At 67.8% G+C, this 57,671-nt stretch carries 46 protein-coding genes (1 of these 46 running past the window's edge); 14 read left to right on the top strand and 32 right to left on the bottom strand.

The window, feature by feature from the left end:
• A protein-coding gene (locus BM198_RS22430) for an isocitrate lyase (RefSeq protein ID WP_044406275.1) crosses the window boundary here: on the top strand, positions 1 to 455 show its final stretch. The gene continues 1,141 nt to the left of window position 1, outside the view; 455 of the gene's 1,596 nt are visible here — the last part of the coding sequence; its start codon lies off the left edge, out of view; the stop codon is at positions 453 to 455.
• A gap of 128 nt (positions 456 to 583) precedes the next feature.
• Here the strand turns inward: BM198_RS22430 and BM198_RS22425 are convergent, their stop codons facing one another.
• The 3 genes from BM198_RS22425 to BM198_RS22415 all read right to left on the bottom strand — a co-directional run bounded on the left by BM198_RS22425 (position 584) and on the right by BM198_RS22415 (position 7,613).
• The gene (locus BM198_RS22425; RefSeq protein WP_052807592.1) at positions 584 to 877 is read right to left on the bottom strand and encodes a hypothetical protein; all 294 of its coding nucleotides are present in this window, start codon (positions 875 to 877) and stop codon (positions 584 to 586) included.
• A gap of 101 nt (positions 878 to 978) precedes the next feature.
• Positions 979 to 5,868 (bottom strand): PAS domain S-box protein, encoded by a 4,890-nt coding sequence (locus BM198_RS22420; protein WP_139233687.1) that lies wholly within the window; start codon positions 5,866 to 5,868, stop codon positions 979 to 981.
• Positions 5,869 to 5,882: 14 nt separating this feature from the next.
• Positions 5,883 to 7,613 (bottom strand): putative bifunctional diguanylate cyclase/phosphodiesterase, encoded by a 1,731-nt coding sequence (locus tag BM198_RS22415; protein WP_074972560.1) that lies wholly within the window; start codon positions 7,611 to 7,613, stop codon positions 5,883 to 5,885.
• 235 nt (positions 7,614 to 7,848) lie between these two features.
• On the opposite strand from BM198_RS22415, the gene BM198_RS22410 reads away from it, so the two are divergent.
• Positions 7,849 to 9,099: an HD-GYP domain-containing protein gene (locus tag BM198_RS22410; RefSeq protein WP_074972558.1), complete on the top strand. Its 1,251-nt coding sequence runs from the start codon at positions 7,849 to 7,851 to the stop codon at positions 9,097 to 9,099.
• A 6-nt stretch (positions 9,100 to 9,105) separates the two neighbouring features.
• On the opposite strand, the gene BM198_RS22405 is transcribed toward BM198_RS22410, so the two are convergent.
• From BM198_RS22405 to BM198_RS22360, 10 genes are all read right to left on the bottom strand, one after another.
• Positions 9,106 to 9,819: an ABC transporter ATP-binding protein gene (locus tag BM198_RS22405; RefSeq protein ID WP_074972556.1), complete on the bottom strand. Its 714-nt coding sequence runs from the start codon at positions 9,817 to 9,819 to the stop codon at positions 9,106 to 9,108.
• Positions 9,816 to 10,658 carry an ABC transporter permease gene (locus BM198_RS22400; protein WP_074972554.1) on the bottom strand — a complete coding sequence of 281 codons (843 nt, stop codon included), beginning with the start codon at positions 10,656 to 10,658 and terminating at the stop codon, positions 9,816 to 9,818. The genes BM198_RS22405 and BM198_RS22400 overlap by 4 nt, the downstream gene beginning before the upstream one ends.
• A gap of 22 nt (positions 10,659 to 10,680) precedes the next feature.
• Positions 10,681 to 11,688 carry an aliphatic sulfonate ABC transporter substrate-binding protein gene (locus BM198_RS22395; protein WP_074972552.1) on the bottom strand — a complete coding sequence of 336 codons (1,008 nt, stop codon included), beginning with the start codon at positions 11,686 to 11,688 and terminating at the stop codon, positions 10,681 to 10,683.
• A 202-nt stretch (positions 11,689 to 11,890) separates the two neighbouring features.
• Positions 11,891 to 12,544, bottom strand: a complete 654-nt coding sequence (locus BM198_RS22390; RefSeq protein ID WP_044413932.1) for a methionine ABC transporter permease — start codon at positions 12,542 to 12,544, stop codon at positions 11,891 to 11,893.
• Positions 12,528 to 13,604 carry a methionine ABC transporter ATP-binding protein gene (locus tag BM198_RS22385; RefSeq protein ID WP_074972549.1) on the bottom strand — a complete coding sequence of 359 codons (1,077 nt, stop codon included), beginning with the start codon at positions 13,602 to 13,604 and terminating at the stop codon, positions 12,528 to 12,530. The genes BM198_RS22390 and BM198_RS22385 overlap by 17 nt, the downstream gene beginning before the upstream one ends.
• A gap of 356 nt (positions 13,605 to 13,960) precedes the next feature.
• Positions 13,961 to 14,755, bottom strand: a complete 795-nt coding sequence (locus tag BM198_RS22380; RefSeq protein ID WP_074972547.1) for a MetQ/NlpA family ABC transporter substrate-binding protein — start codon at positions 14,753 to 14,755, stop codon at positions 13,961 to 13,963.
• A 24-nt stretch (positions 14,756 to 14,779) separates the two neighbouring features.
• On the bottom strand, positions 14,780 to 16,222 hold the full coding sequence (locus BM198_RS22375; protein ID WP_074972545.1) for an LLM class flavin-dependent oxidoreductase: 1,443 nt from the start codon (positions 16,220 to 16,222) through the stop codon (positions 14,780 to 14,782).
• Positions 16,222 to 17,430, bottom strand: a complete 1,209-nt coding sequence (locus BM198_RS22370; protein WP_074972543.1) for an SfnB family sulfur acquisition oxidoreductase — start codon at positions 17,428 to 17,430, stop codon at positions 16,222 to 16,224. Before BM198_RS22370 ends, BM198_RS22375 begins: the two co-directional genes overlap by 1 nt.
• A gap of 9 nt (positions 17,431 to 17,439) precedes the next feature.
• A complete protein-coding gene (locus BM198_RS22365) occupies positions 17,440 to 18,675 on the bottom strand; it encodes an SfnB family sulfur acquisition oxidoreductase (protein ID WP_074972541.1) in 1,236 nt (411 codons plus the stop codon).
• 181 nt (positions 18,676 to 18,856) lie between these two features.
• Positions 18,857 to 19,780 carry a LysR family transcriptional regulator gene (locus BM198_RS22360; protein ID WP_074972540.1) on the bottom strand — a complete coding sequence of 308 codons (924 nt, stop codon included), beginning with the start codon at positions 19,778 to 19,780 and terminating at the stop codon, positions 18,857 to 18,859.
• A gap of 104 nt (positions 19,781 to 19,884) precedes the next feature.
• On the opposite strand from BM198_RS22360, the gene BM198_RS22355 reads away from it, so the two are divergent.
• Both BM198_RS22355 and BM198_RS22350 read left to right on the top strand, forming a co-directional pair.
• Positions 19,885 to 20,562, top strand: coding sequence for a type 1 glutamine amidotransferase domain-containing protein (locus BM198_RS22355; protein ID WP_074972538.1), 678 nt, complete (start codon positions 19,885 to 19,887; stop codon positions 20,560 to 20,562).
• A gap of 44 nt (positions 20,563 to 20,606) precedes the next feature.
• Positions 20,607 to 20,909, top strand: coding sequence for a putative quinol monooxygenase (locus BM198_RS22350; RefSeq protein WP_074972536.1), 303 nt, complete (start codon positions 20,607 to 20,609; stop codon positions 20,907 to 20,909).
• Positions 20,910 to 20,927: 18 nt separating this feature from the next.
• On the opposite strand, the gene BM198_RS22345 is transcribed toward BM198_RS22350, so the two are convergent.
• Positions 20,928 to 21,506, bottom strand: a complete 579-nt coding sequence (locus BM198_RS22345; protein ID WP_083422458.1) for a COG3904 family protein — start codon at positions 21,504 to 21,506, stop codon at positions 20,928 to 20,930.
• A 219-nt stretch (positions 21,507 to 21,725) separates the two neighbouring features.
• On the opposite strand from BM198_RS22345, the gene BM198_RS22340 reads away from it, so the two are divergent.
• From BM198_RS22340 to BM198_RS22330, 3 genes are all read left to right on the top strand, one after another.
• Complete coding sequence (locus BM198_RS22340; RefSeq protein ID WP_074972534.1) at positions 21,726 to 22,796, top strand: DUF2157 domain-containing protein; 1,071 nt, start codon at positions 21,726 to 21,728, stop codon at positions 22,794 to 22,796.
• The gene (locus BM198_RS22335) at positions 22,796 to 23,593 is read left to right on the top strand and encodes a DUF4824 family protein (protein WP_083422457.1); all 798 of its coding nucleotides are present in this window, start codon (positions 22,796 to 22,798) and stop codon (positions 23,591 to 23,593) included. Before BM198_RS22340 ends, BM198_RS22335 begins: the two co-directional genes overlap by 1 nt.
• A gap of 64 nt (positions 23,594 to 23,657) precedes the next feature.
• The gene (locus BM198_RS22330; protein WP_074972532.1) at positions 23,658 to 25,142 is read left to right on the top strand and encodes a sensor domain-containing diguanylate cyclase; all 1,485 of its coding nucleotides are present in this window, start codon (positions 23,658 to 23,660) and stop codon (positions 25,140 to 25,142) included.
• Positions 25,143 to 25,163: 21 nt separating this feature from the next.
• Here BM198_RS22330 and BM198_RS22325 read toward each other — a convergent pair whose 3' ends face one another.
• The 4 genes from BM198_RS22325 to BM198_RS22310 form a co-directional block, all read right to left on the bottom strand.
• The gene (locus tag BM198_RS22325) at positions 25,164 to 25,355 is read right to left on the bottom strand and encodes a putative motility protein (protein ID WP_052807676.1); all 192 of its coding nucleotides are present in this window, start codon (positions 25,353 to 25,355) and stop codon (positions 25,164 to 25,166) included.
• Positions 25,356 to 25,524: 169 nt separating this feature from the next.
• The gene (locus BM198_RS22320; protein WP_074972530.1) at positions 25,525 to 29,172 is read right to left on the bottom strand and encodes a translocation/assembly module TamB domain-containing protein; all 3,648 of its coding nucleotides are present in this window, start codon (positions 29,170 to 29,172) and stop codon (positions 25,525 to 25,527) included.
• The gene (locus BM198_RS22315) at positions 29,169 to 30,899 is read right to left on the bottom strand and encodes an autotransporter assembly complex protein TamA (protein ID WP_074972527.1); all 1,731 of its coding nucleotides are present in this window, start codon (positions 30,897 to 30,899) and stop codon (positions 29,169 to 29,171) included. The genes BM198_RS22320 and BM198_RS22315 overlap by 4 nt, the downstream gene beginning before the upstream one ends.
• A gap of 104 nt (positions 30,900 to 31,003) precedes the next feature.
• The gene (locus tag BM198_RS22310; RefSeq protein ID WP_074972525.1) at positions 31,004 to 31,666 is read right to left on the bottom strand and encodes a GNAT family N-acetyltransferase; all 663 of its coding nucleotides are present in this window, start codon (positions 31,664 to 31,666) and stop codon (positions 31,004 to 31,006) included.
• A gap of 155 nt (positions 31,667 to 31,821) precedes the next feature.
• On the opposite strand from BM198_RS22310, the gene xthA reads away from it, so the two are divergent.
• On the top strand, positions 31,822 to 32,634 hold the full coding sequence (gene xthA / locus BM198_RS22305) for an exodeoxyribonuclease III (protein ID WP_074972521.1): 813 nt from the start codon (positions 31,822 to 31,824) through the stop codon (positions 32,632 to 32,634).
• 40 nt (positions 32,635 to 32,674) lie between these two features.
• Here xthA and BM198_RS22300 read toward each other — a convergent pair whose 3' ends face one another.
• Positions 32,675 to 33,118 carry a hotdog fold thioesterase gene (locus tag BM198_RS22300; protein WP_074972519.1) on the bottom strand — a complete coding sequence of 148 codons (444 nt, stop codon included), beginning with the start codon at positions 33,116 to 33,118 and terminating at the stop codon, positions 32,675 to 32,677.
• Positions 33,119 to 33,162: 44 nt separating this feature from the next.
• Positions 33,163 to 34,830, bottom strand: a complete 1,668-nt coding sequence (locus tag BM198_RS22295; protein WP_074972517.1) for an AMP-binding protein — start codon at positions 34,828 to 34,830, stop codon at positions 33,163 to 33,165.
• Positions 34,831 to 35,094: 264 nt separating this feature from the next.
• On the opposite strand from BM198_RS22295, the gene BM198_RS22290 reads away from it, so the two are divergent.
• Positions 35,095 to 36,081, top strand: coding sequence for a TerC family protein (locus BM198_RS22290; protein WP_074972514.1), 987 nt, complete (start codon positions 35,095 to 35,097; stop codon positions 36,079 to 36,081).
• A 36-nt stretch (positions 36,082 to 36,117) separates the two neighbouring features.
• Here the strand turns inward: BM198_RS22290 and BM198_RS22285 are convergent, their stop codons facing one another.
• From BM198_RS22285 to BM198_RS22270, 4 genes are read right to left on the bottom strand one after another with little or no spacing between them, the layout of a single operon-like run.
• On the bottom strand, positions 36,118 to 36,555 hold the full coding sequence (locus BM198_RS22285) for a hypothetical protein (RefSeq protein ID WP_074972511.1): 438 nt from the start codon (positions 36,553 to 36,555) through the stop codon (positions 36,118 to 36,120).
• Between the two features lie 27 nt (positions 36,556 to 36,582).
• Complete coding sequence (sixA, locus tag BM198_RS22280) at positions 36,583 to 37,047, bottom strand: phosphohistidine phosphatase SixA (protein ID WP_074972509.1); 465 nt, start codon at positions 37,045 to 37,047, stop codon at positions 36,583 to 36,585.
• Positions 37,044 to 37,391, bottom strand: coding sequence for a DUF4389 domain-containing protein (locus BM198_RS22275; RefSeq protein WP_044413989.1), 348 nt, complete (start codon positions 37,389 to 37,391; stop codon positions 37,044 to 37,046). The genes sixA and BM198_RS22275 overlap by 4 nt, the downstream gene beginning before the upstream one ends.
• A 29-nt stretch (positions 37,392 to 37,420) precedes the next feature.
• Entirely contained in the window at positions 37,421 to 38,443 is a 1,023-nt protein-coding gene (locus BM198_RS22270) for an NAD(P)H-dependent glycerol-3-phosphate dehydrogenase (protein WP_069560232.1), read from the bottom strand.
• A gap of 364 nt (positions 38,444 to 38,807) precedes the next feature.
• Between BM198_RS22270 and BM198_RS22265 the strand changes: the two genes are divergently transcribed.
• The 5 genes from BM198_RS22265 (at position 38,808) to BM198_RS22245 (ending at position 46,230) form a co-directional block, all read left to right on the top strand.
• The gene (locus tag BM198_RS22265; protein ID WP_074972507.1) at positions 38,808 to 40,730 is read left to right on the top strand and encodes an ATP-binding protein; all 1,923 of its coding nucleotides are present in this window, start codon (positions 38,808 to 38,810) and stop codon (positions 40,728 to 40,730) included.
• A gap of 208 nt (positions 40,731 to 40,938) precedes the next feature.
• Positions 40,939 to 41,454: a 3-hydroxyacyl-[acyl-carrier-protein] dehydratase FabA gene (fabA, locus tag BM198_RS22260; RefSeq protein ID WP_044413996.1), complete on the top strand. Its 516-nt coding sequence runs from the start codon at positions 40,939 to 40,941 to the stop codon at positions 41,452 to 41,454.
• A gap of 11 nt (positions 41,455 to 41,465) precedes the next feature.
• The gene (gene fabB, locus BM198_RS22255; protein ID WP_074972506.1) at positions 41,466 to 42,683 is read left to right on the top strand and encodes a beta-ketoacyl-ACP synthase I; all 1,218 of its coding nucleotides are present in this window, start codon (positions 41,466 to 41,468) and stop codon (positions 42,681 to 42,683) included.
• A gap of 170 nt (positions 42,684 to 42,853) precedes the next feature.
• Complete coding sequence (locus tag BM198_RS22250; RefSeq protein ID WP_074972504.1) at positions 42,854 to 44,479, top strand: methyl-accepting chemotaxis protein; 1,626 nt, start codon at positions 42,854 to 42,856, stop codon at positions 44,477 to 44,479.
• A 128-nt stretch (positions 44,480 to 44,607) separates the two neighbouring features.
• Positions 44,608 to 46,230, top strand: coding sequence for a methyl-accepting chemotaxis protein (locus BM198_RS22245; protein WP_074972503.1), 1,623 nt, complete (start codon positions 44,608 to 44,610; stop codon positions 46,228 to 46,230).
• Positions 46,231 to 46,241: 11 nt separating this feature from the next.
• On the opposite strand, the gene BM198_RS22240 is transcribed toward BM198_RS22245, so the two are convergent.
• The 8 genes from BM198_RS22240 to BM198_RS22205 form a co-directional block, all read right to left on the bottom strand.
• The gene (locus BM198_RS22240; RefSeq protein WP_074972501.1) at positions 46,242 to 46,928 is read right to left on the bottom strand and encodes a hypothetical protein; all 687 of its coding nucleotides are present in this window, start codon (positions 46,926 to 46,928) and stop codon (positions 46,242 to 46,244) included.
• A 77-nt stretch (positions 46,929 to 47,005) separates the two neighbouring features.
• Complete coding sequence (locus BM198_RS22235) at positions 47,006 to 49,825, bottom strand: PAS domain S-box protein (protein WP_074972499.1); 2,820 nt, start codon at positions 49,823 to 49,825, stop codon at positions 47,006 to 47,008.
• 134 nt (positions 49,826 to 49,959) lie between these two features.
• Positions 49,960 to 50,676, bottom strand: a complete 717-nt coding sequence (locus tag BM198_RS22230; protein WP_341865223.1) for a response regulator — start codon at positions 50,674 to 50,676, stop codon at positions 49,960 to 49,962.
• Between the two features lie 101 nt (positions 50,677 to 50,777).
• Complete coding sequence (locus BM198_RS22225) at positions 50,778 to 52,148, bottom strand: DUF1329 domain-containing protein (RefSeq protein ID WP_074972496.1); 1,371 nt, start codon at positions 52,146 to 52,148, stop codon at positions 50,778 to 50,780.
• Positions 52,149 to 52,195: 47 nt separating this feature from the next.
• Positions 52,196 to 54,139 carry a DUF1302 domain-containing protein gene (locus tag BM198_RS22220; protein ID WP_074972494.1) on the bottom strand — a complete coding sequence of 648 codons (1,944 nt, stop codon included), beginning with the start codon at positions 54,137 to 54,139 and terminating at the stop codon, positions 52,196 to 52,198.
• Positions 54,140 to 54,515: 376 nt separating this feature from the next.
• Positions 54,516 to 54,980, bottom strand: a complete 465-nt coding sequence (locus BM198_RS22215; RefSeq protein ID WP_044414022.1) for a DUF3859 domain-containing protein — start codon at positions 54,978 to 54,980, stop codon at positions 54,516 to 54,518.
• A 133-nt stretch (positions 54,981 to 55,113) separates the two neighbouring features.
• Positions 55,114 to 56,532, bottom strand: a complete 1,419-nt coding sequence (locus tag BM198_RS22210) for a short-chain fatty acid transporter (RefSeq protein WP_044414025.1) — start codon at positions 56,530 to 56,532, stop codon at positions 55,114 to 55,116.
• A gap of 353 nt (positions 56,533 to 56,885) precedes the next feature.
• On the bottom strand, positions 56,886 to 57,671 hold a 786-nt coding region (locus BM198_RS22205), incomplete at its 5' end, for an acetyl-CoA C-acyltransferase (RefSeq protein ID WP_074972491.1).

Here is a 57,671-nt window from a genome sequence, read left to right as displayed (position 1 = left end):
ACAGCCCGTCCTTCAACTGGACCCTGAACTTCCGCCAGCAGGTGTTCGACGCGTTCGTCGCCGAAGGCAAGGACGTTTCCGCCTACGACCGCGCCAAGCTGATGAGCGTCGAGTACGACGAGACCGAACTGGCCCAGGTTGCAGACGAGAAGATCCGTACCTTCCAGCGTGACGGTTCCGCCCACGCCGGCATCTTCCACCACCTGATCACCCTGCCGACCTACCACACTGCGGCCCTGTCCACCGACAACCTGGCCAAAGGCTACTTCGCCGACGAGGGCATGCTGGCCTACGTGAAGGGTGTTCAGCGTCAGGAACTGCGCCAAGGCATCGCCTGCGTCAAGCACCAGAACATGGCTGGCTCCGACATCGGCGACAACCACAAGGAGTACTTCGCTGGCGAAGCGGCTCTGAAGGCAAGCGGTAAAGACAACACCATGAACCAGTTCCACTAATAGGAACTGTTCACCGGCGGGCCCTCGGGCCCAGCCGGATGCCTCAAGGCCCCGGTAGCGATACCGGGGCCTTTTTTATTTGCACCTGCTGACCAGGGCGGAATACTCCCGCCTCGCCCGCCCCCGCCTTACTGGCCGTTGACCAGCCGCAGGCGCTTCTCGGTGAACACGCAGATCACCCCCGCGTTGTTGTGCATCACCGGATGGTTGAAGTCGCAATAGGCCGCCGCCACGCTCAACGGCAACTGCTCGTTGCCCCAGCGGGCCGGCTTGAACCAGGCCAGCTCGCCTTCCTTGCACAGCCGTGCATCGGCGTCGGAGGTAAAGGTGCACAACGCCGTCTGGTCCACCTGCTTGTCCAGGCAGGCGGTCAACGGCAGAACCATCAGAAGGGCCAGGAAGGGCTTGAAGGGAAGACGCATGCTGCTCACACCTCGGCAGTGGTTGAAGTGCCGATTTGAGCGAGCCGGCGCCCGCCAGTTCCGCAGCGCCGGGAAGAATTCGGTATCAGGCCCGATACCCTTCAGTCCGGCGAAGACGCCGCATCACTGGGCAACAGGTCACGGGCCAAGGCCTGGGCGCCCTGGAAGTCCAGACGCTCCACCCGCGCGGCAAAGGCCGCTGCCGCCTCCCGCAGGCTGTCCGGAGCACGCCCTTTAAGCTCCCGCGCGCGGTCCAGCGCCTGGATCGATCCGCTGGCCAGCAGCTCCAGCGTCTGCTGCAGCGCCTCACGCCAGGCGCCCTCCTCCAGCGCCGGCAAGGGCTCCTGCCCCTGGCCAGTCGACGCATCCACCTGGAATTGCTCAAGCAGTTGCCGGTTGCTCTCCACCAGCAGCGCACGCATCTGCAGCAGCCAGCTCGGGTCTTCGAGGAAGGGAGCAGCCGTATCCGGGGTCAATCCACGGCCCCGGTTCTCCAGCTCCATGGCCAGGTGTGAAAGCGCCCTGGCCCCCATCGTCCCGGTACTGCCCTTGATGCCATGCAAGGCCGCCAGCACACCGCGCAGGTCGCCATCGTCACGGGCCTGCTGCAACTGCTCCAGCTGACGCTCGGTCTCCTCGCGGAAGCTGACCAGCACCGTCTGCAGCAATGGCAGGTTGTCGGCAAAACGCGACAGGATCGACGCCGGCGGCTCCAGCAACACCTGCGCACCCGGTTCGGCACGGGGGGGCGGAGGCTCCGGCAGGGCCGGGGTAGCCCCACCGGTCCAGAACAGCAGCACCCGGGTCAGTTGCTGGATGTCCACGGGCTTGCCGACGTGATCGTTCATCCCCGCCTCCAGGCAGGTGCGCCGGTCCTGCTCCGAGGCATTGGCGGTCATGGCGATGATCGGCAGGGTGCGGCACCGTTCATCCAGGCGGATGCGCCGGGACGCCTCCAGGCCATCGATGTCCGGCATCTGGATGTCCATCAGCACCGCATCGAAACGCTCCGGCTCCGCCAGCACCGTCTGCACGCCCTCCAGGCCGCCCTCGGCCAGGATCACTTCCGCGCCCTCGCCCATCAGCAGCTCTGAGGCCACCTGGCGGTTCAGCGCGTTGTCCTCCACCACCAGCAGGCACAACCCGGCGAGGTGCCGGACCCGCGCTACACCGGCGGTAGGCTGGCCCACCGCCCCCTCCTCGCCCCAGATCGCCCGTTGCACGGCAGTGGCCAACTGCTGGGGCGTCACCGGCTTGGTGAGGAACGCCGCAAACGGTGCTCGCCCCTTCTGTTGCTGGTCCGCCAGCACCTCGCTGCCGTGGGCGGTGATCATCACCACCCGGGGTGCTGCAGCCCCCAGTGCCGCCAGGGCACGGCTGCTGGCCAGCCCGTCCAGCCCCGGCATGCGCCAGTCCATCAACACCAGATCGAAGGGGTCGCCCCGCCGCGCCGCCTGCTGCACCGCCGAGACGGCCGCCTCGCCCGACATCACGTATTCACTGCGCCAGCCCAGGGACAGCAGCGTGCGCAGCAGCACCTCCCCCGCCACCGGGTTGTCGTCCACCACCAGCAGGTGCAGCGGCGCATCCACGCACGGGCACTCGCTGCGCAGGGCGGCGACCGGTTCGCTGATGCCCAGCCGCACATCGAACCAGAAGCGGCTGCCTTCTCCCGGCCGGCTTTCCACCTTCAGCTCGGCCCCCATCAGCTCCACCAGGCGCTTGCAGATCACCAGGCCCAGCCCGGTGCCGCCGAAGCGCCGCGTGGTGGACGCCTCTGCCTGGGTGAAGCCATCGAAGATCCGCTCCAGCTGCTCCGGGCTGATGCCGATGCCGGTGTCGCTGATCGATACCTGCAGCAACACCGAGGTGTCGTCGCAGGCCAGTTGACGGAAGGCCACCACCACCTGGCCACGGCTGGTGAACTTCAGGGCATTGCCACCCAGGTTGATCAGCACCTGCTGCAGGCGGAAGCTGTCCCCCACCAGGTGCAGCGGCAGGTTGGCGTCGAGGTCGAACATCACCTCTACATCCTTGTCGCCCTGGTTGCCCGCCAGCACCACTGCCAGGTCGCGCATCAGCGACTCCAGCTCGAACGGGTGCGGATCGAGCTGCAGCTTGCCGGCTTCGATCTTCGAGTAATCGAGAATGTCGTTGAGCAGCCCCAGCAACGAGCGCGCCGCTGTCTGCGCCTTGAGCACGTAGTCCAGCTGGCGGTTGTCCAGCCCGGTGCCCTGCACCAGGTGCAGCATGCCCAGCACCGCATTCATCGGCGTGCGGATTTCATGGCTCATGTTGGCGAGGAAGAAGCTCTTCGCCGCGCTGGCCGCATCCGCCTTGTCACGCGCATCACGCAGGCGCGACTCCAGTTCGCGCTGGGCGGTGATGTCGAGGTTGATCCCGGTCACCCGGGTGGGCCGGCCCAGGGAGTCCCGTTCGATCTGAGCCGCCGCCTGGATGTAACGTACCTGCCCGTCCGGCCGCACGATGCGGAAGATCGGGTCATAGACGGCGGTCCCGGCGATGGCCCCTTGCAACTGCGCCACCACCCGGTCCATGTCGTCCGGGTGCACACGCTGGCGCCAATGGTCGAACGTGAGGCCTTGTTCCCGCAGGCTGCGCGGCTGTCCATACAGCTCGAACATGCGGTCGTTCCAGTGCAGCCGGTTGTCTTCCAGGAACCACGACCAGATGCCCAAGCCCGCCACCTCCGAGGCCAGCAGCAGCTGGTCGCGGGTGGCCACCAGCTCCTTGCGCTGGCGATGCTGCTCGCTGAGGTCGGTCACCACGCAGACCATGCGCTGCTCGCCACCCACCAGCATCGGTGCCAGGGTGACCTGCATGGGGAAGGCGCTGTCGTCACTGCGCCGCCCCCACAGCTCCATCCCGCTGGGCCCCAGCCCCTCCACCGGCTGCTCGTAGCCCGTGAGCAGTTCGTGGAAGCGCTCCAGGGACACGGGCTCGATCAGGTCCTCGATGGAGCGCCCGACCATATGCTCGGGCGATACCCCGAACACCACGCCACCCGCCGGGTTGAAGGTCTGGATGCGCCCCTCGCCATCGAAGGTGATCACCGGGTTCACCGCCGTATCCAGCACAGCACGGGTGTTCGCCAGGCTCTCCGCCAGGCGCCGCTCGGTGGCCTTGCGCTCGGTGATGTCGAGGGAAATGCCCAGGTAGCCGGTGATGCGCCCCTGCTCATCGCGCATCGCGGTCACCACCAGGGTCACCGGGAAGCGGCTGCCATCCTTGCGCACATAGGTCCACTCACGTGCCTCGGAACCTTCCAGCTCAGGCACCTGGACGAACACCCGGAACCCCTGCACCGGCTTGTCGTAATAGGCGGAAAGCTCCCGGCCACGGGCCACCACCTCTTCGGTCACATGCAGCAGCGCCGGCGTCTGGCGCCCCACCAGTTCCTCGGCCGAGTACCCTAGCAAGCGCTCGGCACCGCGGTTGAACACCCGGATCAGCCCGTCCGGGTCAGTGGCGATGATCGACACCTCGGTGGCCGCGGTCAGCACGCCGTCCAGCAGCACATTGGTGCGCAACAGCTGGGCCGTGCGCTCGGCCACCTGGGTCTCCAGGCTGGCATTGAGCTCGAGGATGCGCGCCTCTGCCTGCTTCTGCGCCGTGATGTCACGCACCGTGCGCGAAATGCCCACCACCCGGCCCAGGCCATCCAGGATCGGCGCGATCGACAGGGCCACATGCACCAGGCTGCCGTCCTGGCGCCGGTAGCGGGTCTCGTAGAGGCTGATGCGTTCCCCGGCCAGCGCCTGGCGCAGCAATGTCTCTTCCTGCTCGTGGCCGCGCTCCGGGACCACCAGCCCGGCCAGGTCCTGGCCGATGGCCTGCTCGGCGCTGTAACCGAGGATCGCCTCGGCCCCCTGGTTCCAACTGGTGATCACGCCACCCAGGGTCTGGCCGACGATGCCATCGGCCGAGTTCTCGACGATGGCCGCCAGCCGCGCCTGCTCCGCCAGCACCTGGTGCTTGCGTCGGCGGCTCATCAGGCTCGCCCCCAGCAACGCCGCCAGCAGCAGGCTCAGCCCTGTCCCTGCCACCCACACCATCGCCGGAGGCGGCAGCGCCAGACGCTCGGCAAACGCCGGCAGCGCAGCCAGTTCGATCTCCCAGCGACGGCCGTAGAGATCCCGCAGGACCTTCTCTTGGTGGATTTCCGGCGCCTCGGCCGAATCCGGCGCGCTCTCGTAAAACAGCGGCTCGTCCGAATCCTCGGTGATGTCCCGCAGGCGCAGGCGCATCGTCTCGTCCACCACCTCCAGCCCCTGCAGCACCTGCTCGGTGATCAGCGGCGAATAGCTCCAGCCCAGGGCCTGACGCTCCCGCTCAGCCTCGGTCGCCGGCACCACTCCGCTGCGGTAGATCGGCATCAGGATCAGGAACGACTGGCGCGGCTTGCCCAGGGACTGCACCAGGGTGATCGGTGCCGTCAGCCGCACCTCACCACTGCGCATCGCCGACAGGGCCGCTTCACGGCGGTTGCGCTCGGAGGCGATGTCCAAGCCAATGGCGGGCTCGTTGCCTGCCAGGGGCTCGATGTACTGGATGATGAAGTGCTCGCCCGGGTGGTCCGTCAGCTCATGGATGTCGAAATCCGCCGGCCCGTCAGCCCGCGCCTTGACCAGGAAACCGGCCAGCTCGGCCTGTGGCACACGGCGGATCAACCCGAAGCCCCGCGCACCCGGAAACTCTTTGGCGATATCGCGGGAGCGGGCATAGCGCTGGAAGATCTCCCGCGTCATGCCCCACTCCCCAGCGGTCAGCAGGCTGCCCCGAGCCCCACGCAAACCGTACTGGTAAAGCTCCAGGCGCTTCACAACGCCATCTGCGGCACGCTCGGTGACGTCATGCAGGGCCTCGTGCAGACGATCCTGGTTGGCGCGCTCCAGCAACCCCGCCAGCAGGCCAGTCACCAGCAGGCCGGCCAGCGCCGTGAGGAGCATGGCAACCAGTGGAACGGACACCTGCCCGCGGTTTCTCACTCGGCCTCCCCCTCGCCATCCAGAGTGGTCCAGCAGCGCGGGTGCTCACAGTGCTCGGCGAGGAAGCCACAGGCGTCCTCGTAGGGCAGCGGCCGGCAGAACAGGTAGCCCTGCATCAGCCGCCACCCCAGCTCCTGAAGACGCCGGGCCTGGCGCGGACACTCCACGCCCTCGGCCACCAGTTCCAGGTCCAGCGCCTGGGCCAGGCGGATGACCGCCTCGATGATGGCCGCATCGCTGCGGTCGGTGAGCATCTCGCGGACGAAGCTCTGGTCGATCTTCAGCACATCGATGGGCAGGCGCTTGAGGTAGGCCAGGCTGGAGTAACCCGTGCCGAAGTCATCGATGGCGATGCGCACGCCGATCTCCTTCAGCGCCAGCAGGGTGGCACGGGTGCGGTCGATGTCGTGGGCCAGCACCCCCTCGGTGATTTCCAGTTCCAGGTGGTTCGGCGGCAGGCCCGACTCCTCGAGGATGGCCGTGACCATGCCGAGGAAGCTCTCCTCACGGAACTGCACCGCCGAGATGTTCACGCTCATGCACACCGGCCAGCCCATGGCGATCATCCGCTGGGCATCGTTGCAGGCCTGCAGCATCACGAACTTGCCAATGGGGATGATCAGCCCCGTCTCCTCCGCCAGGGGGATGAAGTCCGCCGGCGACACCAGTTGCCCATCGGAGGTGCGCCAGCGGACCAATGCCTCCACGCCGCTGGGGCGGCCGTCGGTGACGTCCACCTTGGCCTGGTAGAACACCTCGAACACCCGCTGCTCCAGCGCCCGGCGCATATGCCGTTCGAGCATGTGGCGGGCCCGGGTGCTGTTCTCGATCTGCTCGGAGAAGAAGCGGAAGCGATTGCGGCCCTCCTGCTTGGCCTGATACATCGCCGCGTCCGCATAGCGGTAAAGCGACTCGAAATTGTCGCAATCATCGGGGAAAAAGCTGATGCCGATGCTCCCCGACAAGTCATAGCGGTTGCCGTTGATCAGCAGCGGCTGGGCGATGATCCCCAGCAGCCGGTCGGCAAAATCCCCCACCGCATCGAAGCCCTGCACGTCCGGCAGCAGCACCACGAACTCGTCACCGCCCTGGCGGCTCACCGTGTCCACCGAACGCACCGCTGCAGACAGCCGATGGGCCACCTCGCGCAGCACCTGGTCCCCGATGGAATGGCCGATGGTGTCGTTGAGGAACTTGAAGTTGTCCAGGTCCAGCATGAGCATCGCCACCCGCCCCTCGCTGCGCCGGGCCTTCTGGATGGCCTGGGCCGCACGGTCCTGCAGCAGGGCGCGGTTGGGCAGACCGGTCAGGGCATCGAAGCAGACCACCCGCTTGGCCTGCTCGCGCAGATCCAGGTGGGCACGCACATGGGCGCGCACCAGCGGCAGGTTGAGTGGCTTGCGGATGAAGCCCAGGGCACCGCTCTCCAGCGCCTTCAACTCGTTCTCCGGCCCGCTGTGGGCGGTGACGAACAGCACCGAGGCCCCGCGCAACTTCGGGTCCGACTTGATCGCCCGGCAGATCTCGAAGCCGTCCATCAGCGGCATCTGGATGTCCAGCAGCACCACGTCCGGGCGGCAGGCCCGCGCCACATCCAGCGTTCCCGTTCCCCCGTTGGCGACATGAATGGACGCCAGGTCGCGGATCGCCTCGCTGAGGATGAGGACGTCGCTGGCCTGGTCATCGACGATCAGGATCACCGGCTCGGAGCTGAAAGAATCCTGCATTCCCTGCTACTCGCTTTCCCTGATTGACAGAGAGACTAGACGAATATGGCACGGTGCCATTGGGCCGCCGGACGGTCGTCGGGCGAAGACGGAACGCCGCATGCCGCGCGGCGCCTTCACTCAAGATAGAACAGCCGTGCAAGCTTGCAGGCGGCGTTTCAAAGCCGGCCATCGCCCGCCTATAGTGAGTGTCAGCCGGCCCTGCCGAGCGCCTTTCCCCCGTCAGAGTAGTGCCATGACACTCAAACGCATCGCCACCACCGACCTGCAATTGGGCATGTACGTTCAGGAGTTCTGCGGTTCATGGATGGACCACCCGTTCTTCCGCGCCAAGTTCGTGGTCAAGACCGACAAGGACCTGCAGCGCATCCGCAACAGCGATGTTCATGAAGTCTGGATCGACACCGACAAGGGCCTGGATATCCACCAGGACCAGCCCAGCGTCAGCGTCGAGGAGGCCGAAGCCGAGATCGACGCCCGCCTGGCCGCCGCCGAGCAGGCGCCGCCCATCGAGCGTGCCGACCTGGAAAGCGAAGTCAGCCGTGCCGCTATGCTCTGTGCCAAGGCCAAGGACGCCGTGGTGAGCATGTTCAGCGACGCCCGCATGGGCAAGGCCATCAGCGTCGACGACGCCCAGGGCCTGGTGCAGGAAATCTCCGACTCGGTGCTGCGCCACCCCAATGCGCTGATCAGCCTGGCGCGGCTGAAGACCGCCGACGAATACACCTACATGCACTCCGTGGCCGTGTGCGCCCTGATGATCGCCCTCGCCCGCCAGCTTGGCCTGGGCGAGGCCCAGGTGCGCGAGGCCGGGCTGGCCGGCCTGCTGCACGACATCGGCAAGATGGCCATCCCCATGGATGTGCTGAACAAGCCCGGCAAGCTCACCGACGACGAGTTCCAGTGCGTACGCAAGCACCCCGAGGAAGGCGCGCGCATCCTGCTGGAGAGCCACCAGGTCAGCGCCCTGGTGCTGGACGTCTGCCTGCACCACCACGAGAAGGTCGACGGCACCGGCTACCCGCACCGCCTGGCCGGCGACCAGATCAGCCTGCTGGCCAAGATGGGCGCGGTCTGCGACGTCTACGACGCCATCACCTCCGACCGCCCCTACAAGCGTGGCTGGGACCCGGCCGAATCCATCCGCCGCATGGCCGAATGGAGCAAGGACCACTTCGACGAGCTGGTTTTCCAGGCCTTCGTCAAATCCATCGGCATCTACCCCACCGGGTCCCTGGTGCGTCTGGAGAGCGGGCGCCTGGGCGTGGTGATGGAGCAGCACGAGAAGTCCCTCACCACGCCCAAGGTCAAGGTGTTCTATTCCGCCCGACTGAAGACCGCGATCCCCCAGGAAGTGGTGGACCTGGCCAAGCTCGCCGGCCGCGATCGCATCGTCGGCCGAGAATCCCCGGCGGACTGGAACTTCCGCAACCTCGACGAGCTCTGGTCCGGCATCCCCGATCCCCGGCGCAAGACCACCGGCTGAGGGTCACTAGAACGCGTGGGCCCGGTGCAACGCCGTCAACGCCTCGGCACGCAACTGCGCCAGCAGCGGGTCGCGTCGGTCGCGGGGGCGTGCGAGCGGCACCTCCAACGTCTCCAGCACCCGCCCCGGGCGACTGCCCATCACCAGCACGCGGTCGCCCAGGTAGAGGGCCTCGTCCACATCGTGGGTGACCAGCAGCAGCGCAATGCCGTGGTGCGCAGCCAGGGCCAGCAGCAAATCCTGCAGCTTCATCCGGGTGAAGGCATCCACCGCGCTGAAGGGCTCATCCAGCAGCAACACCCGGGGCCGCGAATACAGCCCCCGGGCAATGGCCACGCGCTGGGCCATCCCGCCCGACAGTTGCTTGGGCAGGGCCTGCTCGAACCCCTCCAGCCCCACCTCGCGGATCAGTTGCGCCACCCGGGGCCGGTCGTAGGCCCGGTCATCGGCGAAACCGATGTTCTCCGCCACCGTCAGCCAGGGCATCAGGCGCGGCTCCTGGAACACGAAGGCCACCTCGCCTTCACCGCGCAGCGCCTGGCCGCTGTAGTCACGCTCCAGGCCGGCGACGATGCGCAGCAGGGTGCTCTTGCCGCAGCCACTGGGGCCCAGCAGGCTCACCACCTCGCCCTCGGCCAGTTGCAGGTGCACGTCCTGCAGCACCGTGTGCCCGGCGAACGCCTTGCGCTGTACGCGGAAATCCAGCAGGGGCAGGCTCATGGTTGCGCCTCCCCGCCTTCGCCGGCGAAGGCATCGCGCCACACCAGCAGGCGCCGCTCCAGCGTCGCCAGCAGCCCATCGCTGAGCTTGCCCAGCAGCGCCAGGACGATGATCGCCGCCAGCACCAGGTCCGGCCGCGAGGTTTCCCGGCCGTCGGTCAGCAGGTAGCCCAGGCCCCGGGTGGCCGCGATCAGCTCAGCCGCCACGAGGAACATCCAGGCCAGGCTGAGTCCACCCCGCAACCCCGTGAACAGCCCCGGCAGGGCCGCCGGCAACAGGATGCGGCGGGCCAGCCGAAGCCGCCCGAAGGCGTACATGCGCCCCACCTCCACCAGCTTGCGGTCGATGTTGCGGATCGCCGCCACCCCGTTCAGGTAAACCGGGAAGAACGCACCGATGGCGATCAGCACCACCTTCGAACGCTCGTCGATGCCCAGCCACAGCAGCAGGAGCGGAACCCAGGCCAGGCTGGGAATCGCCCGCAACGCGGCCAGGGTCGGCTCCAGGTAGGCCTCCGCCTCGCGGCTCAGACCCACCCAGGCAGCAGCGACCAGCGCCAGGGACGCCCCCACGGCGAACCCGGCGGCCACGCGCCCCAGGCTGACCCCGATATGCCCCCACAGCGGCCCGGCCGCCAGCTCCTGCAGGGTCAGCAGGATGTCGCTGGGGGCCGGCATCTGGTACGCCGGCACCCAGCCCGCACGCACGGCCACCTCCAGCAGCAGGATCGCCGCCAGGGGAATCGCCAGCCCCTTGGCCCGCACCACCAGCGCGGCCAGTGGCACGGCGGGTCGCCAGGGGCGCGGCGGCACCGCCAGGGTCTTGCTCTTGCTGCTCATCGGGCTCTCCTGGGGTACTGCATCACTGGCGGGCGATGGCCTGGGTGCCAAAGCTCGGGTCGATCAACTGGTCCACCACCTGGGCCACGTCCACGCCACGGCGTACCAGGCCCTCGCTGGCGAGGATCGGCGCCGCCGCCTTCAGCGCAGCGATGTGCTCCGCGCCCGGCTGGGCGTTGGAGAAGTCGGTGCGCGACAGTTGCAGCCGCGCCACCTCCAGCGGCAGGCCGGACTCCTTGGCCAGCAGCTCCGCCAGCGGCTCGGGGTTCTCCCGCGCCCACTGCCGGGCCTTCTCATAGGCCTGCAGCACCTGCTTGATGGTCTGCGGGTGTTCGGCGGCGAAGCCCTCGGTCACGCTCACTACCCCGTAGCTGTTGAAATCCAGGTTGCGGTAGAGGATGCGCGCCCCCGACTGCAGCTGGCTGGCCGCCAGGTGCGGATCGAGCCCGGCCCAGGCGTCCACGTCACCGCGCTCCAGGGCCACGCGGCCATCCGGGTGCTGCAGGTGCACCAGCTCCACGTCGTCCTTGCCCAGGCCGGCCTGTTCCAGGCTGCGCAGGGTGAACAGGTAGGGATCGGTGCCCTTGGTCGCGGCGATCTTGCGGCCCTTGAGGTCGGCCAGGGTCTTGATCGGCGAGTCCTTGCGTACCGCCAGGGCCGTCCACTCGGGGCGGCTGGCGATGTACACGGTCTTGATCGGGCTGCCGTTGGCCCGGCTCAGGACGGCCGCCAACCCGGCGGTGGAGGCGAAGTCGATGCTGCCGCCGTTGAGGTACTCCAGCGAGCGGTTGCTGCCCTGGCTCAGCACCCAGCTCACCCGCGTATCCGGGCCCAGGGCCTGCTCCAGCCAGCCGAAATGGCGCAGCACCAGGCTGGTGGGCGAGTAGTAGGCGTAGTCGAGGCGGACCTGCTCAGGCGGCGTCTCGGCCTGGGCGGCCAACGGCGAGGCGAGTACCGCGCAGGCGGCCAGCAGCCCGACGACGCGACCGAGAAAACCGGGCCGGCGGGCCCGCAGGGGGAAATGGCTCATGGAAGGCTCCTGACAGAAGACGCGCGACGCTCCTTATTCGATCCAGCTATCCATAGCCGTCATCACGCTTTGATCAGGGAATATGCAGCCGCCATGCCAACCCTCAGCGCCCCGGCCGGCGCGGCCTGGCGCCCTGCCCTGCCTCGCCCTGCTGTACACCCGGCAACAGCCTGTTGCCGGACTGTTGCTCCAGCAACAGCCCTCAGGCCCGCTTGTTCAGCAACCGCGCCAGGCGGTCGCCGCCGAACTGGATGAGGGTCACCAGCAGCACCAGCACGATGATCACCGTGAGCATGATCTGAGTGTCGAAGCGCTGGTAGCCGTAGCGGTACGCCAGGTCGCCCAGGCCGCCCGCGCCGATGGCGCCGGCCATGGCGGAGGAGTTGATCATGGTCACCAGGGTGATGGTGAAGCCACCGACGATGCCCGGCCGCGCCTCCGGCAGCAGCACATTCCAGATGATGTGACGACGCTGGCAACCCATGGCCTGGGCCGCCTCCACCAGACCGAAATCCACCTCCCGCAGGCTCACCTCGGCGATGCGCGCGAAGAACGGCGTGGCAGCGATGGTCAGCGGCACCACCGCGGCCCAGACGCCGTAGCTGGTGCCGACGATCAACCGGGTGAAGGGAATCAGCGCCACCATCAGGATCAGGAAGGGCACCGAACGCAGCACGTTCACCACGCTGCCCAGGGTGCGGTTCAGCACACGTGCCTCGAAGATCCCGCCCGGCCCGGTGGTCACCAGCACCAACGCCAGCGGAATGCCCACCAGCAGCACGATCAGCGACGAGGCGCCGATCATCAGCAGGGTGTCCAGCAGCCCGGTCCAGAGCCGATCAAGCATGGGCGACATAGCCACGCACCTCCGCCTTGTCCGCCAGTTGGTGGGCACGCTCCAGCACCTGCGTACTGCCCAGCCCGGCCAGGCCGACCCGCACCAGCAGGTGCCCCTGCGGGCGTCCCTGGATGCGGTCGATGCCGCCATGCAACAGGCTCACCCGCGCGCCCAGGCCCTGGGCAATGGCCAGCAGGTCCGGCTCGCGGCCACTGGCACCCGTGAAGTGCAGGTCCAGCAGCAGGTCACCGCCGGGCACCGGTTCGTTGGCCAGGCGGCCTTGCAGGTCGTCTGGCAACTCGTGGCGCAGGGTGCCCAGCAGGGTGCGGGTGACTGCGTGCTGCGGGTCGCCGAACACCTGCCAGACCTCGCCCTGCTCCACCACCCGCCCCCGCTCCAGCACCACCACGCGGTCGCAGATCTCGCGGATCACGCCCATCTCGTGGGTGATCAGCACGATGGTCAGGCCCAGGCGCCGATTGATGTCACGCAGCAGCGCCAGGATCGACTGGGTGCTTTCCGGGTCCAGCGCCGAGGTGGCCTCGTCGCAGAGCAGGATCTCCGGCTGGTGCACCAGCGCGCGGGCGATGCCAACCCGCTGCTTCTGCCCGCCGGACAGCTGCGCCGGGTAGGCGTCGCGCTTCTCCGCCAGGCCCACCAGGGCCAGCAGCTCGGCGACCTTGCGCTCGATATCGGCCTTGGCCACGCCCGCCACCTTCAGCGGCAAGGCGACGTTCTGCCAGACGGTCTTGGCCGACATCAGGTTGAAGTGCTGGAAGATCATGCCGACGCGGCGACGCAGCAGCACCAGCTGCTTCTCGTCGAAGGTGCCGATGTCTTCCTCGTCTATCACCACCTGGCCCACCGAGGGCTTCTCCAGGCGGTTGAGGGTGCGGATCAGCGACGACTTGCCGGCGCCGCTGCGGCCGATGATGCCGAACACCTCGCCCCGGCGGATTTCCAGGTCGATGCCCTGCAGCGCCTGCACCGGCCCCTGGTTGCCAGGGTAGGCCTTGCCCAGCCCCTGCAGCCGGATGTGCGGCAGGTCCAGGCGGATGTTGCGATTGAAACTGACCATGTGGGCCTCTCGAAAATCTGTTTAAAGCCCGAAAAGCGGAGCCGTGGAAGGCAGTAGCCCAGGCTTCAGCCCGGGGATATCCGGCACAGCTCCCGGGCTACGCGCGTCCACCAGCCCCCTCGACCAAACCGCACGGCGAACCTCCGTAGGGGCGAACTCATTCGCCAGGCAGCCCACAGGGCTGCTCCTCGACTCCATTGAGGTAGCGCTGCTGCCTCTGGGCGACTGAAGTCGTCCCTAGAGTGGGAGCGGATTCATCCGCGATGCAGGCCGAAGGACTGCCCTGCCGGGGCCGCCCGGGAGCGCTGCGCGCTCCTTTCGGGAATGAATTCGCTCCCACGCCTATCCCAGGGACGTCACTGCCAGCCGGGCTGGTAGAGCGAGCCATGAGCCTTGTCGAGTGCGGCACGCACCTGCGGCGAGTGCTGGTACACCTCGACGAACTTGGCCAGGCGGCCGTCGTCCTGGTAATCGCCACGGGTGACGAACTGGATGACGTACTCCTTGTTCTCGATGCCGTCGAAGAGCAGCGCGCTGTTGGGGTCGATCGTGCCGGCCAGGCGGATGTAGTGCGGGTAGCCCTGGGCCAGGTCGACGTCGTCCAGGGCGCGCACCAGTTGCACGGCCTCCAGCTCGATGATGTCGATGTGCTTGGGGTTCTCGACGATGTCATCCAGGGTCGCCTTGTAGCCCACGCCTTCCTTGAGCTTCAGCAGGCCGGCCTTCTGCAGCAGCTGCAGGCCACGACCGCCGTTGATGGGGTCGTTGGCGATGGCCACCTTGGCGCCCTCAGGCAGATCGGCGATGGCCTTGTACTTCTTCGAGTAGAGGCCGACGTTGTTGATGATCCCGGGGGCGAAGGCCTTCAGGGTGAACCCACCCTCTTTGTTGGCGTTCTCCAGGAAGGGCGTGTGCTGGAAGTAGTTGGCGTCGATGTCGCCATTGGCCAGGGTGATGTTCGGCGTGTTCCAGTCGGTGAACTCCACCAGCTCGACCTTGAGGCCCTGCTTGGCGGCCTCCTCCACCGCCACTTCCAGGGGTGGGGCAAAGGCGGCGGTGGTGCCGAGCTTGAGGGGCTTGTCGGCGGCCTGGGCGATGCCGCTGGCCAGCAGCAGTCCAAGGACCAGGGTTTTGAGGGTGTGCTTGGGCATGGTTTCTATCCGTGGGTAATGGGTTCAGGTCGTGGGAGCGAATTCATTCGCGATGGAAGGCGCAGCCTTCCCCTGGGAGTCCGGGGTCGCCCCTTCGGGCCGATTCGCGAATGAATTCGCTCCCACACGGGCTCCACGATGGTCCGCCGGTAGCTGATCCCCCGCGCCGAACACCTTGTGGCGCAGGGTGCCTTCGGCATAGGCGGTCTTGTAGGCACCTCGGGCCTGCAGCTCCGGCACCACCAGGTCGATGAAGTCGGCGTAGCTCTCCGGGGTGACGATGCGGGTGAGGTTGAAGCCGTCCAGCCCGGTCTCGTCGATCCACGCCAGCAGCTCGTCGGCCACCTGGGTCGGCGAACCCACCAGCAGGACGTAGCGGCCACCCAGGGCGTGCTGCTCCAGCAGGTCGCGGCGGGTCAGGCTGTTGTCACGCAGCTTGCTGGCAGCGGACTCGATGGCGTTGGTCTTCATGTAGGGAATCGGCTCGTCCAGCGCGAAGCGGGCGAAGTCGATGCCGGTGGAGCTGGCGAAGTGGGCGACACCCGCCTCGGCACTGGCATGGGCCAGGTACTCGGCGTGCTTGGCGCGGGCCTCGGCCTCGGTGGGCGCGACGATCACGCTGATGCCCATGAACACCTTCACCGCCTGCGGATCACGGCCGGCGGCCACGGCGGCGGCGCGCACCTTGTCCACCTGGGCGCGGGTCGCGGCCTTGTTGCTGCCGCTGATGAACACGCACTCGGCATGCTCGCCGGCAAAGCGCAGGCCGCGCGCCGAGGAGCCGGCCTGGAACAGCAGCGGCGTGCGCTGCGGCGAGGGTTCGCAGAGGTGGTAACCCTCCACGTCGAAGAATTCGCCGTGGTGCACCACCTTGTGCACCTTGTCCGGATGGGCGTAGACCCGGCGCTGGCGGTCGTTGACCACCGCCCCGGCTTCCCAGCTGCCTTGCCAGAGCTTGTAGAGCACCTCCAGGTACTCGTCGGCCTGGTCGTAGCGGCGGTCGTGCTCCACCTGCTGGCTGCGGCCCATGGCACGGGCCCCGCTCTCCAGGTAGCCGGTGACGATGTTCCAGCCCACGCGCCCCTCGCTCAGGTGGTCCAGGGTGCTCATGCGCCGGGCGAACAGGTACGGCGGCTCGTAGCTGAGGTTGGCGGTAACGCCGAAGCCCAGGTGGCGGGTTACCCCCGCCATGGCGGAGACCAGCAGCAGCGGGTCGTTGACCGGCAGCTGGATGCTCTCCTTCAGGGTCAGGTCGACGTTGCCCTGGTAGACGTCGTAGACGCCGACGATGTCCGCCAGGAACAGCCCGTCGAACAGGCCACGCTCCAGCAGCTGCGCCAGCTCCGTCCAGTAGGAGAGCCTGCGGTAGTCCGTGGAGCGGTCGCGCGGGTGGGTCCACAGGCCGTGGTTGATGTGCCCCACACAGTTCATGTTGAAGGCGTTGAGGAGGATCTGCTTGCGCGCCATCAGATCGTCCCCCGGCGCGGTGGCAGCACGTCATTGAGGTAGTAGTTGCCCACCGCGTGGTACTTCCAGCGCACCGGGTCGTGCAGGGTGTGCACCCGGGCGTTGCGCCAGTGGCGGTCGAGGTTGTGCTCGGCGAGGCTGGCGCGGGTGCCGGCCAGTTCGAACAGCTTGCTGCCGGCACTGAGCGAGACCTCGGTGGTCAGCGCACGGGCCTCGGCCACCCCCAGGGACGCAGCGGCCACGCTGTCGGCGGTGGGCTCGGCGCTGGCGGCATCCAGCAGCCGGCCGGCGCGGTCGAGGATGGCCTCGGCGGCGTGCAGGCGGATGGCCAGGTGGCCGAAGGCGTGGATCAGCAACGGGTCGTCGCTGGCCTTGTCGACCCCGGCGTCGATCCACGGCCGCGAACGGGTGCGGACGAAGGCCAGCGCATCCTCGTAGGCGGCGCGGGCGATGCCGACGTCGATGGCGGCATGGAGGATCTGGGCGAAAGGCCCGACCGTGGTCGGGCGCTCGAAGGCGGCCTGGAAGGACACCAGGTCCTCGGCCGCCACCGGCACGTCGTCGAACACCACCGAGCCGCTGCCGGTGGTGCGCTGGCCAAAGCCCGACCAGTCGTCGATCACCGTCAGCCCCGGCGCGTTGCGCTCGGCAAAGGCCAGGTACTGGTGGCCATCCTCGGCCACCACCAGGGTCGGCACGCGGTGGGCGTAGAGGGCACCAGTGCAGTAGAACTTGCGGCCACGGATGCGGTAGCCCTCGCCGTCCCGCACCAGCTGGGTGGTGCGGTCGTTGGCGGTGCGGGTGCCGATCTCTGCCAGGGCGTTGCCGAAACGCTCGCCGGCCAGAGCGGCGGCGAACAGGCGGCGCTGCTGTTCGGGGCTGCCGTTCACCCGCAGCACTTCCAGGGCATAGAAGTGGTTCTGCGGGATCTGCCCGAGGGAACTGTCGGCTGCGCTGATCAGCGCGATGACCCGCGCCAGGGTGACACGGGACACGCCGGCCCCGCCGAACTCGCGGGGCACGCTGATGCCCCAGAGGCCGGTGCGACTGAACAGCTCCAGTTCGTCCAGGGGCAGGCGGCGCTCGCGGTCGCGCTCGGCAGCGCCGGGCCGGAACAGGTCGGCCACCTGGCGCGCCACCTCCAGGGCTTCGTCGTCGTCACGGATGATTGCCACGGGGGCGTGTGGGTGGGGATGGGCAATGGTCATGGCGCCTCCTCAGATCCAGGAATGGCGGGCCGGGAAGGCGCCGTTCAGGTGGTAGTTGCCGACGGCGTGGACCTTCCAGCGCACCGGGTCGTGGAGGGTGTGCACCCGGGCATTGCGCCAGTGCCGGTCTAGGCCGAACTCGGCGAGGGTGGCGCGGCTGCCGGCCAGCTCGAACAGCTTCTCGCTGGCCAGCAGGCTGATCTCGGTGGTGAGCACCTTGGCCTCGGCCACGGCGATGGAAGCGCGGGCGGCCGCTGCGGCGTCGATGGGCGCGGCGGCCACTTCGTCGAGCACCTGGCCGGCGCGCTCCAGCAGCGCGTTGGCGGCGTTCAGCTCGGTCTTCAGGCGGCCGATCTCGGCAATGGTGTACAGCTCCTCGCTGGCACGCTCGACGCCGGCGTCCACCCAGGGCCGCGAGCGCTCGCGGATGAAGGCGATGGCGTCGCCGATGGCAGCCTCGGCGATACCGGCGTCGATGGCCGCCTGGATCAGCTGTGACAGCGCGCCCTGGATGCTCGGCACCTCGGCCAGGCGACTGTTGTGGAACACCAGGTCGTCCGCCACCGGTACGCGATCCAGCAGCACGGTGCCGCTGGCGGTGGTGCGCTGGCCGAAGCCGGACCAGTCGTCGACTATCGCCAGCCCCGGCACGCCCCGCTCCACCAGGGCCAGCACGCCGGTGCCGCTGTCATCCAGGGCCTTGACCGCCACCCAATGGGCGAACAGGGCGCCGGTGGAATAGAACTTCTCGCCGCTCACCTCCAGGCCGGCGTCGCCCCGGGTGATGCGCGCCTTGATCTCCAGGGTGTGCTTGGTATTGCGCTCGGGCCCGGCATTGGCCAGGCGGCGCCCTGCGAGGATGCCGGCGAACACCTGGCGCTTCTGCGCTTCACTGCCGACGTTTTCGATCACGCTGAGCAGGCCGAACTGGTTCTGCGGGATCTGCCCCAGTGCCGGGTCGGCGACACAGAGGATGCGGAACACCTCGGCGAGGGTCACATGGGAAACCTCGGCCCCCCCATAGGCGCGGGGGATGCGAATGCCCCCCAGGCCCAGGCGGGTGAAGAGTTCCACTTCGGGCCAGGGCAACTGGCGGTCGCGGTCACGCTGGGCGGCGCCATCCCGGGCCTGCCTGGCCACTTCGTGGGCGGCGTGCAGGGCCTGGGCGTCGTTCTCGATCAGCGCCGCCGGGAGTAGCGGGGGCGCCTGGTCACGCGGGTCCTTGGGTTCGGAAGGGTGGGTCATGGGTCCGTTCTCGATCATTCCTGTTGCGTCGCGAGCAGCCGCGTACGCTTGCGAAGAGATCGATTGCACAACCCGTGCCTGAAAAATAATCCTTATTAATCAGTGAGTTATTTAAAACGAACAACTGTTGGAATCTGCACAGCAGGGCAAATTGCTGAACATCTGTTGCCCCAGCAACAGTTCAGCCCTGCAAGCGCCGGGCAGCCTCCTGGATCTGCTGGCGGACCCAACGCCGCAACGGGTCGCTGGCCGTGCGCTGGTGCCAGATCTGCATCACCTCCACCTTCGGCAGGGCCAGCGCCTCCGGCAGCGCATGCAGGCACAGCGACGGGTCGCGGGCCACCGCGTCCTCGGCCACGGAACGCAGGCAGGTCAGCAGCAGGTCGGTGCCGGGCAACAGCCGGGGCGGCGCCAGGAAGCTGGAGAGCCCCGCCGCCACCCGCCGCTGGCGACCGAGCGCAGCCAGGGCCTGGTCGACCCGCCCGGCCAGGTCGCCGGTGAGGGTGGTGAGCAGGTGCTCGCAGGCGACGAAGGCGTCGAGGTCCAGCCCCCTGACCAGGTGCGGGTTGTCGCGCCAGGCCAGCACCACGAAGTCCTCGCTGAGCAGGCGCTGCTGGTGGAAGGTGTCCGGCAGGTCGGCGTAGAACCCGGCGATGGCCAGGTCGCAGGTGCCCTTCTCCAGTTCCTCACGGGGGAGCAGGCCACGGGTGTTGTGGGTCACCAGCACCAGGTTCGGTGCCTCGCGGCGCAACACCGGCAGCAGTTCGGGCAGCAACGTCTGCTCCATGTAGTCGGTGCTGTAGAGGTGGATGCGCTCGGCGCGCTGGAGGAAGTCCTGGCCGTCGCTGTGTTCGTAGAAGGCCTCCAGCTCCGCCACCAGGCACTGGATGCGCGGTGCCAGCTCGTGGGCCCGGGGCGTCGGCGTCAGCCCGCGCGGCGCACGCACGAACAGCGGGTCGCCCAACTGGTGGCGCAGCTTGTTCAGCTTGTGGCTCAGGGCCGGCTGGCTGAGGGCCATGCGCTCGGCCGCCACCGAGGCGTTGCGCTCCTGGTAGAGCACATGGAAGACCAGCAGCAGGTTCAGGTCCTTGTTGGCGATATTCACTTTTTGGATACCAGGAATAAGAGCTTTCGAATTATCGAATCCTACGCCCTCTCCTAGGATGGTCGCCAACCTGAAACAACGCCCCCACGGGCGGGAGACTGCACATGAAAAAGATCCTGATGGTCCTCACCTCCCACGACCGCCTCGGCGACACCGGCCTGGCCACCGGCTTCTGGCTGGAAGAGTTCGCCGCGCCCTACTACCACTTCCTCGATGCCGGCATGGCCCTGACCCTGGCCTCGCCCAAGGGCGGCCAGCCGCCGCTGGACCCGAAGAGCCACGACGATAGCGCCCAGACCGACGCCACCCGCCGCTTCGACGCCGATCCGGCCGCCCGCCAGGCCCTGGCCAGTACCCTGCCCCTGGAAGCCGTGCGCGCCGACGACTACGACGCGCTGTTCTACCCCGGCGGCCACGGCCCGCTCTGGGACCTGGCCGAGGACGCCCGCTCCATCGCCCTGATCGAAGCCTTCCTGGCCCAGGGCAAGCCGGTGGCTGCGGTATGCCACGCTCCCGGCGTGCTGCGCCACGTGAAGACAGCCGACGGCCAGCCGCTGGTGCGTGACAAGCAGGTGACCGGCTTCAGCAACAGCGAAGAAGCCGCCGTGCAGCTCACTGAGGTGGTGCCCTTCCTAGTCGAGGACATGCTGCGCGGCCATGGCGGCCGCTACAGCCGTGCCGATGACTGGCACAGCCATGTGGTGGTGGACGGCCTGCTGGTGACCGGACAGAACCCGGCCTCGTCCGATGCCACGGCAGACGCCCTGCTGAAACTGCTGTGAACCCATTGGGGAGGCGTCGCGCCTCCCCCTTTCGAGGAGACGCCATGAGCATCGCCCTGTTCGCCACCCTGAGCCCCCTGCCGGAGCACCGCGAGGTCGTCCTGCAGGCCCTGGAAGCCCTGGTCCAAGGCACCCGCAACGAGCCCGGCAACCTGCGCTACGACCTCTACGCCGGGGATGACGGCAGCCTGCAACTCCACGAGCTGTACCGCGACCAGGCCGCCATCGACGCCCACCGCGCCAGCCCGCACTACCAGGCCTTCCGCGAAGCCGCCGTGGCCGGTGGCTGGATGGCCGCCCCCACCCACGTGGTGCAGGCCGTATCGGTGAACGTCGCCCAGGGTTGATCGGGCGACCCGGCGCGCCTACTTGCCGCTGATCAGCCGGTAGCGCGCCAGGTCCTTCGGGTCGAGGACCCGCATCTGGCGCGGATCGATGCGCTGCATGTCGTCCAGCAGGCTGTCGGGAATGCCCATCTCGCGGAAGTACGCCGAGGCGTTGTAGCGCACACCCTGGTACAGCGCCGCATCCCGCGAGGCGTCACCGTGGGCGTAGTACGGCCGGTGCAGCCCCACCGAACCGCGCACGGCCTTGTTGCGGCCGGCCGCCAGCAGGTAGACGCAAGTGCCCTGGCACAGGCCGGTGGACGGCACCAGGGTGTCGAAGCCGGTCTCGCGCACCAGCCGACCCATGCGAATCGCCTCGGGCACGCTGCCGCCGATGCTGTCCAGCATCAGCACCTTGCGTGCGAAGTTGCCGGGGTTGCCCAGCACGCCCTTCATCAGCGCGTCGTAGTCACCCGGCGCAATCTCCTCCGACACCTTGGCCACCAGCATGCGACCGATGGTCGGGTGCTGCACCGCCTCCACCTCCACCCGCGCCTCGGCCTGCAGCACGAACAGGCCAACACACAGGGCAACAAGGCGGGACAATGGGCGGGTCATGAGCAAAGGTCCTGGAAAAATCAGAAGGTGCGGAAGATACCTGCCGCCAAGGCCAGGCGGAAGCGTCCTGCACAGGCGCTTCCACACACACGCTCTTCGCCAGGCCGCTACCGGGCGCCCAATTTCGCCGGGGTTTTCTCAACTTCACGTCGGCCCGATTGCTCAGTTGTTCGGCCAGGCCTAGAGTGCTCGGCGGCACCGCACGCACAAGGACCCGCCATGCCCGCCGTCACCCATGAGGACGCACAACGTCGCGCCGACGACATCCAGGCTTTCTACCGGGAGGTGGAGCGCCTGCACGAGGAGCAGGCGCTGCTGCTCGACCCCGGCCAGCTCGATCAGCTCGGCGATCACCACCGCCAGGTGCTGGCCGACCTGCGCAGTCTCTACGACATCGACCACGACACCCAGACCCGTCGCCTGTCCCTGGGCATGCGCATCGCCTCGCTGCTGGGGGCGCTGGCCCTGGGCGCGAGCCTGCTGTTCTTCTTCTATCAGTTCTGGGGGCTGTTCAGCGAAACCGTGCAGGTGGCCATCCTGGTCGGCGCGACCCTGGGCACCCTGGGCCTGACCGCGCTGGTTCGGCGCCGCGACAGCACCGGCTACTTCAGCAAGCTGGCGGCCATGCTGGCCTTCGTCGCCTTCGTGCTGAACCTGGTGATGCTCGGGCAGATCTTCAACATCACCCCATCGGACAAGGCCTTCATCGCCTGGGGCGCCTACGGGCTGCTGCTGGCCTACGCCTGCAATGCACGCTTGCTGCTGGTGGCCGGGCTGCTGTGCCTGATGGCATTCATATCGGCGCGGGTGGGGACCTGGGGTGGCGGTTACTGGCTGTCCATGGGGGAGCACCCGGAGAACTTCCTGCCGGCGGCTGTGGCGGTGTTCCTCGTCCCGCAGGTGCTGTCCCAGGTGCGCTTCGGCGGATTCGCCGCGACCTATCGCCTGGTGGGGCTGATCACCTTCTTCCTGACCCTGCTGGTCCTGGCCAACTGGGGCCGCTCCAGCTACCTGCCTCTGGACAGCGACCTGATCGAAGGTGGCTACCAGCTCGGCGGCTTCGCCCTCGCGGCCCTCGGCATCTGGCTGGGCGCTCGGCGTGACTGGCCGGAGGTGATCAACGGCAGCCTGACCTTCCTAGTGATCTTCCTCTACACCAAGCTCTTCGACTGGTGGTGGGACCTGCTGCCGAAGTACCTGTTCTTCCTGCTGCTGGGCCTGATCGCCCTGCTCATCCTGGTGGTGCTGAACCGTCTGCGTCGCAGCTGGCTGAAGGGAGGTGCCCGCTGATGAACGGCCTGAATCGCTACGCCCTTTCCGCTGCCCTAGGCCTGGTCCTGGTGGTCAACGGCCTGGCACTGGCCGGGGTCTGGTACAACCGCGCCGGCAAGCCGGACAGCCGCCTGGAACTGTCCCAGCGCGAGCTGAGCCGAGACTATTCGGACTTCGGCTGGTCCGGCGAGAACAGCGGGCTCGGCCTGCGCCTGGACTGGCGCACGCCAAGGGATGCGGACGAGCAGGAAATTCTCCTCGACCGTGCCGTGCTGGAGGAAATCGGCCTGCCCCTCGAAGGAAAGGAGGGCCACTACGACACCCACGAGAGCAGCACCTACGCCGTGCTCGAACTGGATGGCCCCGCCTGGAAGGCAGAGCTCGGTCGCGCCGAAGCCCGGCTGAAGGACGCCACGAAGGCCCTGGCGCGCAAGCGCAACGAGGAGAACACCGCCCTGGAGGCCACCTATCGCAGCCAGTTCGAGTACGAGCGCGACCGCGCCAGCCGCCTGTTCGTGGTGGCCGCCGGCAGCGATGCGGAAGCCCTGCGCCAGCGCTACCCGGACCGCAAGCGCTATGCGCTGGTGAAGGCACGCCTCTATGCCTGGTACGACCACAACCAGACACCGCCGCGCCTGCAGGCCCGGGTGAGCCGACTGGAGGTGGATGCGCTGCAGGTGCCTTATCGCTGGCGCCAGCAGGTGGAGGAGCGACTGGTGGGCGCCTACGACGAGCCGATCAAGCCGATGCGCCTGAAAGTGGCCTACGGCAAGCGCCTGGAACCCTGGATCGAGGATGTCAGCCTGCTGCGCTGAACGCCGCGGATGACGCGGGCGGGGCAAGTGGCTAGCATGTGGCCACTTGCCCCAGGACGCTCCGATGTCAGCCCACCTGCCCCGCTTGCGTAACCAGCGCTTCCTCGTTGCCCTGCTCGTTCTCCTGCTGACCTGTGGCTTCACCGTCACATCGCTGGTCAGCTACTACGCCTCCCTCGAGTCGATCCGCGACGGCATCGTCAACACGGAGCTGCCGCTGACCTCGGACAACGTCTATTCCGAGATCCAGAAAGACCTGGTGCGGCCCATCCTGATCTCCTCGATGATGAGCCGCGACACCTTCCTGCGGGACTGGGCCATGCAGGGCGAGCAGGACCCGGAACGCATGACCCGCTACCTGCGCGAAGTCCAGGAGCATTACGGCGCCTTCACCAGCTTCTTCATTTCCGAGCGCACCGGCACCTACTACCAGTCACGGGGCGTACTGAAGAAGGTTTCGCCGGACGAGCCCCGGGACGTCTGGTACTACCGCGTGCGGGACATGGAGACGCCCTACGAGATCAACGTGGACGTGGACATGGCCAACCAGGACCGGCTGACCATCTTCATCAACTACAAGGTGCTGGACTACGACGGCCGCTTCCTCGGTGCCACTGGCGTGGGTCTGACGGTGGACGCAGTGGTGAAGCTGATCGACGAGTACCAACAGCGCTACCAGCGGACCATCTACTTCACCGACACCACCGGCCGCGTGGTGCTCACCAGCGCCCAGGGCGGGCCGGAAGGCAGCCGCGTGGGCCAGGACCTCGGGGAACTGCCGGGCCTGGCCCCGGTGGTACGGGCAGTGCTGCACCAGCGCGGTGGCAATCACCAGTACCACGCCCCCGACGGCGAGCATTACCTCAATGCCCGCTTCATCCCTGAGCTGGACTGGTACCTGTTCGTCGACAAGACCGAAGAAGGCGCCCTGTCGCCGGTGCGCAACGTGCTCTACCTCAACCTGGGCATCAGCCTGGCGGTGACACTGGTGGTGCTGGTGCTGCTGTACCTGATGGTGCGCCGCTACCGCGACCGCATCGCCGCGCTGGCCACCACCGACAGCCTCACCGGGTTGCCCAACCGTCGCGGCTTCGACCTGCTGGCGGGCCAGGCGCTGCAGGAATCACTGCGTGACCAGCGTCCGCTGACCGCGCTGCTGCTGGACCTGGACCACTTCAAGGAACTCAACGACACCCACGGTCACCTGGCCGGTGACCAGGTGCTGCAGGGCTTCGCCGAGAACCTGCGGGCGGGCGTGCGCCAGGCGGACATTCTCTGCCGCTGGGGCGGCGAGGAGTTCATCCTGCTGCTCAAGGACACCGGCAGTGCCACGGCATTGCAGCTGGCGGAAAAGCTGCGGGAGCGGGTTGCCGAGGCGCACCACCACTTCGACGGTGGCGAGACAGCGGTGACCGTGAGCATCGGGCTGTCCGAACTGCGCCCCGGAGACACCCTGCACAGCCTCATTGCCCGCGCCGACCGGGCGCTCTACCGTGCCAAGCAGGCCGGGCGCGACCGCACCTGCAGCGAGACCGCCGGACAGGAATAAAGAGGGGGAAGCTGCCGAGGTTCAGGCGGTGACGTCGATGACGTTGCCCAGGTTCGGCGGGTTGCTGTTGCTCACCGGTGCGGGCAGCGCCTCCAGCAATGCCAGGGCACTCTGGGACTGCAGGTCGACGGACTTCTTCAGCACCGAGACCTGCACCTTCATGGCGAGCTGGGCGGCACTGGCGTCGGAGATGGAGCTGGCGGAAACGTCCACGGCGACCTCGCACGTCAACGGGGGAAGATGACGGGATTCTGAGGCCATGCCGGCGCCCCGAACAGCACCGTCAGTCGCCTGGAAGGCCCGCCGTTGCGCTTGCAGCGGCACGGGAAGCCAGGGGACTCAAGCGCGGGCTCCGGGCCGAAACCTCGATCACGGCTGCCTGCTAGAAGTCCCGCTTGTAGAACAGGTCCAGCGAGCTGGCCAGGCCGCTGGCGGCTTCCAGGTAGAGGCGCCGGGTCAGTTCGTAGCGCAGCGCCACCACGCTGGTGGGTTCCAGTACGCCAAGGCCATAGCGGATGCTGAGGCGGTCGGTGAGCACGCCGGTGGCGCCGTCGTCGCCGATCTGGAAGTCCTTGAGGCCGAGCTTCTGCGCCAGGTCGCTGGTCAACGAAGAACTGCCGGACAACCCCAGCGCCAGGGCGGCCTGACCCAGGGCGTTGCCGTCGCTGCCGCGCTCCAGGGGGCGCCCCAGCACCAGGTAGGACAGCGCCTGTTCCTGGCTCATGGCCGGGGTGGAGAACACTTGTGTGGTCGGCTCGTCGGCACGCCCGTTGAGGCGGATGCCGGCGGTGACGTCGCCGATCTTTCGCACGGCTTCCACGTCCAGATAGGGCTGATCCAGCGGGCCGGCGAACAGCAATCTCGCGCGGCGCAGGTCGAGGCGCTGGCCGTACGCGCGGTAGCGGCCGTTCTTCAGGTTCAGTTCGCCGCGCGCGGCCAGGTTGTCGCCGACCTTGAGGTGCCCGGCGAGGTCGGCGGTCAGGCCGAAGCCGCTGAAGCTGAGCCGTTCCTGGCCCACTTCGACGTTGACGTCCATGGCCAGTTGCAGCGGGGCTTCCTCGTCCTGCTCGCCCACCAGGTGGGCATCCGACGAGACCCGCACGGCCTGGGGCGGCAGTTCACGGATCTTGATGGTGCCCCGGGGGACGCGCACGGTGCCGGACAGTGCCAACCGGCCCTCTGCCATGCGCACACGCAGGTCGGGGTCGACGTCGAGGTTGGCATACGGCTCCACCACCACCGGCAGGCTGTTGCCGCGCAGGGCCAGGTCCACATCCAGGCCCTGGCTCCAGGCGACGCTGCCGCCCAGGCTGCCCTGGCCCTTTTCGCCACCGCTCCAGGTGCCGGACAGCTCGACCCGCTCGCCGGCGATGCGTGCATCCAGCGTGAGGTCTTCGATCCGCGTGGGCAGCTCGCCACCGGCCAGGCGGCCTCCGCCCAGCCGCACCTGCCCGATCACGTTGGGTGCCAGCAGGGTGCCGCCGAGGGTGCCGCTGCCATCGAGGCGACCTTCAAGTTCCTCCACGCCCCGGGCGAAGGGTCGCAGCACGGCGAGATCCAGGCCCTCCAGCTGGAAGTCACCCTGCAGCGGCTTGCGGGTCGGGCGCGGGTCGATGCGGGCGTCCAGGCGCAGGCGTCCGAGCTTGCCGCCTTCGAACAGCAGGCGGCTGTCCACCCGCTGCGGGCGCAGGCTGCTCTCCAGGCGCAGGCTCTGGTAGGGGAAATCCAGCCATTGGCCCTTGGCCCCCTCCTCCCGCACCCGCAGCACACCGCTGCCGGCATCCAGCAGGATGCGGCCGCTGGGGCCGGTGGATGGCAGTTGCAGCCGCAGGTCGCCGTCCAGCTGCCCTTGCCAGGCGAAGTCGTCCGGCAGCCAGGGCGCCAGGCTGGCCAGGGGGAAGTCCCGCAGGCGGTAGTCCAGGTTGGGTTCGGGCATGAGGCGCTGCTGGCCGGCGCAGAGGCTGGCTTCGCCGGAACGCCAGCAATGGGCGCCCAGGTCCAGGCGGCCGTCGGCCAGGCGCTGCAGCGAGGCGGCCTGCTCCAGGCGCCAGTCCTGGGTGCCGAGCCGCACGTCGCCACGGCTGAGGCGGCCGCGCCAGTCGCCGTCCTTCAGTTGCCCGTCGAGGGCCAGGCCAAGCCCCAGGTCGGGGCCCTTCAGGCTCAGCTCGGCCTGCTGCCGCTGGAGCGTGCCCGAGCCGGTCAGGCGCAGGTCACCCAGGGCGCGCTCGCCGGATTCGAGGTCGTCGGCATCGAATTGCAGGGTGCCGTTCTGCCGGGCATCCAGCCTGGCCTGGAGGCGCAATTGACGCAGGCGCTGGGGACCGAGGCCGATCCGCTGGCCATCGAGGGCCAGTTGGCCCTGGGGTGCGTCGAGGCTGCCGGCGAGGTCGAGGCGCCCCTTGAGGCTGCCGAACAGGCCGGGCCAGAGTTGGCCGAGCCGATTGAGGGCGATGTCCAGCCGGCCATCGAGGCGCTCCTCCAGGCGGCCCTGGCCGTCGATGCGGTTGTCGCCCAGGCGTGCCTGGACCTGCTCCAGCGTCCAGCGCTGCCCTTCGCCACGGGCCTTGGCCAGGAGCACGGCGGGCTGGCCGCGCAGCTGGCCCTTGAGGTCGAGGTCCGCCGTGAGGGCGAGGCGATCGGCCATGCGCCCCTGGCTGGCGAGGTTGCCGGCCAGGCGACCGGGCAGTTCGGCGACCCAGTAGGCGGGGTCGAGGTCCTTGAGGGCAAGCTGGGCGTCCCAATCCACTGCGCTGGCGAAGCCCACCTGGATGCGCCCCTGGGCCTTGCCCTGGCCGGCGGTCAGGCGCAGGTAGGCCAGCTCCACCTGGCCCAGGTCACCCTTGAGCGGGCTGGCGAGGGTGAAGTCGCCGGCCGGCCCCTTCAGGGCGGCATCGAATTGCCCGTGGTAGTGGCCGTCGAGGTACTGCACCTGGCCGTCGAGGCGCTGCAGGCTCACGGGCGGCTCGTCGATCGCGGGATACAGCCGGTGCCAGGGGAAGTCACGCCAGGCGATGCGGGCATCCAGGGCCAGGGCCTGTTGCCAGTCGATCCGACCGTTCAGGTCGAGCGTCTGCTCCGGCGCAGCCATCAGGGCCAGTCGCTTGAGGTCCGCGCCCTTGGCGTCTACACGGCCGGCCAGATCGAGGCGTACGTCACCGCCCTCGCCCGGCAGGCTGGCGTGCCCTTCAACCGCGTAGCCTTGCGCCAGGTCGCCGCGGGCCTGGAGGGTGAGCCGCTGTAATTGCAGGGTGTCGGGCAGGTCCGGCGAGGCCTTGAAGGCGTCCACCTTCAGCGTGGCGGAGGCTGGGAGGTGGTCGGCCAGGGGCTGCAGTTCGCCTTCCAGGCGGCCTTGCAGGTAACCGGCGCTGTCGGCCTGGACGGTCAGTTGCCCTTGCAGGTCGCCCTTGGCGTGCAACGCCAGTGACCAGGCCTGGCCGCCTGGGGCCGGCAAACCGAGGGTGCCGGTGGCTTCCAGCGGCCAATCCCCACTGGGGGCAAGGTGCCCTTGCAGGTCCAACGCGAGGTCGTCACGACGGAGGCTGACACGTTCCAGGGTGAGCCCGTCCGCCAGCCAGGTGGCGCGAAGCTGGAGATCGGCCAGCAGCGCCTCGCCATCCAGGCTGAGGCGCCCCAGGCGAGCCTCGCCCAGGCGGATGCCGACCGGCAGCGCGAGGGCGGGCAGGCGGACGGGGCCTTCGTCAGTGCTGCCGCCCTCCCCCGGGAACGACAGGGCCACCTCGTCGGCGGCCAGTTGGTCGATGCACAGCGTCATGCCCAGCAGGCAGCCGGGCTGCCAGTCCAGGCGCGGGGCGGTGATAGCGACCACGCTTTCGCCCTGGCGCCACACCACACGCTGTGCCTGCCATTGGCCGCCCAGGTGGCCGCTGAAACCCTCCACCGCCAACCCCGGCACCAACCCCAGTGCCCAGCGTGCGCCGCTCTCGCTGCCCAGCAGCCAGGCTCCGGTCGCCACCACGCACCCCAGGGTGAGCCCAAGGGCGAGCAACGCCCCCTTGACCACGCGCCTCACAGTTCCGGCCCCATGGAGAAGTGGATGCGGAAGCCGCCGGGATCATCCAGGGCCTTGGCCAGGTCGAGGCGGATCGGCCCGACCGGGGAAACCCAGCGCACACCGATGCCGGCGCCGGTCTTGAGCTTGTCCTTGAGGTTGTTGACGGCGTTGCCACGGTCGACGAAGGCGGCAATGCGCCAACGCTCGGCAATGGGGTACTGGTATTCGGCGCTACCCACCACCATGTAGCGGCCGCCGACCTTGTTGCCCTGGCGGTCCTCCGGGGAAAGCGTCTGGTAGTCATAGCCCCGCACGCTCTGGTCACCGCCGGCGAAGAAGCGCAGCGAGGGCGGGATGGCGCCGTAATCGGTGGTGGCGATGCCGCCGGCCTGGACCCGGCCCAGCAGGCGATGGCCGCCCGGCAGGGTGTAGAGCCCTTTGGCCATGGCGCTGGCGTAGGTCATGTCGGCGTCGGACAGCACGCCCTCCTTGGCAGCGCGCACGTCCAGTTGCAGGTGGTAGCCCTGGTTGGGGTCGAGGCGGTTGTCGCTGCGGGTGACGCTGTAGCCGATGCCGGGGATGAGGAAGCTGCTGCGCCCGTTGGGGCTGCCGTCGCCGAAGTCGTAGATCTCCTGCTCCCAGCGCAGGGAGACGACCCGCTGCCAGTCGTCCGGCAGCTTGGACTGCCATTGGCTGCCCAGGGTGAAACGGCGGCTTTCGACGTCGGTGAGTTGTTCGCGCTGGAAGCCGCTGGTGAAGCGCAGGCTGTCGGTCAGCGGCGGGTCGAGGGGGATTTCGTACCAGGTGCCGACGCTCTGCCGTGCTGTGGAGATTTCGCTTTCTGCCCCGAGGCGGTGGCCTTGGGGGTTGATCCAGTGGCGGGTCCAGTTGGCCCGGGCACGGGGACCGACGTCGGTGGAGAAGCCGACGCCCAGGCCCAGGGTGCGGGGTTTGACGGCACCGAGACGCACCTTCACCGGGATCAGCCGGCCAGCACCGGGCTCGGGCTGGGCGTCCACCCGCACTTCCTCGAAGTAGCCGCTGGCCTGGAGGTTCTGGCTGAGCTTGGCGACCTGGTCGGCGTCGTAGGGTGTGTTGGGTGGGAACGGCACCAAGCGCGCCAGCAGGTCGGGATCGAAGGGGGTGTCGCCGTCGAAGGCGACCCGGCCGAGTGCGTAGCGCGGCCCGCTGTCGTAGATCAGTTCGATGTCGGCGACACCGGCACGGGGGTCAATGTCCAGCCGTTGGGAGCGGAAGCGGCCATCGAAGAAGCCGTAGCGCAGGGCCTGGCTCTGGATGAGTTTCTTGGCGTCTTCGTAGAGCCCGTGGTTGAGCGGCTCGCCCGGGGCCAGGGCCTTGCTTTTCGGCACCTTGAAGGCCTTGAGGCCAGCGGCCTCGCCTTCCACCCGCACCGTCACCTGGCGCAGGCGGACGGGCTCGCCGGGCTGCACGTCCAGTTGCAGGACCGGGTCCTTGCCGGGGCGTACCTGGCTGTCGATCTCCGCCTGGTAGTAGCCGAGCGCCTGCGCCGCCTGGCGCGCCTGCTCCTCGGCGGCACGGCGGAAACGACGCAGGGCGGTTTCATCTCGATCCCCCAGGCTGCCGATGAAGGCTTCGATATTGGCCTTCAGCTCGGCATTGGCCGGGGACACCTTCACTTCCAGCGAGGCCTTGGCCAGCGCGAGCGGGCACAGGGCCAACAGCGCGAGCGCCATTAGGCCGCGCATTCCTTGACGAACATTCATGCGCGGGATGCTAGCACGGCGTTCCGCTGCCTTTCTTCAGTCACAGACGCCTCGTCGGCCGAGGATTTCATGGCGCGATGTGTCGGGCTGACAACCATGGCGGCTCAGGCGCTCACGCCAACGCCTTCCAGCGCCTGGGCCGGGTTGGGGTGGAAGAAGACCCGCTCCAGCACCGGCCCGACGGCGACCTCACCGAGCAACTGGTAGCCCTGGCGCTGGTAGAAGTCGAGGTAGCGCGGGTTGCCGGTATCCAGCACCACGCCTTGCGAGCCGGCGTCCTCGGCGCACCATTCGTGCAGCGCCTGGAGCAATCGCTCGCCCAGCTGGCGCCCCTGGAACTCCGGGTGGATACCGAGCAACGGCAGCACGTGGTACGGGCCGGGCGGCAGGCAGGCGAGCACCGCCTCGTGGTATTCGAGGAAGCGCCGGGTGCAGCCCAGGCCGGTGGTCAGCAACATGCGCAGGCGCCAGCCCCAGCTTTCGGTGATGTCCAGCCGGCGCTGGGGCGGGGCGATGAGGGCGATGCCCACCAGGCGCTCTTCGATCAGCAGGCCGATGGCCGGCAGTTCCTCGATGAAGTGCTGCTTGACCAGCTCCCGCACCGTGGCGCGCACGCGCTGGTCATAGCCGGGTCGGTTGGCATCCAGCAGGTAGGCGTAGGTGGGCTCGTGCCGGTAGGCGTGGTAGAGCAGCGAACGGGCCTCGCGGCTGTAGCCGCGGTCGAGCAGGCGCACTTCGACCGGCGCTTGGGTGACGTATCCGGGCATGCACGGTGTCCTCGTTGTTCTGGTTATGGTCGCCGCGATGGGCAGTTGCCCCGGCTGGCTGAAAAGCTAGCAGCCCCCCTGCCCCGCCGCCATGTGCTGGCAGGCCCGGCGGGCGTTGGGCTAGGATTCGATACTTTTTCCGGATGGCTGCCCCCATGAAGATCGTTTCGTTCAACATCAACGGCCTGCGCGCCCGCCCCCACCAGTTGGAGGCGCTGATCGCCAAGCACCAGCCCGACGTGATCGGCCTGCAGGAGACCAAGGTGGCCGACGAGCAGTTCCCGGAAGCGGAGATCCGCCAGCTCGGCTACCACGTCCACTACCACGGGCAGAAGGGCCACTACGGCGTGGCGCTGCTGTCGCGCCAGGCACCGCTGGAGTTGCACAAGGGCTTCCCGGGGGATGACGAGGACGCCCAGCGCCGCTTCATCTACGGCACCTTCGCCGACGAACAGGGCAACCCGGTGACGGTGATGAACGGCTACTTCCCCCAGGGCGAGAGCCGCGATCACCCGGTGAAGTTCCCGGCCAAGCAACGCTTCTATGCCGACCTGCAGGCGCTGCTGGAAAGCCGCTTCGCCCCCTCCCAGCCGCTGGTGGTGATGGGCGACATCAACATCTCGCCGGAAGATTGCGACATCGGCATCGGCGAGGAGAACCGCAAGCGCTGGCTGAAGACCGGCAAGTGCAGCTTCCTGCCGGAAGAGCGCGAGTGGCTGGCCACCCTGAAAGGCTGGGGCCTGGTGGACAGCTTCCGCGACCTCCACCCCGAGGTGAATGATCGCTTCAGCTGGTTCGACTACCGCAGTCGCGGTTTCGAGGACACCCCCAAGCGCGGCCTGCGCATCGACGTGATCCTCGCCAGCCAGCCGCTGCAGGCGCGACTGCGCGATGCCGGGATCGACTACGATCTGCGCGGCATGGAGAAACCCTCCGACCACGCGCCGATCTGGCTGGACCTGGCATGAATGAAAAGGGGCCGCTGAAGCGACCCCTTTCTTTTGCACATCAGCTGCGCGGCGGCTCCTCCCCCAGGGGCACGATAGCCATGGTCAGCCGCGAGATGCAGCTGGGCTTGCCATCGTCGCCGCTGAGGCGGATGTCCCACACATGGGTGGAGCGCCCCAGGTGCACCGGCCGGGCAACCGCAGTGACCCTGCCGCTGCGCAGACCGCGCAGGTGGTTGGCGTTCACTTCCAGCCCTACGCAATAGAAGCGGCTGGTGTCGATGCACAGGTAGGCGGCGGTGGAGCCGAGGGTTTCGGCCAGCACCACGGACGCGCCGCCGTGGAGCAGTCCGTAGGGTTGGTGGGTACGGCCGTCCACCACCATGCTGGCGGTGATCGAGCCCTCGTCGAAGGCTTCGAAGCGGATGTCCAGCACCTCGCCGATGGTGTTGCGCAGGGTGGCGTTGAGGCGGTCCAGATCGGGGGTTTCGCGCCACAGGCTCATGTCGACTCCTTGTTGGGTGGGCGCCGGGGTGACCGGCGCGGACTTCAGTCGTGCCAGAGCACCGTTTCGCGACGCTCGATCCACTCGGGGAAACGCGGCCCGTAGGTGCCTTCGACGACGTTGCGCTTGATCTTCAGGGTCGGAGTGAGGAAGCCGTTGTCCACCGCCCAGACGTCCTTCACCAGCACCAGGCCGAGCAGGCGCTCGTGTTTGTCCAGCGCCTGGTTGACCTCGTCGAGCAGGGCCCGGAGGCTGCCTTCCAGCTGTTCACGGGTGCCGTTGCCGGCCTCCTGGCGCCCCACCTCGGAGAGCACGCAGAGGGCCATCGGCTGCGGCAGGCCGTCGCCCACCACGCACACCTGCTCGATGCGGGTGTGCACGGCCAGGCGGTTCTCGATGGGTGCGGGGGCGACGTACTTGCCCTTGCTGGTCTTGAAGATCTCCTTGATGCGGCCGGTGAGCCGCAGGTTGCCGTCGGCGTCCTGCTCGCCCTTGTCGCCGGTGCGCAGGAAGCCGTCGGGGGTGATGGTCTCGGCGGTGCGTTCCGGGTCCTTGTAGTAACCCTGCATGGTGGCGCCGCTGCGGACCTGGACCTCCCCTTCCTCGCTGATGCGCACTTCGACGCCGGGGCTGTTGCGGCCGATCCAGCCGGTCTTCTGCTCACCGGGGCGGCAGACATGGGAATAGCCGCAGTTCTCGGTCATGCCGTAGACCTCCAGCACGTCCAGGCCCAGGCGCTTGTACCAGTGCAGCAGCGCCTCGGGCACCGGGGCCGCGCCGCACAGGGCGACGCGCACGGCATCGAGCCCCAGGCCGGCGAGGACCTTGCGCCCGATGAAGCGGCCGATCAGTGGCAGGCGCAGCAGGCGGTCCAGCTTCTGGGCGGGCATCTTCTCGAAAACGCCCATCTGGAACTTGGTCCAGATGCGCGGCACGCCGAAGATCGCCGTGGGCCGCGCGCGGCGCAGGTCGCGGAGGAAGGTGTCGAGGCTTTCGGCGAAGAACACCGTCTGCCCGGCATAGAGGGAAGCCATCTCGACGAACATCCGCTCGGCCACGTGGCACAACGGCAGGTAGGACAGCAGGCGATCGCTCTCGCCGGTATTGAACAGTTGCACGCCGTGCTCGGCGGCGAAGGCGAAGTTGCCGAAGCTCTGCATGACGCCCTTCGGCGTGCCGGTGGTGCCGGAGGTGTAGATGATGGTGGCGAGCTGCTCGGGACGGGTGCGGGGGTTGTCGCGGATGGGGGTGGAATCCAGCAGGTCCGACCAGGCGTAGTCGAAGGTGCCCTCGGGGTGGATGGGCAGCGCGATGGTCGCCACACCCTCGGGAATCCCGCCGCTCATGGCCGGCCAGTCGTCCAGCTTGCCAATGAACGCCAGGGCGCTTTCGGAGTGTTCCAGCACCTGGCGGACGGACTCGCCGGTGAGGTTGGGGTACAGGGGCACCGAGACGTGCCCGGCCATCCAGATCGCCAGGTCGGCCACGATCCAGTGGGCACAGTTCTTGGAAATGATCGCGATGCGGCTGCCCGGGGGGAGGTCGCGCCCCCTGAGCCAACTGGCGGCGCGTCGCGCCTGGTCGCCGACATCGCCCCAGGTTAGCTCTTCCACCTGGCCGCCTGCCATGGGCTGCACCAGGTAACGCTTATTGGGATGACGTGCTTCACGCTCGAAGAACATGTCGAGCGGCAAACGGACTGCATCAGCCACAGGGCCTCCTCCTTCTTATTCTTGTGAATCGGGGACAACCAAGCACTTGCTTGGTCGACTATTCCACGCACGCCATCCCAGGCGCAAGTTAAGAAATGTATCGACCGTGACGTCTGTCGGCGGCGTACACAATTTGCAAAAAGGCCAGCTTGAGTGGGTAGGAGGCGGTCCGTATTCTCGCCGCCATGACGCCGGGCCCCTCTGACGGTTAGCGCCGCCATGTCGGAGTCATAGTTGGTTCAATTCGACTGAAAGGAGGGGCTCATGACTGCCCTAGATTCATTTCTCTTCGCCGACTTCCTCGGCACCTCAACCTGGCTCTGGCTGGTCTTCATCGCCATAGTCGTGTCTCTGCTGGCCTTCGACCTCGGCGTGCTCCATCGCAAGGAGCGCGAGATCGGCGTGAAGGAGAGCCTGATGCTCTCCGCCGGCTACATCACTGCAGGTCTGCTGTTCGGCCTCTGGGTCTGGCACCAGAAAGGCGCTGACGCGAGCATGGACTACGTCACCGGCTTCCTGATCGAGAAGTCGCTGTCGATGGACAACGTGTTCCTGATGGCGATGATCTTCAGCTTCCTGGCCATCCCGCGGCAGTACCAGCACAAAGTGCTGTTCTGGGGAATCATGGGCGTGATCGTGCTGCGTGGCGTGATGATCGCCCTGGGCGCCGCACTGATCCATGAGTTCAGCTGGATCCTCTACGTGTTCGGCGTGTTCCTGGTCATCACCGGCGTGAAGATGCTGTTCGCCAAGGTGGACGATGAGCCGAACCTGGCGGAGAACCGCTTCGTGCGCTTCCTGCGACGTCACATGCGGATTACCGACCAACTACACGGCCAGCGCTTCTTCGTCCGCCAGCCGGACACCAGCGGCCGTGTGGTGCTCTGGGGTACGCCGCTGCTGCTGGCCTTGGTGCTGATCGAGCTGGCGGATCTGGTGTTCGCGGTGGACAGCGTCCCGGCGATCTTCGCCATCACCCAGGACCCGTTCATCGTCTACACCTCCAACATCTTCGCCATCCTCGGTCTGCGGGCCCTGTACTTCGCCCTGGCGGCGCTGATCCACCGCTTCGCCTACCTGAAGTACGCCCTGGCCCTGGTGCTGGTGTTCATCGGCGGCAAGATCTTCCTGGTGGGCTTCATCGGCAAGATTCCTCCGGTCATCTCCTTGAGCGTGACCCTCGGCCTGCTGATCGGCGGCGTACTTTACTCGCTCTGGAAGACGAGGGGTGACAAGGCTCCCAGCCACTGACCCCACTGCGCCCGGCCCCTTGGCCGGGCGTTTCGTTCAGGGGGACTCGGGGTTGGGGAACCAGGCCTCCAAGCCCGGTTTGTCGGTGTCGACCTTCGGGTCGTAGATGTAGCCCGAGACCCTTGGGTAGTTGTCCAGGTCGTTACGCCAGAGCAGCGTCCCTTCGTACGGATGGCCATTGCGCTCGACGGTGATGCGCAGCTGGGTGGCGGTATCGACAAGCTCCGACTCGACGAAGGTCGCCCGCCCGGTCCAGACCTCATCGCCCACCTCCCAGTACAGCGCCATCTCGCCCTCATGCAGGTAGACCTTGAGGTCGCCGCTGTAGGGCGTGCCGCTGTCCGGCAGGCGGCCCACCACCCAGTAGCGGCCGACGAAGTAGGACGGGTCGGGGTGATCGGCAGCGCCCGCGAAGGGGATGCAGGCCACGGCCAGAAGCCAGGCGAGTGCCTGGCGGGTGAAATCACGGATCACGGCAGTCTTCCTTGAGCCCCGGCGGGGTCACAGGCGATGGGGATGGTGAAGCGCACGCAGGTCCATCACCCCGGCCAGGGGCATTGCGCCGTCGAGTTCGGCCAGGCTGGCGGTGCTCATGGCCAATGGCTGCTGGCGATGGCCGTGGACGAGCAAGCCAGCCAGTTCCCCTACGAACGGGTTGTGGGTCACCAGCAGCAGCTGGCTCTCCTCCCGCCGAGCCAGTCGGTCGAGCGCCTCGCGCGGGTCGCTTTCCGGTGTCAGCCAGCCCTCCACCAGCACCGCCCCCTGGAATGCCAGGGCCTCGACCACCAGTTCGGCCGTCTGCCGGGCGCGCAGGTAGGGGCTGACGATGATCGCGTCCAATGGCACTCCCGCCAGGCGGGCTGCAGCCTGCAGCACCTCCTGGCGGCCGTTGCGGGTCAGCGGTCGCTCGGCATCGGTGGCGGCCCGGGGCTCAGCCTCGCCGTGGCGCAGCAGCCAGAGCTTCACAGCTTCGGCTCTTCGTCACGTACCGGGTGGGGCGCCGGGGGCACGCTGTGGGCGGCCTCGCCTTCCGGCGCGCGCGGGGTCGGCCAGTCGGCGAACGGCCAGGGCTTTTCCTCGGTATTGAAGGTGCCGAAGCGGCCGATCTGGGCCAGGTACTGGCTGAGGCTGTCACCGAAGGCCATCAGCCCGCCGTTGGGCGCGCCGTAGAAGGCGCGGTAGCCCAACTGGGCCAGCACCACCACGCCGAGCACGATCTCGGCCAACTGCCAGACGATGACGAAGATCAGCATCCACAACACACGCAGCAGGATGGACTCGCGCTGCAGGTCTTCTTGCTCATTGCTCATGGTTAGCTCCTGGTCCTGGGGCGGCTGGTTCAGAAGCCGCTGGTGGGGATGAAGTCGACGTCGGTCTTCGGCTCGCCACGCATCAGCACCTCGATCACCTGGGCCAGGGTGCGCCCTTCGAAGAGGATGGCGTGCAGGCCGGAGACCAGCGGCATGTAGACCTGCAGTTCCTCGGCACGGGCTTTCAGCACCTTGAGGGTGTTGACCCCCTCGGCCACCTCGCCCAGGCGGGCCACGGCATCCTCCAGGGACAGCCCCTCGCCCAGGGCGAAGCCCACCTGGTAGTTGCGGCTCTTGGGCGAGGAGCAGGTGACGATCAGGTCACCGACACCGGCCAGGCCGAGGAATGTCATGGGGTTGGCGCCGAGCTTGACGGCGAATCGGGTCATCTCGGCCAGTGCCCGGGTGATCAGCATGCTCTTGGTGTTCTCGCCCATGCCCAGGGCGGCGGCCATGCCGGCGATGATGGCGTAGACGTTCTTCAGCGCGCCGCCCAGCTCCACGCCGAAGCGGTCGGCGCTGGCATAGACGCGGAAGGTCTTGCCGTGCAGGGCCTGCTGCACGCGCTGGCAAAGCTCGGCGTCCTCGCTGGCGACCACGGTGGCGGTCAGCGCGTGATCGGCCACTTCCTTGGCCAGGTTCGGGCCGGAGAGCACGCCGATGCGCGCCTTGGGCGCCACGTCTTCGAGGATCTGGCTCATCAGCTTGAAGCTCTGGGCCTCGATGCCCTTGGTCAGACTCACCAGCAGCTTGCCTTCGAGCTGCTCGGCCACCGGCTCCAGGGCCTTGCGCAGGGCGCTGGAGGGGATAGCCACGAACACCAGGTCGCAGGCCGCCAGCACGGCCGGCAGGTCGGAACTGGGGCTGACCCCGGGGTGGATCTTCACCCCCTTGAGGTAGCGGGGGTTCTCGCGGTTCTGGCGAATCGCCTCGGCCTGCTGGGGGTCGCGCATCCACTGCAGCACGCTGTTGCCGTTCTCGGCGAGGAGGTTGGCAATGGCGGTGCCGAAGCTGCCGCCACCCAGCACTGCGATCGATTGATCTCGAGTCATAACCAGTCCATGTAGAGCCACCCGGGTGGCGAATCCGCGCATTATACGGAGGCCCGAGCGACCAACCAGTCTCAAACCGGGCATCTGCCACTGGTCAAGCCGCGGGGGAGCGACGAAAATCCCGCACCCATGTGACCGTTTCGTGGTTTTGCGGTGCCGAACGCCCGCCGAACGGCCATCACCCAACCTGGCAAGCCCTGCGCCGAGACCCCTGCATGCCTCCACACCCCTCGCCCGCCTCTTCTACCCGACGGCTCGCATGCCGCCAAGGTGACGCGGGCGCCCGGGCGAGCGACCAAAGCGGAAACGCCCGGGGGCTGACGCACCTTGACTCCACGCTGACGGGCCCAGGAGGCACCACCCCATGACCCGCAGCTGGGACATCCACACCCGCACCCAACTCATCAGTCTTGGCCCCGCCCTGCTGCTGACCTTGCTGCTGACCGGCTTCTTCACCTTCGCCCGGCTGCAGGACCTGCGCCAGGAGCTCAACCACACCGGCCAGTTGATCGCCAACCAGTTGGCGCCGGCAGCCGAATACGGCGTGATCGCCGGCAACCGCCCGGTGCTGGAAGGCCTGCTCAAGGCCACCCTGGACACCCCCCATGTGCGTTTCCTGGAAGTGCGCGACCAGGACGACGCCATCCTCGCCTACGTCGAGCAGCCGGGCACCCTCGAACGCAACGGTGCGCAGGTGGAGATCTTCCATGCGCCCATCCGCCTGCAGCAGGTGCAACTGGGCAACGAGACGCTGTTCCACGCCGGACGTGGCGACAGCAAGCTGGCCACCGGCTACCTCGGGCGCGTGGTGGTCGGCATGTCCAACGATGCGTTCAGCAGTCGCCAGCAGGAGATACTGCTCAAGGCCACGCTGCTGGCGCTGTTCGCCCTGATCCTCACCTTCCTGGTGGCGCGCCGCCTGGCCATCCGCCTGTCACAGCCCATCAGCGCCATGGGCCAGGCAGTGGAGGCCATCCAGGCCGGCAACTACCAGGCCAGCCTGCCGGTGATGGAGGAAGGTGAACTGGGTGACCTGGCCCGGCACATCAACAACCTCGCCAGCGGCCTCGACCGCGCCAGCCGGGAACAGCGCCAGGCCATCGACCAGCTGATTGCCGCGCGGGAAGAAGCCGAGCAGGCCAACCGCGCCAAGTCCGACTTCCTGGCGATGATGAGCCACGAGCTGCGCACGCCGATGAACGGTGTGCTGGGCATGCTGCAACTTCTTGAAACAACCGAAATGACCCAGGAGCAGGCCGAGTACGCCGCCCTGGCCACCGAGTCCACCGAGCACCTGCTGAAGGTGATCAACGACATCCTCGACTTCTCCCGCATCGAGCGGGGCGCGCTGGAACTGGAGCGCATCGCCTTCAACCTGCTGGAGCTGATCAACGGTTCGGTGCAGGTGTTCCAGCACAGCGCCCAGCAGCGTGGCCTGGCGTTGATCGTGGAGACTCAGCCCGGCCTGGAACAGGTGGAGGTCCAGGGCGACCCGACGCGCATCCGGCAGATCCTGGTGAACCTGGTCGGCAATGCCCTGAAGTTCACCGAAGAGGGCAGCATCCGCGTGGTCACCCAGTGGCAGGCGCTGGACGACCAGGTGCTCTGGCTCACCTGCGCCGTGCACGACAGCGGCATCGGCATTCCCCCGGAACGGCTGGAGCACATGTTCGACGCCTTCCAGCAGGCCGACAGCTCCATTTCCCGGCGCTACGGCGGCACCGGCCTCGGCCTGCCCATCGCCCGCACCCTGGCCGAGCGCATGGGCGGCACCCTGCGCGCCGAAAGCCACCAGGGCCAGGGCTCGGTGTTCACCCTGGAAATCCCCCTGCCCTTCCGCCAGCAGGTGAACCGCACGGACAGCCCCTACCCGGACCAGGCCGCGGCGGGCAACGGCCAGGACGTGCTGCTGGTGGAGGACAACCCGGTCAACCAGACCGTGATAGAAGCCATGCTGCGCAGCCTCGGCTACCGCGTCAGCCTGGTCAGCGACGGTGCCCAGGCCGTGCAGGCGGCTTCTCGCACGGGGTTCGCCGCCATCCTCATGGACTGCCGGTTGCCGGTGCTCGATGGCTATGAAGCCACCCGTCAGATTCGCGGCATGAATGGAGGCACCCGGGTCCCCATCATCGCCCTCACCGCCAACGCCCTTCAGGGCGACCGCGAAGCATGCCTGGAAGCGGGTATGAACGATTACCTCGCCAAGCCGTTCAAACGGGCAGACCTGCAGCGTGTGCTGCAGCGCTGGCTGGGCGGCGCGACCGATTGCCCCCCCGACCTTCGGTGAGTGGGCAACGGGTGATAAAGTGCGGCAGGCTGTGCCCTCGAACCCCACCTCGCGCGACCCGGGACGATCGGAATGCAGGTGTACGAGTGTACTCTGTGACTTTCACTGCAACGCAACAGTCTATGACTAGTCTGCCGATTCGGCGCTATGCGCACGGCAGTGGACGAAATGCCAAGCCCTGCAGTACGGGGACCATTTAGGAGCTCGCATGACAAGACAAAACGCCTATTCCCGGGAAGACCTGCTGCGCTGCAGTCGCGGTGAGCTGTTCGGACCTGGTAATGCGCAACTGCCCGCCCCCAACATGCTGATGATCGACCGGATCGTTCACATCAGCGAAACCGGCGGGAAGTACGGCAAGGGCGAAATCGTCGCCGAGCTCGATATCAACCCCGACCTGTGGTTCTTCGCCTGCCACTTCGAGGGCGACCCGGTGATGCCGGGCTGCCTGGGCCTCGATGCCATGTGGCAGCTGGTGGGCTTCTACCTCGGCTGGCAGGGCAACCCCGGCCGCGGCCGTGCACTGGGCTCGGGCGAGGTGAAATTCTTCGGTCAGATCCTGCCGACCGCCAAGAAGATCACCTACAACATCCAGATCAAGCGCACCATCAACCGCTCGCTGATCCTCGGCATCGCCGATGGCACCGTCAGCGTCGACGGGCGCGAGATCTACAGCGCGGAAGGCCTCCGCGTCGGCCTCTTCACTTCAACTGACAGCTTCTAAGGGTTATCCGCATGCGTCGCGTCGTGATCACCGGCCTGGGCATCGTTTCCTGCCTGGGCAATGACAAGGAAACCGTTTCCGCCAACCTGCGTGCCGGCCGTGCCGGTATCCGCCACAACCCGGCCTACGCCGAGATGGGCCTGCGCAGCCACGTTTCCGGTTCCGTCGATCTGAACCTGGAAGAGCTGATCGATCGCAAGATCTTCCGCTTCATGGGTGACGCCGCCGCCTACGCCTACCTGGCGATGGAACAGGCGATCAAGGACTCCGGCCTGACGCCCGAGCAGATCTCCAATCCGCGCACCGGCCTCATCGCCGGTTCCGGTGGCGCCTCCACCGTCAACCAGATGGAAGCCATCGACACCCTCCGCGAGAAGGGCGTCAAGCGCATCGGCCCATACCGCGTGACCCGCACCATGGGCAGCACCGTTTCCGCGTGCCTGGCCACCCCCTTCCAGATCAAGGGCGTGAACTTCTCCATCTCCTCCGCCTGCGCCACCAGCGCGCACTGCATCGGCCAGGCCATGGAGCAGATCCAGCTCGGCAAGCAGGACGTGGTCTTCGCCGGCGGCGGCGAGGAAGAGCACTGGAGCCAGAGCTGCCTGTTCGACGCCATGGGCGCCCTCTCCACCCAGTACAACGACACCCCCGAAAAGGCCTCCCGCGCCTACGACGCCAAGCGTGACGGCTTCGTCATCGCCGGTGGCGGCGGCATGGTGGTGGTCGAGGAACTGGAGCACGCCCTCAAGCGCGGCGCCAAGATCTACGCCGAAATCGTCGGCTACGGCGCCACCTCCGACGGCTACGACATGGTCGCCCCGAGCGGCGAAGGCGCGGTCCGCTGCATGCAGCAGGCCTTGTCCACCGTCCAGGCCCCGATCGACTACCTCAACACCCACGGCACCTCCACCCCGGTGGGCGACGTGGCGGAGATCCGCGGCGTACGCGAAGTCTTCGGCGACAAGGCCCCGGTGATCAGCTCCACCAAGAGCCTGTCCGGCCACAGCCTGGGTGCCGCCGGCGTCCACGAGGCGATCTACTGCCTGCTGATGATGGAAGGCAACTTCATCGCTGCCTCGGCCAACATCGACGAGCTGGACCCGGAAGTGGCCGACATGCCGATCCTTCGCCAGGTTCGCGAAGACGCCAAGCTGGACACCGTCATGTCCAACAGCTTCGGCTTCGGCGGCACCAACGCCACCCTGGTGCTGCAGCGCTTCAAGGCCTGACCGGCCCCCGGCGACACCTGAAGGCCCGTATCCCCGGATACGGGCCTTTTTCATGCCCCACGTAAAACCGCATCAGACCTTTCCCAAACCCCACCGCCGCATTTAAGTCCCGCGCAACGCCTCCGCTCTTTATGCCCGTACGCCCACGCGCATCCCCGGAGGAGCCTCCCATGTCCCTGCGCAACCTGAGCATTTCCATCCGCGCCGCCTGCGGCTTCGCCGTCATCACCCTGTTGCTGGTGGGCCTGGGGCTCTTCTGCCTGTCGCGGATGTCCACCATGGACGAAGCCGCCTACCAGGTATCCAAGATCTGGCTCCCCAGCGTCGAGTACTCCAGCCAGCTCGGCTACCTGATGGCCGAATACCGCCTCAGCGAGATGAACCACATCCTCAGCCGCGAGGCCGAGCAGATGAGCCGCCAGGAAGCGCGCATGGCCAAGATCCGCGAGGAGCTGGACGAGATCGAGCGCATCTACCAGCCCCTGTTCCTGCTGCCGGACGAGAAGCGCCTGTTCGCCGAATACCGCCAGCGCAAGGAAGCCTACCTCCAGGGCCACGACCAGTTGCTGCAACTCTCCCGCAGCAACCGCGCCGACGACGCCTACGAACTGCTGCGCGGCCCCCTGCGAGAATCTTACGAAGGCGTACACGCCACCCTCACCGAGCTGATCAAGCTGAGCAACCTCGAAGCCGACCGCTCCGGTGATGCCAGCGCCAGCACCTATGAAGGCGCCCGCACCGCCGTCAGCCTCGTGCTGGTACTCGCCGCGCTGCTCGCCGTCGCCACGGCCTGGCTGCTCACCCGCAGCATCGTCGTGCCGATCCGCAATGCCGTGGAAGCCGCTCGCACCGTCGCCAACGGCGACCTCACCGGCACCATCGACACCCAGGGCCGGGACGAGCCCGCGCGGCTGATGCAGGCCCTCGCCGAGATGCGCAGCAGCCTGCACCAGACCATCCGCCACATCACCGACTCCTCCAGCCAATTGGCCGCCGCCGCCCACCAGCTCAGCGTGGTGACCGACGAAACCAACCAGGCCATGAACCGCCAGCACGACGAAACGGAGATGGCCGCCACCGCCGTCAACCAGATGACCGCCGCCGTCGAAGAGGTCGCACGCAATGCCGCCTCCACCTCCGAAGCCTCGCGCCTCTCGGAAGAGTCCGCCGAAGGTGGCCGCCACCAGGTCGCCCAGACCGTCCAGGCCATCCGCGCCATGAGCAGCGAAGTCAGCCAGACCAGCAGCATCGTCGGCGGCCTGGCCGACCAGGCCCAGGGCATCAGCAAGGTGCTCGACGTGATCCGCGCCATCGCCGAGCAGACCAACCTGCTGGCCCTCAACGCCGCCATCGAGGCCGCCCGGGCCGGCGAAGCAGGCCGGGGGTTCGCCGTGGTCGCCGACGAAGTCCGCGCCCTCGCCCACCGCACCCAGGAATCCACCCGCGAAATCGAACAGATGATCGCCAGCATCCAGACCGGCACCGGCAACGCCGTCAGCGCCATGAGCCAGAACGACGAACGCGCTCGGGAGATTCTCAAGATCGCCGAAGCCGCCGGCCAGGCCCTGGACGTGATCGCCGCCCAGGTCAGCGCCATCAACGAACGCACCCTGGTGATCGCCAGCGCGGCGGAAGAGCAGGCCCAGGTCGCCCGCGAGGTGGATCGCAACCTGGTCAACATCCGCGACCTCTCCGCCCAGACCGCCACCGGCTCCAACCAGACCTCCAGCGCCAGCCAGGAACTGTCCCGCCTGGCCGCCGACCTCAGCGCCGTGGTTGCCCGTTTCACCGTCTGACGCCATCCGGGCCTGCCCAGCGGCAGGCCCTCGCTTCCCCTGAAAAGCCCACAGATCGGGCTCCGCAGGCCAACAAGAAAACCTATACTCCTCCGCGTCCCCCGCCTGGCCCCCACGGAGAAGTGCCCATGTTCCTGCGCCAGTTCCCCATCGCCCCGCGCGCCGCCTCGAGCTTTGCCCTCATCACCCTGCTGCTGATACTCACCGGCCTGTTCTCGCTGAACCGCATGGCGGTGATCAACGGCGCCTCCACCGAAATGAGCCAGAGCTGGATCCCGAGCCTCAGGAACCTGGCCAAGCTGGAACTGCTGGTCACCGAAATACGCCAGGTGCAGCTGGGCCACGTGCTCGCCGAAGCGGCCGCCAAGCACGCTCTTGAACAGCGCCTACAGGAGCTGGAGGCCAACCTGGCGAAGACCAGCCAGGCCTACGAGAAGGACATGGATGCCGGCCGGGACACCGAACTGTTCCGCGCCTTCCAGCAGCAGTACAAACGCTTCCAGGACGAGTCCACCCAGCTCCTGGGCCTCTCCCGCAGTGGTGACAGTGCCGGCGCCAACCGCCTCGTCCAGGGTTCGCTGCTGGAGAACTACCGCGCCACCATCAGGACCTTGCAGGCGCTGCTGGACTACAACACCGAAGGCGCCGAGCAGGCCAACGTAAAAGCCGACCAGGACTACGCCAGCGCCAAGACTGCCGTGCTCAGCGTGCTGGCCCTGGCCGTGCTGGCCACCGTGCTGCTGGCCTGGCTGCTGACCCGTAGCATCACCCAGCCGCTGCACATCGCCGTGCGCGCCGCCGACGTGGTGGCAGGCGGCGACCTCACCGGCCCCATCGACACCACCGGCCGGGACGAACCCGCCCAACTGCTCGCTGCCCTGAAGAAGATGCAGCAGCAACTGCGCGGCACCATCGAGCAGATCAGCCATTCCGCCACCCAGCTCGCCTCGGCCGCCGAGGAAATGAGCGCCATCACCGAGGAAAGCAACCGCACCCTCAGCCAGCAGCACGACGAAATCCAGATGGCCGCCACGGCGGTGAACGAGATGACTGCCGCCGTCGAGGAAGTGGCCCGCAACGCCGCCGGCACTTCCGAAGCCTCCCGGGCTTCCGAACAGTCGGCCCATGCCGGGCGCAGCCGAGTCGAGCAGACCGTCCAGGCGATCCGCCACATGAGCGACGACGTTGCCCAGACCAGCCAGTTGGTGGAAGGCCTGGCCGAACGCGCACAGAACATCAGCAAGGTGCTCGACGTGATCCGCGCCATCGCCGAGCAGACCAACCTGCTGGCCCTCAACGCCGCCATCGAGGCCGCCCGCGCCGGCGAGCAGGGGCGCGGCTTCGCCGTGGTCGCCGACGAGGTACGCGCCCTCGCCCACCGCACCCAGGAATCCACCCGTGAAATCGAACAGATGATCGGCAACATCCAGAGCGGCACCGGCGAGGCGGTCAGCGCCATGAGCCAGAACGACCAGCGTGCCCGCCAGATGCTGGAGATCGCCGAAGCCGCCGGCACCGCCCTGGTGGAGATCGCCGAGCAGGTCAGCCACATCAACGAGCGCACCCTGGTGATCGCCAGCGCCGCCGAAGAGCAGGCCCAGGTCGCCCGCGAGGTGGACCGCAACCTGGTCAACATCCGCGACCTGTCCACCCAGACCGCCACCGGCGCCAACGAAACCTCCACCGCCAGCTACCAGCTCTCGCGCCTGGCCCTGGAACTCAACGCCATGGTGGCGCGCTTCACCGTCTAGTCCGCCTGGCCTCAGGCTGCGTGGCGCACCCCGTCACGCGGCGCACGCTCCAGCCTCAGCACCCGCCCGGATGACCGGGCGCGGCCCCGCACCATCGTCCACCCCACCACCAGGCTCGCCAGCAGCGCCAGCCCCAGGTGCGCAACCCCCATGGCCGGGCTGCCCCAGGCACACAGCAGCACACCGAGCCCGGACGCAAGCCGTGCCTCACCGCGCAGGCCACGGGCCAGGGCGGGAATCGCCCGGGCCGAGCCGGCCGGCAACCGGCGCCAGGCCGCCACCAGCCCCGATCCGGACAGCAGATCCGCCAGCACCAGCGCGTAGGCCAGCAAAGCCGCCCCCAGGCCGAAGGCCGCGGAGAGCACCAACCGCAGGGACGGGTTTTCGAACTGCCAGGTCTCACCCCCCAGGGGCTGCCAGAACGCCATGACCAGCAGCGCCACCGCGCTCACCATCAGCAGCCGCGCGCGGTGGCTGCGGCCAGCGGCCAGCAGCACGGCCGCCACCAGCCCCACCAGCAGCAGCCCGTCCAGTGCCAGGGCGTGCCAAGGCGGCACCGCCAGCGGCCCCTCCAGGTGGAAAGGCGCCAGCGGCAGGCCGGCGAGAAAACCGATGGCGAAGAGGAAGGTGGCCAGGGCGACCAGCCAGCTGGTCAGGCCGAGGGAAACGGCGGCGATGCGTCCGGAGAGGGTGTCCATGATGGCGGTCCTTGATGGCCGGTGGCTGATGGTTACAGCCTGCACCGCCCCTGTATCCGTACTGTGGCTGCCGCCGCTCAGTTTGTTTCAGTACGGTAACTACTCGCCTCCAGCAGTTCGCCCAGCAGCGCATGCAAGCGGGCCTGGTCCAGCGGCTTGGTCAGCATCGCCCGCACGCCCTGGGCGCGCACGTCCTCCTCCACCAGGCTGTCGCTGAAGCCGGTGTAGAGCAGGATCGGCAGGTCCGCACGGGCCGCCAGCAGGCGCCGCGCCAACTGCATGCCGGTCAACCTCGGCATGCTCTGGTCAAGAATCACCAGGTCCCGCGCGTAAGGGTCGGCCCCCAGGTGCAGGCTGGCCTGCTCCGGGTCGCTGAACAGCTGCACCTCCAGCCCCCAGGTGGCCAGCAGGTCACTCATGAATTCGCCCACCAGCGGGTCGTCGTCCACCACCGCCACCCGCCCCTGCAAGGTCGCGCGAACCGGAACATGCTCCGCCGGGCAGCAGGCCATCCCCTCCGGAAGCTGCCCGTCCTCGTGGGCCGGCAGCAGCACGCGGAATACCGCCCCCTGCCCCGCACCACCCTCCAGCAGGATGTGCCCGCCGTACTCATGGACGATGCCGTGGACCATGGACAAACCCATGCCACTGCCCTGGCCGCTGGCCTTGGTGGAGAAGAACGGCTCGAACACCTGCGAACGCAGGCCCGCGTCGATGCCCGGGCCACTGTCGCTCACCGTCAGGCTGACGAAGGGCCCCGCCACCCGCTGCTGGCAGGACGCGCACACGCCATCGCCCAGGTGCTGCCGCTGCAGCTCGATGCGCAAGCGCCCGACACCGCCCATGGCGTCCCGGGCGTTGATACAGAGGTTCATCAGCACCTGCTCCAGCTGCACCGGGTCCGCCAGCACCGGCGGCAGATCGGCCACCAGGTGGGTCTCCAGCTCGACGGTGGCCGGCAGGGTGGACTCCAGCAGGCGGATGAAGCTGCCCAGCAACCGGTCCAGCGCCGTCACCTGGGGCGTACCCCGGCTGCCACGGCTGAAGGTCAGCATCTGCTGGATCAGGTCGCGGGCCTTCTCCGCCGACCGCTGCACCCGGGTCAGGTACTTGCCCAGGCGCTCGTCGCGCAGGGACTCGGCATGCTCCTGCGCCATCACCGTGTAGCCCAGCATGCTGGTCAGCAGGTTGTTGAAGTCGTGGGCAATACCCCCGGTCAGGTGCCCGATGGCTTCCATGCGCTGGGCCTGGCGCAACTGCTGCTCCAGGCGGGTCTTCTCCTCCTCGGCCTGGCGCCGCTCGGTGATGTCGCGCAGGTAGCAGATGTAGCGGGGGCCTTCGTCGCCATTCACATGGGTCAGGGCCAGTTCCGCCGGGAACTCCTCGCCGGAGGCACGGCGCGCCACCACTTCCAGGCGCTTGCCGAGGAAGCTGCCATTGCCGGTCTGCGCGTAGCGCTCCAGGTCCTGTTCGTACATCACGTGGAACCGCTCGGGGATGATCAGCTTCAGCAACCCGCGCCCCAGCGCCTGGTCCCGGGCGATGCCGAAGCAGCGCTCGGCGGCCGGATTGAAGGCCAGGATGCGCCCGGCACCGTCCATGCTGATAAAGCAATCCAGCGCCGTGTCGGTAATGGTGCGGTGCTGCAGCTCGCTGGCCCGCAGCGCCTGCTCCGCCTCCTTGCGCTGGGTGATCTCGCGGCAGAACACCAGGATGCGGTCCACCCCCGAAAGGGTCACCCGCTTCAGGGTCACATCGTCCCAATGCAGGCTGCCGTCGCGGTTGCGCCGGTGCCACTCGAACCGCTGCGGCTCGCCCGCCGCCGCGCGGGCCAGGAAGCCCGCAGCCTGGCGCCCGGTGTAGGGCTCGTAGCCGGCGCTGAAGGCGTCGATGTCCAGCCCGATCATTTCCTCGTAGCTGTAGCCGGCCGTCGCGCAGGCGCGCGGGTTGGCATCCACCAGCGCCCCGGTCTCCACATCCAGCACCAGGATGGCGTCCTCGGAGCCGGCGAAGATCGCCCGGTAGCTGGCCTCCGCCTCCAGGCGCTCGATCTCCGCCGCCGCCCGTACCGAGAAGATGCGCAGCACCGACTCGGCGCGCTCGCGCTCCTTCATCGGGCCCAGGCGGCCAGCGGCGATCAGCCCCAGCGGCCGGCCATCGGTGGCAAACAGCGGGTAGCCGGCGTAGCTGTCGACCCCATAGGCACGGAAGACAGCGTCATTCGGGTACAGCGCCTGCAACCCGGTGCCGACGAAATGAAAGGCCCGTCCCTGCACGTCGCCGCAGGGTGAACCGCTCAAGGGGTAGGTCGAGTTGGCCTGCAGCGAGCCGTTGTAATACATCGCCAGGGTGGTGAGCTTGTGCGGTCCCTCGTCGCTGATGCGGCTGACGAAGGCGAAGTCGGCCCGGAGCGAGCGCACCATGTAGCGGGCGATCGCCTCGAACACCTCGTTACCGGTGGCCGCCGAAATCCCCAGGGCCACGTAGCGCAGCACCTCCTCGACGCTCTTGCGCGAACTGATGTCGGTGGAGATGCCGCACACCGCCGTGACCCGCCCCTCCGCATCGAACAGCGGGAACTTGCTCGACAGGTAGGTGCGCACCACGCCGTTGAACGGCAGGCGCTCCTCGAACTCCTGCTCGCGACCCAGTTCCACCACCTTCTGGTCATTGGCCCGCAGCACATCGGCCAGCTCGGCCGGGAAGAACTCATGGTCGACATGCCCGATGACCTGCTCGGCAGTGACCTTGAACACCTGCTCGAACGCCCGGTTCACCAGGCGCAGGCGCCCTTCCAGGTCCTTCACGTAGATGACCGCGCTGCTGTTGTCGACGATCTGGCGCAACTGGTGTTCGGCGGCGCCGTCGAACAGCGGGCGGTGGGCCGTCTGGCTCATCGGAAGGCCTCCAGGAGCCTCTTGGGTGAGCGGAGTATAGAGAGCCGCCCCGAGGGATTTCAGGGGGTACAACGCGGTTGAAACAATTGAAACAAACGGCGGCCTGGCGCCGAGCAGAGGCGCCAGGCGCGGGGTCAGCCCGGCACGAACATGTACCCCACCCCGCGCAGGGTGCGGATCACCTGGGGTTTGTCGGGGTCGGTCTCGAGCTTGCGGCGCAGGCGGGCGATGCGGATGTCGACGGAGCGGTCGAAGGGGTTCCAGTCGCGATTCTGGGTGAGGTTGAGCAACTGGTCGCGGGACAACGGTCGGTTGGGCCGCTGGGCGAAGGCCTGGAGCAGGTCGAACTCCATGGCCGTGAGGGGAATTTCCGCGCCCGAGGCGTCGAACAGCTGGCGGCGCTCCAGGTCCAGGCGGCAGGCGCCCAGTTGCAGGCGGGTATCGGGTTCGACGGGGGCAACGGCCTCCGCCACGGCAGCGGACGCCGGGGCGCGCTGGTAGCGGCGCAGCACGGTCTTGATCCGGGCAAGCAGTTCGCGGGGGTCGAAGGGCTTGGCCACGTAGTCGTCGGCGCCCACTTCCAGGCCGATGGTACGGTCCACGGCGCTGCCGGCGCCGGAGACCATGATCACCGGCAGGTCGTGGTGCTCGCGCAGGTAGCGGGCGAGGCTCAGGCCGTCCTCGCCGGGCAGGCCGACGTCCAGCAGCACCAGGTCCGGCAAGCCGACTGCCAGGGCCGCGCGCATGCTGCCGCTGTCACAGGCCGTCTCCACCTGGTAGGCGTGGCCGCCCAGGTAGTCCTGCAGCAGCTCGCGCACCTCGGCATCGTCGTCCACCACCAGAATCCTCACCGGCGCCACCATGGTCCTAGCTCATCCCTTCGGTTGGAATCGCGCGACTATAACGCGGCGCCGGGTCGGCGAGCAGTCCCTGCCGTAGGGCGGGACTGCGGTCAGCGCGAGGCCTTGCGCCTCAAGGCGGCCGGGGTGAAGGCCGCGTCACCGGGGGACGGCTGGCTGAAGTCGACGGTGCCGGGCTCTTCGTTGTCCAGCCACTGCACGCCGTAGCGGCGGGCCTGGAGGTCATGGAAGGTGTCCAGCGCGGTCCACACCGTGGGCACTTCGTAGAAGTTCTTCAGGTAGGCCATCGACACCCGCCAGAGGTCGCCCCGGCCGTCGTACTGGTCAACCACCGCAGCGCCCCAGCTGTCCTCGTCGAGGAACAGCGTGCGCCGCGAGTAGATGTGCCGGGCGCCGGGCTTGAGCTTGCCATCCACCACCCACACCCGGTGCAGCTCGTAGCGGGTGTACTTGGGGTTGATGTGGCCGGGCTGCAGCAGGTCCTTGTACTTCACCTCGGGGCTGGTGACCTTGTAGTTGTTGTAGGGGATGTAGATCTCCTGCTTGCCCACCAGGGTCCAGTCGTAGCGATCCGGCGCGCCGTTGTACATGTCAGTGTCATCGGCGGTGCGCAGGCCGTCGGTGGACTCGATGGGCGTGTCGTAGGCCAGGGTCGGCGCCCGCCGCACACGGCGCTGTCCGGGGTTGTAGCCCCAGGCCTGGCGTGGCTCCTTGACCTGGTCGAGCATCTCCTGCACCAGCGCGCCGTTGCCGGCCAGGCGCGCCGGGGCGGTGGTGAAGCTGAGGTAGTAGAACAGGGTGTTCTGCAGGCCCGCGTAGCTGCCCTTGGGGTCGTAGAAGCGGAACAGCGCCTCGTCCTCGGAGGTGACCAGGGAGTAGGCGCCATTGCGCTGCACGCCCGCCTCCGCCGAGCGCCGCACGATGTAGGTGCCGCGATAACGGGTGATGTGGTTCCACACCGCCTCCAGGCCGTTCTGCGGGATCGGGAACGGCACGCCGCCGTAGGCGTCGGCAAAGCCGTTGCCACCGTTGAGCAGCTTGGCGCTGGTGGCGTTGCGGCGGATGTTGTCGTAGACCCACTGCGGCGCCGAGCCGGAACGCCGGGTGGCGTAGACCGGCATCTGGAAGCTCTCCGGGTAGGCGTTGAACAGCGCCACCTGGCCCGGCGTCAGGTGCGCCTTGTACTGCTCCAGGTTGGCCTTGGTGATGGTGAACTGCGGGGTATCGCCGGCAAAGGGGTCGACATGGTGCTGGCCGGGCCCCTTGTAGCCGGCCGGGGCCTGGGTCAGCCCGCCGGTCCAGGCGGGAATGGTGCCGGCGGCATTGCCGGCCTTCTCGGCGCCGAAGGGGGTCAGCCGGCTGTCGAGCGCGGCGGCCTGGTCGGCCGTCACGGCGGCGCCGGCCTCGGAGGTGATGGTTGCCAGCACGCAGGCGGCCAGCAGCAGCGAAGGTTTGCTCAGCATGGGGGTCTCCCTGTCAGGTGACAGCCCGGCCACGGCCGGGCGCGCGGTCAGAACGAGTACTTGGCGGTGAGCGAGACGTTGTCGCGGTCGCGGGTGCTGTTGTTGCGCCCGGCGCCGTAGTACTCGGTGTACTGCAGGCCCACTTCGAAGCTGTTCAGGTAGCTGGCGTCCACGCCGATGGTGTGTGCCTTGCGCCCTTCGATGAAGTTGCCGGTGCGGTCCGAGTTGCCCTTGAAGTCGTGCTGGAACACTACGTAGGGCGAGAGCTTCACCCCGGCATAGACGTCGTTCCAGCTACCGGACAGCAGCAGCGTGTAGCCGTAGCTGTCGCGACTGATCTGGTCGCTGTCGGTGGTGCGCTCGTCCTCGTAGGCCTTGTCGGTGGCACTGGTGAACCTGCGCACCGAGCCGTCGAAGGCGGTGTACTTCAGGCTGCTGCCACGGATGTGCTGGGACGCCAGCTCGGCCACGCCGATCACCGAGTCGAAGCTCAGCGCCGGGCCGAAGTTGTAGAGGGTGGACAGGGAGGTGTTGTAGGTCTCGGCACGCTCGTAGTTGTCGAAGATCGAACTGCGGCAGAGCTGCTTGCCGGATACCTGGGCGCAGGCGGCATTGCCTGCAACGCTGGCGTCGTAGATGTTGGTCAACCCGTTGACACCCTGCCCCAGCAGGTCGCTGAGGAGGTCGTCAGTGGCGGCGATGGCGATCGGCGCGTTGGGGCGATAAGCGATCTCGCCGGACACCGAGGCATCCCCCACCGTGGTGTTGAAGCTGAAACCGTACATACGGATGTCTTCGACATAACGGCGACGGGCCTGGGCATTGCTGGCCATGTCCAGCGTTGCCAGCCCTGGGCCGGCCGGCCCGAAGCCTGCCAGGCCAGCCATGTCCACACCGTTGTAGCCGGTCAGGTCGATGGCGATCTGCGGCTCCTTGGCGTGGTAGTTGACGAAGTAGAAACCGAACTCGGTGGAGTTCAGCTCCTCAGCCATGTAGCGGAAGGCGACGCCGAACTGGCCACTGTCGTCCGCCTGCAGGTCCTTGCCGATATTGGCGACCTTGAAGGTCCCGTTCTCCGCATTGACGTAGGCATTGGGCCCGTAGGCGCCATTGCCGATGGCACCCGCCGCTACCGCCAGGGGGTGCAGGCCCATGATCGCCAGCAGGTCGGGGTTGGCCGTGGTGGTGTACGCCGTATGCCCGCCATCGGCGAACAGGTCGGTGTCGGAGAAGTAGGTGCCCACCGGGTCCAGCCGGGTTTCCTTCCACTTCCAATGGTAGAAGGCCTCCATGGACAGGTTGTCGGTCAGCCCCAGGTTGAAGCTCAGCGCCTCCATCGGCACCAGCACTTCCTTCAGCTCCGAACCCGGCAGGTGGAAGCGCGCCGCATCCACCGGGTTCACGGTGTTCACCCCACCCCGGTAGAACACCCCCTCACCCCAGTTGATGACCTGGCGTCCCACCTTGGCACCCAGGGGCATGTCGCCCACGTCCCAGTTGCCGAACACGTAGGCATCCAGCACCTCGGCCTTGCGCCCGGCCACGTGGCGGGTGTCCTGGGTGAAGCGGTCGTCATCGGGGAAGGACTGGCTGGGTCGCTCCACGCCACCGGTGGTGCCGTAGTAGTCGTTGCGCTTGTCCATGATCTGGCTGTCGTAGTACGCCGTGCCGCGCACGAAGGCGCCATAGTTGTCGTACTTCAGCGAGAGGTCGGACGTGGCCTTGTACACCTCGGAGACCAGCCCGGTATCGAAATTGCGATTGCCGTCGTCGGCGTTGATGTCGCTGATGTTGTCCTTGTCCCGCCCCTGCACCCGCCACATGGCGCCGTAGGACAGCGTGGTGTCGATGGAGCCGGTGAGCTGGTTGTCCAGCAGGCTGAACTCCACCGCCTGGGCCGAGCCCGCCACCAGCAGGGGCAGCAGCCCCCAGGCGACGCCAGCGGGCCCTGATCGATGGGGTGCGACAGGATTGCGGATGAACCTCTTCATAGCGACGTACCTCCCTTGACGGCCAAGATTTCGGGCCGGCTCTGCGTCCGGTCCTGTTGTTGTTCTTCTCTCGGCTGCGGAACGGCGTCCGGGCACATGGGCAGGCCTCGGCATCGCTCTCGCAGGTGTCCATCCTCGTCGCGGGAGTGCACGCCGGCGACGGTCACGCTGTTCTTGTTGTTGGAGCGGGGAGCGAATCTGGTACGAAAGTGCAAGTACGGTAACAAAGTATGTCCGAGCCTGCCAATACGCCAGTCATCCGCCCAACCAACAGCCGGGCAGTCGTCATTCGGGGAGGGAAATCACAGGCGCCTGGGGCGCGACGGGCCTGGCCCGTGGGGAGGGACCGCCCGGCGGAACCGGGCGGCAAAGGCGGTCAGCGGACCTCGAAACGCTTCTCGGCAAGTAGCCGGTCACCCTGGAACACCATGAAGTGCCAGGCACCGGGCACCACTTCGTGGGTCTCGGTGAACTCATAGGCCATCACGTCCTGGGGAGCGCCCGGGGCCATCTTCTGGATCACCTCGAACTTGTCGTGGCGCTGGCCGTCGGGAGTGGTCACACCCGGGGTGAGGTACAGCAGGGTCAGCGGCGTGTCGTTCTCGCGCTTGCCGACCAGGGTGTAGCGCAGGCCGAACTTGGTGCCGAGCCGGGCGGGCACCACCTCGGTCTGCTGGATGCTCTGGTCGCTGCTGGTCAGCACGCGCTCGCCGGGCTTGAAGTCCTGGTAGCGGCTCTCGAACACGCCGTATTCCACCGGCCCGTCCACCCGGACATCGGCCCAGGCCGCTCCGGACGCCAGGCCGAGGGCGATCAGTGCACTCAGTCGGGTTGCTTTCATGTCGCGCTCCTTGGTTGGGATGGCGGCAGGCTATGACACGTTCATGACCGACTGATGACAGCTTGCCGACCGCCCTCCTCCCCAGCGCCAGCCGGCGGCGACACGGGCGTGATGCCCGCGCCACCGCCCGCCCTCAGGGCATCACCGGCGGGATGTAGGCCAGGGTCCGCCCCAGCGCCCAGAGCATCACCAGCACCAGCGGCGCATGCACCAGCAGCTGCACGAAGGAGAAGCCGATCAGGTCACGCGCCTTCAGCCCCAGCACGCCCAGCAGCGGCAGCATGTAGAAGGGGTTGATCAGGTTCGGCAGCGCCTCGGCGGCGTTGTAGATCTGCACCGCCCAGCCCAGGTGGTACTGCAGGTCGTTGGCCACCTGCATCACGTAGGGCGCCTCGATGATCCACTTGCCACCGCCGGAGGGGATGAAGAAGCCCAGCACCGCCGAGTACACGCCCATCAGCAGCGCGTAGGTGTCGTGGCTGGCGATCTGCACGAAGAAGGTGGAGATGTGGTGTGCCAGGGTCTGGCCGTCGCTGCCGTTCACGGTGGTCATCAGCGCGGCGATGGAGCCGTACAGCGGGAACTGGATCAGCACCCCGGTTGTGGTCGGCACCGCCCGGGCCACGGCATCGAGGAAGCTGCGCGGGCGCCAGTGCAGCAGCGCGCCGGCCATGATGAACAGCAGGTTGTAGGTGTTGAGGCCGGAGATGGCGGTGATCGCCGGCTTGCTGGCGAACTCCTGGGCCAGCCAGCCGCCGGCCAGGGCCACCAGCAGGATGATCAGCAGCGGGCTGTGTTCCAGCCACTCCCCCGGACGGGTCGGCTTGGCCTGGCGCGGCGCGGTGAAGCTCGGGTCCACCCCGCAGGCCTTGGCGTCACGGGCATTGGCGGCGCTCGGCGCGGTCATGTAGGCCACCACCAGGGACACCACGATGAGCGCCAGCAGCATGACCCCGGATTGCCAGAGGAAGATCGTCTCGGTGAACGGAATCACCCCGGTGATTGCCAGGATCGACGGCGGCAGGCTGGCCGGGTTGGCCTGCAACTGCGCCGCCGACGACGACAGGCCCAGCGCCCACACGGCGCCCAGGCCCAGGTAGGCCGCCGCACCGGCGGCGCGGTAGTCCATCTTCAGCTCCTCCCGGCGTGCCAGGGCCCGCACCAGCAGGCCGCCGAACACCAGGGACAGGCCCCAGTTGAGCAGCGACGCGAGCATGGACACCAGCGCCACCCAGGCCACCGCCGAGCGGCCGTTCTTCGGCACCCGCGCCAGGCGGTCGATGAGTTTCGACGCCGGCCCGGAGCTGGCGACCACATAGCCGCCGATGACCACGAAGGCCATCTGCATGGTGAAGGGAATCAGGCTCCAGAACCCGTCGCCGAAAGCCTTGGCCGCCTGGCTGGCAGGCGCGCCCATGGCCAGCACGGCCAGGGTCACCAGCATCACGGCCGCGGCGGCGAAGACCCAGGAATCGGGGAACCAGCGCTCGGCCCAGGCGGAGCACCGCATGGCAAAACGGGCGGAGCGGCTTTCTTGGAGTTGCGTGACCATCGGTCTACCTCACTGTTGTTCTTGTCGGCCAGGCATGGAGGGCACCGGCACTGGATAGGGGTGGAGCGGCTCGGGGGTCTTCGCCCCCTGTTGGGCACCTCTAAAAACTACCTGCGTTGTCATCGCGGCGTTAAAAACCGGCTCAAAATGCTCATTTACACTACGTAAACTGCGCTTTTTCGCCTGTTTTTGCCTTGCGCTGACGGCCTCGCCTACGTTTCTAGAGATGCCCTGTAGGTCTGAAACGACGACACCACGCCAGGGCGTGGTACGTCCCGCCCCGCGCAGGTGCGCGGAGCGTTGCGTGAACAAGCGTGTAGCCAGGCCGACCGGGGCGTCGGCCCGGCAGGGGATCAGCGCTCGATGGCCAGGGCCACGCCCTGCCCGCCGCCGATGCACAGGGTGGCCAGGCCCTTCTTCGCATCGCGCTTGATCATCTCGTGCAGCAGGGTCACCAGCACGCGGCAGCCGGAAGCGCCGATGGGGTGGCCGAGGGCGATGGCGCCGCCGTTGACGTTGACCTTGCTCGCATCCCAGCCCAGCTCCTGGCCCACGGACAGGGCCTGGGCGGCGAAGGCTTCGTTGGCTTCGATCAGGTCCAGCTCGGCCAGGTTCCAGCCGGCTTTCTCCAGGCAGCGGCGGGTCGCGGAGACCGGGCCGATGCCCATGATCGCCGGGTCGACACCGGCGCTGGCGTAGCTGGCGATGCGCGCCAGCACCGGCAGGCCGAGGGCCTTGGCCTTGTCGGCGCTCATCAGCAGCACGGCGGCGGCGCCGTCGTTGAGGCTGGAGGCGTTGCCGGCGGTGACGCTGCCGTCCTTCTTGAAGGCCGGCTTGAGCTTGGCCAGGGACTCGGCGGTGGTGCCGGCGCGGGGCTGCTCGTCGGTGGCGAAGGCGATGGGCTCGCCCTTCTTCTGCGGGATCAGGATGGGGGTGATCTCGTCCTTGAAGCGCCCACCTTCGATGGCCGCGCAGGCCTTCTGCTGGGAGGCGGCGGCGAAGGCGTCCTGGGCTTCCCGGCTGATGCCGTACTTTTCCACCAGGTTCTCGGCGGTGATGCCCATGTGGTAGTCGTTGAAGGCGTCCCACAGGCCGTCCTGGATCATGGTGTCCACCAGCTTGGCGTGGCCCATGCGCAG

Source organism: Metapseudomonas otitidis, assembly GCF_900111835.1.
In the GTDB taxonomy this organism is placed as follows: Bacteria; Pseudomonadota; Gammaproteobacteria; order Pseudomonadales; family Pseudomonadaceae; genus Metapseudomonas; species Metapseudomonas otitidis.
Note: the sequence above shows the minus strand (reverse complement) of the source record. Positions and strands in the feature narration are given on the sequence as shown.

Bases quoted from the DNA above. Each gene is read 5' to 3' on its own strand.
- BM198_RS22210 (WP_044414025.1), bottom strand. From the start codon at position 56,532: ATGGTCACGCAACTCCAAGAAAGCCGCTCCGCCCGTTTTGCCATGCGG.
- BM198_RS22410 (WP_074972558.1), top strand. From the start codon at position 7,849: ATGACACTCAAACGCATCGCCACCACCGACCTGCAATTGGGCATGTAC.
- BM198_RS22365 (WP_074972541.1), bottom strand. From the start codon at position 18,675: ATGACCCACCCTTCCGAACCCAAGGACCCGCGTGACCAGGCGCCCCCG.
- BM198_RS22400 (WP_074972554.1), bottom strand. From the start codon at position 10,658: ATGAGCAGCAAGAGCAAGACCCTGGCGGTGCCGCCGCGCCCCTGGCGA.
- fabA (WP_044413996.1), top strand. From the start codon at position 40,939: ATGACAAGACAAAACGCCTATTCCCGGGAAGACCTGCTGCGCTGCAGT.
- BM198_RS22340 (WP_074972534.1), top strand. From the start codon at position 21,726: ATGCCCGCCGTCACCCATGAGGACGCACAACGTCGCGCCGACGACATC.
- BM198_RS22290 (WP_074972514.1), top strand. From the start codon at position 35,095: ATGACTGCCCTAGATTCATTTCTCTTCGCCGACTTCCTCGGCACCTCA.
- BM198_RS22300 (WP_074972519.1), bottom strand. From the start codon at position 33,118: ATGAGCCTGTGGCGCGAAACCCCCGATCTGGACCGCCTCAACGCCACC.
- BM198_RS22425 (WP_052807592.1), bottom strand. From the start codon at position 877: ATGCGTCTTCCCTTCAAGCCCTTCCTGGCCCTTCTGATGGTTCTGCCG.
- BM198_RS22250 (WP_074972504.1), top strand. From the start codon at position 42,854: ATGTCCCTGCGCAACCTGAGCATTTCCATCCGCGCCGCCTGCGGCTTC.
- BM198_RS22270 (WP_069560232.1), bottom strand. From the start codon at position 38,443: ATGACTCGAGATCAATCGATCGCAGTGCTGGGTGGCGGCAGCTTCGGC.
- BM198_RS22350 (WP_074972536.1), top strand. From the start codon at position 20,607: ATGAGCATCGCCCTGTTCGCCACCCTGAGCCCCCTGCCGGAGCACCGC.
- BM198_RS22220 (WP_074972494.1), bottom strand. From the start codon at position 54,139: ATGAAGAGGTTCATCCGCAATCCTGTCGCACCCCATCGATCAGGGCCC.
- BM198_RS22315 (WP_074972527.1), bottom strand. From the start codon at position 30,899: ATGAATGTTCGTCAAGGAATGCGCGGCCTAATGGCGCTCGCGCTGTTG.
- fabB (WP_074972506.1), top strand. From the start codon at position 41,466: ATGCGTCGCGTCGTGATCACCGGCCTGGGCATCGTTTCCTGCCTGGGC.
- BM198_RS22395 (WP_074972552.1), bottom strand. From the start codon at position 11,688: ATGAGCCATTTCCCCCTGCGGGCCCGCCGGCCCGGTTTTCTCGGTCGC.
- BM198_RS22265 (WP_074972507.1), top strand. From the start codon at position 38,808: ATGACCCGCAGCTGGGACATCCACACCCGCACCCAACTCATCAGTCTT.
- BM198_RS22355 (WP_074972538.1), top strand. From the start codon at position 19,885: ATGAAAAAGATCCTGATGGTCCTCACCTCCCACGACCGCCTCGGCGAC.
- BM198_RS22390 (WP_044413932.1), bottom strand. From the start codon at position 12,544: ATGTCGCCCATGCTTGATCGGCTCTGGACCGGGCTGCTGGACACCCTG.
- BM198_RS22370 (WP_074972543.1), bottom strand. From the start codon at position 17,430: ATGACCATTGCCCATCCCCACCCACACGCCCCCGTGGCAATCATCCGT.
- BM198_RS22380 (WP_074972547.1), bottom strand. From the start codon at position 14,755: ATGCCCAAGCACACCCTCAAAACCCTGGTCCTTGGACTGCTGCTGGCC.
- BM198_RS22375 (WP_074972545.1), bottom strand. From the start codon at position 16,222: ATGGCGCGCAAGCAGATCCTCCTCAACGCCTTCAACATGAACTGTGTG.
- BM198_RS22385 (WP_074972549.1), bottom strand. From the start codon at position 13,604: ATGGTCAGTTTCAATCGCAACATCCGCCTGGACCTGCCGCACATCCGG.
- BM198_RS22225 (WP_074972496.1), bottom strand. From the start codon at position 52,148: ATGCTGAGCAAACCTTCGCTGCTGCTGGCCGCCTGCGTGCTGGCAACC.
- xthA (WP_074972521.1), top strand. From the start codon at position 31,822: ATGAAGATCGTTTCGTTCAACATCAACGGCCTGCGCGCCCGCCCCCAC.
- BM198_RS22235 (WP_074972499.1), bottom strand. From the start codon at position 49,825: ATGAGCCAGACGGCCCACCGCCCGCTGTTCGACGGCGCCGCCGAACAC.
- BM198_RS22335 (WP_083422457.1), top strand. From the start codon at position 22,796: ATGAACGGCCTGAATCGCTACGCCCTTTCCGCTGCCCTAGGCCTGGTC.
- BM198_RS22215 (WP_044414022.1), bottom strand. From the start codon at position 54,980: ATGAAAGCAACCCGACTGAGTGCACTGATCGCCCTCGGCCTGGCGTCC.
- BM198_RS22310 (WP_074972525.1), bottom strand. From the start codon at position 31,666: ATGCCCGGATACGTCACCCAAGCGCCGGTCGAAGTGCGCCTGCTCGAC.
- BM198_RS22345 (WP_083422458.1), bottom strand. From the start codon at position 21,506: ATGACCCGCCCATTGTCCCGCCTTGTTGCCCTGTGTGTTGGCCTGTTC.
- BM198_RS22415 (WP_074972560.1), bottom strand. From the start codon at position 7,613: ATGCAGGATTCTTTCAGCTCCGAGCCGGTGATCCTGATCGTCGATGAC.
- BM198_RS22240 (WP_074972501.1), bottom strand. From the start codon at position 46,928: ATGGACACCCTCTCCGGACGCATCGCCGCCGTTTCCCTCGGCCTGACC.
- BM198_RS22245 (WP_074972503.1), top strand. From the start codon at position 44,608: ATGTTCCTGCGCCAGTTCCCCATCGCCCCGCGCGCCGCCTCGAGCTTT.
- BM198_RS22405 (WP_074972556.1), bottom strand. From the start codon at position 9,819: ATGAGCCTGCCCCTGCTGGATTTCCGCGTACAGCGCAAGGCGTTCGCC.
- BM198_RS22275 (WP_044413989.1), bottom strand. From the start codon at position 37,391: ATGAGCAATGAGCAAGAAGACCTGCAGCGCGAGTCCATCCTGCTGCGT.
- BM198_RS22330 (WP_074972532.1), top strand. From the start codon at position 23,658: ATGTCAGCCCACCTGCCCCGCTTGCGTAACCAGCGCTTCCTCGTTGCC.